This is a genomic window from Phycicoccus elongatus Lp2 (genome assembly GCF_000367525.1).
In the GTDB taxonomy this organism is placed as follows: Bacteria; Actinomycetota; Actinomycetes; order Actinomycetales; family Dermatophilaceae; genus Phycicoccus_A; species Phycicoccus_A elongatus.
The window spans coordinates 233,817-277,007 of sequence record NZ_HF570956.1; the positions used below are offsets into that span (position 1 = coordinate 233,817).

Sequence of the window (43,191 nt, forward strand, 5' to 3'; positions counted from 1 at the left end):
CACCGGCCTGCTCGCCACGATCGACTGACGCCGCACGTGGGGGTGGACCGCCAACGGCCGCAACCCGGCACGCGACCGACGACACCGGGGCAGGCCTGGGCCGTCCTGCGCGCAGGCAACGCTCGCTTCATGGCCGATGCGCGGGACCGTCCCCACCGGGACACCACGATCCGTCAGCGGCTGGCGCACAAGCAGAGCCCCTTCGCGGTGCTCTTCGGATGCGCGGACAGTCGTGTCGGCGCCGAGATCATCTTCGACCAGGGTCTGGGTGATCTCTTCGTCGCGCGGACAGCCGGGCACGTCGTCGATGTCAGCGTCCTCGGGTCGATCGAGTTCGGGATCGCCGAGCTGGGCATCCCGCTCGTCGTCGTCCTCGGTCACGACTCCTGCGGGGCGGTCGGGGCGACCATGGCAGCCGCCCGCTCGGGGGTGATGCCGCCGGGCTTCCTGCGCGACATCGTCGAACGCGTCACGCCCTCCCTCGTCGCCGCCCGGCGCCGCCACCCCGATCCCACGGTCGACGAGGTGGAACACGAGCACATCGGGCAGACCGTCGGCCTGCTCGCCGAACGCTCGGTGCTCATCAGTCGCCGTATCGCGCAGGGCCGGCTCGCGATCGTGGGCGTGCAGTATGCGCTCACCGAGGGCGAAGCCCGCCTCACCCATGTCGTCGGCGACGTGGGCCAGACACCACTCGACGACCGATGACGGGCCTGCGATGATGGGCATGCACGTCGACTCGCTGCGCATCCATCCACTCAAGAGCGGAGCCATCAGGCATCTGACCGCCTCGGGGGTCAGACGCTCCGGCCTCGTCGGCGACCGCGCCTGGATGGTCGTGGACGGTGACGGCGAGTGCGTCACGGCCAGGACCGATCGAGCCCTCTTCACGCTCACGGCAGAACCGTTGCCGGACAACGGCCTTCGGCTCACCTCGCGCGTTGGCGACGTCGTGGAGGTATGCCGTCCCGCCGCCGACGCGGCAACCGTCGCCGTGACTGTGCACCGCAGACCAGCGGCACCCGGCCTCATCGCAGCCGACGCTGCACAGGCCCTGGTCCGGTCGACCCTGGGTCGGGACGACGTCACCCTCGTGGCGTGCAGCGACCCCAACCAACGCCGTCTCCACCCGGAGTTCTCCCAGGAAGGGGACACCACGGCATACGCCGACGGCTATCCGGTGACCCTCGCGAGTCTGGCCTCGCTGCGGGAACTGCAGCGGCTGGGAGCCGGCGACCTGCCGATCGACAGGTTCCGGCCGAATGTCGTCATCGACGGCGACCTCGATCCCTTCGCGGAGGAGCAGTGGACGCGGGTGACGCTCGGGGAAACCATCTTTCGCGTCGCCACGGGCGTCGACCGGTGCTCGATGACCCTGCTCGATCCGCAGACCCTGAGGACCGGTCCCGAGCCGATTCGCACGCTGTCACGACACCGCACGTGGGAGGGGAAGACGTGGTTCTGCATCCACCTCATTCCGGAGTTGGCCGATGACCAGACCACAACGCTCGCGGTGGGTGACCTCGTCTCGATAGCGTGAGGCATGGCCTTCGACACCACCTTCCCCGACGGATTCCTCTGGGGCGCGGCGACCGCCTCCTTCCAGATCGAGGGTGCGACGACGGAGGGGGGTCGATCGGCCTCCATCTGGGACACCTTCGCCGCGATCGAGGGCAATGTCGCGAACAAGGACACCGGGGACCCGGCGTGCGAGCACTACCACCGAATGCCACAGGACGTCGTGATGATGAAGGCGCTCGGGCTCGACGCCTATCGCTTCTCGGTGGCGTGGCCACGGGTCATCCCCGACGGCGTCGGGGCCGTGAACGCGGAAGGGATCGACTTCTACGATCGCCTCGTCGATCAGTTGCTGGACAACGGGATTCGCCCCTTCGTCACGCTTTACCACTGGGACCTGCCGCAAGTGCTCGACGACCGCGGAGGCTGGTTGAGCCGTGACTCGGCACCGTGGTTCGGGGAGTATGCCGCGGCCGTGGTCGGTCGACTCGGTGACCGCGTCCGCAACTGGACCACGCTCAACGAACCCTGGTGCTCGTCCTTCCTGTCCTACTCGCTGGCGCACCACGCGCCCGGCCACGCGGACGAACTGGAGGGACTCCTCGCGGCGCACCATCTGATGCTCGCCCATGGCACGGCCGTGCCCATCATCCGCGACCTCTGCCCGGGCGCCGAGGTCTCGATCACCCTCAACCCCACACAGGTCCTCGGACCGGAGGACCCGACAGCGGCCGACCTCGATGCCGTGCGTCGCGCCGACAACAACTACAACGGCGTCTTCTATTCGCCGCTCTTCCACGGCGAATACCCGAACTCGATGCTCGAGGACGTCGCCCACCTGACCGACGGCTCGTTCATCCACGACGGTGACCTGGCCACCATCAGCGCCCCCTTGGACAACCTCGGCGTCAACAACTACTTCCCGACCCGGGTGCGGGCCGGCGACCCGGGGGCGAACCCGACGCGGCTCGCCGGCTGCGAAGGCGTCGAGGCCGTGGCTCCGCAGGGCGCGCTCACCGACATGGGCTGGGAGCAGAACCCGGACGCCCACCGCCAGATCCTGCTGCGGTCGGCACAGGAGAGCGGCCTGCCGGTCTACATCACCGAGAACGGCTCGGCCTGGGCCGACACCGTGAGCGCGGACGGCGCGGTCCACGACCCGGAGCGCACGGCATACCTCCACTCCCATCTCCAAGCGGTCCGGGAGGCGATCGACGAGGGTGCCGACATCCGGGGCTACTTCGCCTGGTCGCTGATGGACAACTTCGAGTGGGCCTTCGGCTACGACAAGCGCTTCGGGATCGTCCACGTCGACTACGACAGCCAGGTGCGGACGATCAAGGACTCAGGGCACGAGTACGCCCGGATTATCGCCGCCCACCACGGGCGGTCCTGACCGGCCCGACATCCCGGTCCTGTCACCGGTTGGTCACGATTTGGGACTTCGACGGGCTTCGTGACGCAGATGTGATTGCCTACGGCTCGGTGCGGTGCGACCGTTGCCCCACCATCACTGAAAAGGAGTTACCCGGTGTCCTTCACCTCTCGCCGGCGCGTCGCCATGACGGCTGCTGCCGCCCTTTCCGCTCTCGCGCTTGCCGCGTGCGGTTCCTCCGACAGCGGCTCGAGCTCGAGCTCGGGCTCGGGCTCCAGCGCCGCTGCTGACGGCGCCCCCACCCTGCTCAAGTCGGGCGTGCTCCAGGTCTGCACCCACCTGTCCTACAAGCCGTTCCAGTTCAAGGACGACAGCGGCAAGGTCGTCGGCTTCGACGTCGACGTGATGGACCTGGTGGCCAAGAAGCTCGGCGCGACGCAGGAGATCGTCGACATCGACTTCGCGCAGATCACCTCGGGCGCCGTCTTCGCCGCCAAGAAGTGCGACGCCGGCGCTGCGGCGACCACGATCAACGACAAGCGCAAGCAGGCCATTCTCTTCTCCGACCCGTACTTCGACGCCACGCAGGCGCTGCTGGTCAAGAAGGACTCGGGCATCACCGACCTCTCCGGCCTCAAGGGCAAGAAGATCGGCGTCCAGACCGACACCACCGGGGCCGACTACACCGAGAAGAACAAGGACGCCAACGGCTACGAGGTCGTCGTCTTCGACGACCTGCCCACGCAGCTCGCCGGCGTGCTCTCCGGCCGGGTCGACGCCGCCATCAACGACAACGGTGTCGTCTTCGACTACGCCAAGGACAACCCCACCACCGAGGTGACCAAGGAATTCAACACCGGTGAGCAGTACGGCTTCATGTTCAAGAAGGACGACGCCAATGGCACCGCCCTCGCGAAGGTGACCAACGAGGTGCTCACGGCGTCGAAGGCCGACGGCAGCTACAACGACATCTACAAGAAGTGGTTCGGCGTCGACGCTCCCAAGTGACGCGAAAGCCTTTTCACTCGCCGAGGGCGGCGGTACGGTTCAGTCCGTGCCGCCGCCCCGGCGCATTTCGCACGACCCGAATGACCCGGCGTTGACCGGCGACGAGCAGGAGTCCTCATGAGCACCGTGACGGCCGATCCGAGCAGCAAGCCCCGACTGTCACCGCGCAAACGAGCCCAGCGGATGCGATGGGCGCAGTATGCCGTGCTGGGAATCGTCACGATCCTCGCGATCTCGATGGCCAACTGGTCCCAGATCCAGTCGGTCTTCTTCCGCGGGGACATGATCCACGAGACCCTCACCCAGGGCCTGCCCAATGCCTTCAAGAACACCATCGTCTACACCCTGGGCGCCTTCGTCTTCGGCTTGGTGCTGGGCACGATGCTGGCTCTGATGCGCCTGTCGTCGGTCGGTCCCTACCGCTGGATCGCCACGACCTACATCGAGTTCTTCCGTGGCCTGCCCGCCATCGTCGTCTTCATCGCCTTCGGTCTGCTGCCACTGGCCTTCAACGGCCTGGTCATCCCGTTCGACCCGTACGGCACCGTCTGGATCGCGCTGGGACTGGTGGGTGCGGCATACATGGCCGAGACGATTCGCGCCGGCATCCAGGCCGTGCCCAAGGGCCAGGTCGAGGCGGCGCGTTCGCTCGGGATGCCGACCGGTACCGCGACGCGCAAGATCGTGCTCCCGCAGGCCTTCCGGATCATCACCCCACCGCTGACCAACGAACTGATCCTGCTCGTCAAGGACTCCTCCCTGGTCTACATCCTGGGCCTGTCCGCGCAAGGCTTCGAACTCACCAAGTACGGTCGCGCGATCGCCAACACGAATGCCAACCTGACCCCGCTGGTGATCGCCGGCTTCTGCTACCTGCTCATCACCCTGCCCCTGTCCATGGTCGTGCGGCGCATGGAAGCCCGCCAGAAGAAGGAGCGCTGACATGGCGACCCACCAGGTCTCCCGCGAGGTCGTCATCACGGTCGATGACCTGAAGAAGGCCTTCGGCCAGAACGAAGTGCTCAAGGGCATCACGACGTCGATCCACCGCGGCGAGGTCGTCTGTGTCATCGGGCCGTCCGGCTCGGGCAAGTCCACCTTCCTGCGCTGCCTCAACCTGCTCGAGCAGCCCACCTCGGGCAAGGTCGTCGTCGACGGGGTCGAGGTCACCGACCCCGACTGCGACATCGACAAGGTCCGCGCCGACATGGGCATGGTGTTCCAGCAGTTCAACCTCTTCCCGCACCTGTCGGTGCTCGACAACTGCACCATCGCGCAGGTGACGGTGCGCAAGAGCAACAAGGCCGAGGCCGAGAAGCGCGCTCGCAGCAACCTCGAGCGGGTCGGGCTCCTCGACAAGGAGGCGGCCTTCCCCGGTCAGCTCTCCGGCGGCCAGCAGCAGCGCGTGGCGATTGCGCGGGCGCTGTCGATGGAGCCCAAACTGATGCTCTTCGACGAGCCGACGTCGGCCCTGGATCCCGAGCTCGTCGGTGATGTGCTGTCGGTCATGCGCAAGCTCGCCTCGGAGGGCATGACGATGTTCGTCGTCACCCACGAGATGGCCTTCGCGCGCGATGTCGCGGACCGGGTGATCTTCATGGACGGTGGCTACATCGTCGAGGAGGGGCACCCGGACGAGGTCATCGGAAACCCGCAGCACCAGCGGACCCGCGCCTTTCTCGACCGCGTGCTCAATCCCACGAGCGTCGGCCAGATCGGTGGCGAGGACGAGGCGTATGCCGAGCGGCACCAGAGCGAGCCCGAGGCCGACGGCGACGGGGACATCTCCACGCTCTCGCCGGGTCAGCCGGGCCAGATCGGCCGCAGCACCTGAGCACCCCTGACACCCCTGACACCCCTGACACCCAGCGCTGACCCCAACCCAGCTTCTGCGTCACGCAGAAGGTGGGTTGACGACCGGTAATTACCGTGCGTGAAGACAATTTCTGCGTCACGCAGAAGCTGGGTTCTCAGAGGGTCAGGCGGTCCTTGACGACGGCCACGAGGCGCTGGGCGACATCCTGCGCCTGCTCAGCGGTGGCCGCCTCGACCATGACGCGCACGAGCGGCTCGGTGCCGGACTTGCGGAGCAGCACGCGACCGGAGCCGGCGAGCGCGGACTCCTCGGCGGCGATCGCCTCCTGAAGTACAGGGTCGGTCTCCACGCGGGCCTTGTCGACGCCCTTGACGTTGACGAGCACCTGCGGGAGGCGGGTCATGACGGTGCCGAGGTCGGCGATCGACCGGCGGGTCTGGGCCATCCGGGCGGCGAGCATGAGGCCGGTGAGGACCCCATCACCGGTCGTGCCGTGGTCGAGCATGATGACGTGTCCCGACTGCTCACCGCCGAGCGAGAACTTGCCCGCGCGCATTGCCTCGAGCACGTATCGGTCGCCGACCCCTGTCTGCCTGACCTCGATGCCCTCTCGCTGCATGGCCTGGAGGAGACCGAGATTGCTCATGACCGTCGCCACAAGGGTGTCCTGGGCAAGCGCCCCTCGCTCTTTGAGGGCCAGGGCAAGGATCCCCATGATCTGGTCGCCGTCGATCTCCTCACCGTCGGCGTCGACGGCCAGGCAGCGGTCGGCGTCCCCGTCATGGGCGATTCCCAGATCGGCACCGCGGTCGCGGACGGCGGCCTTGAGTCGGTCCAGGTGTGTCGAGCCGTAGCCGTCGTTGATGTTCAGTCCGTCCGGCGAGGCGCCGATCTCGAAGACGTCGGCCCCGGCCAGGCGGAAGACCTCGGGCGACACCTCGCTCGCTGCTCCGTGGGCGCAGTCCAGCACGACGGTGAGGTTGTCGAGCCGGTTGGGCAGGGAGGCCAGCAGGTGGGCGACGTAGCGGGCCTGACCGGCTCGGTTCTCGTGCACGCGGCCGACCTCGGCACCGATCGGCCGCTCCCAGGTGGCGTGCATCTGTGCGGCGATCTCGTCCTCGACCGCATCCGGGAGTTTGTGCCCGCCCGCCGCGAAGAACTTGATGCCGTTGTCGGGCATCGCATTGTGCGAGGCCGACAGCATGACCCCGAAGTGAGCATCCATGTCCGCGGTCAGGAAGGCCACTGCTGGGGTCGGCAGAACGCCGACGTTGTGCACGTCCACGCCAGCGGACGCCAGACCCGCCACGACCGCCGCCGACAGGAACTCTCCGGAGGCACGAGGATCGCGACCGACCACGGCCTTGGGCTTGCGCCCCGCCGCCCGCGCATCACGCCCCAGGACGTGCGCGGCCGCCGTCGCCAAGTTGAGGGCCAGCTCTGCCGTGATGTCGACATTGGCCAGGCCGCGCACACCATCGGTGCCGAAGAGTCGTGACATGAAAGGACCTTTCTGGGGGACCGCCGACGAACCTACCGTGAACGCGCGAAGGCGGCACCCACGAGGTGGGTGCCGCCTTCGGCATTCCCTTGCGTGCGCCTGATCCGTCGCCATGGGCACGAATCGCGCGGACGCACAGGGTGGGATCAGCGCTTGCTGTACTGGGGAGCCTTGCGGGCCTTCTTGAGACCGGCCTTCTTGCGCTCGGGCACGCGGGCGTCACGGGTGAGGAAGCCGGCCTTCTTCAGCGCCGGACGGTTCAGCTCCTCGTCGACCCCGTTGAGCGAGCGGGCGACGCCGAGACGGACGGCACCGGCCTGGCCGGAAGGGCCACCACCGTGGACGCGCACGAGGACGTCGTAGGCGCCGTCGAGCTCGAGCACCTTGAGCGGCTCGCCGACGATCTGCTGGTGCACCTTGTTGGGGAAGTAGTTCTCCAGGGTGCGGCCGTTGATCGTCCACTCGCCGGTGCCCGGCACGATGCGGACACGGGCCACGGCCTGCTTGCGGCGACCGGTCGCGCCACCGGGCGCGGACGCAGACGGACGGCGGGCCGGCTCAGCGGCGACGCTGGCGTCGGTCTCGGTCGAGTACGAGGAGATCTCGTTGTCGTCGGCGTCGGTGCCGACCTCGAAGTCGTTGGTCACGTCGCTCATCACTGGGCCACCTGGGTGATCTCGAAGGGCTTGGGCTGCTGGGCGGCGTGGGGGTGCTCGGCGCCGCGGTAGACCTTGAGCTTGGTCATCTGCTGGCGACCGAGGGTCGTCTTGGGGATCATCCCGCGGATGGCCTTCTCGACGGCCTTCTCCGGGAACTGGTCGAGCATCTCGACGTAGGAGCGGCTCTTGAGACCACCCGGGAAGCCGGAGTGGCGGTAGGCCTTCTTCTGCTCCGCCTTGGCGCCGGTGAGGGCGACCTTCTCGGCGTTGATGATGATGACGAAGTCGCCCATGTCGACGTGCGGGGCGAAGGTCGGCTTGTGCTTGCCGCGCAGCAGCGTGGCAGCCTGGCTGGCGAGGCGACCGAGCACGACATCGGTGGCGTCGATGACATGCCACTGACGCGTGGCGTCACTCGCCTTCGGGGTGAAGGTACGCACGAAAGTTTCCTTGCGTTGATCGGATGAGACGTATGCCGTGTGCTCCCGCGAGGGGTTCGCTCACCCTCGCCAGTGCGCACGACACAACCTCTCAAGTCTAGGGAGGCGCGGACCAGCCCCCAAATCGCCGACAGCTCCCCCCGAAACCCGTCCTGACCTGCGCAGATGCCTGACTCCACGGCATACGCACAACTATTTTGCAAACAGACTGTGCAAAGGTATTGTGCAATCCATGGCCGAACAGCCCTCCCACGTGCGCCTGGACTCGGCGTCCGTGAAGATCCTCGCCCACCCCCTGCGATCGCGTCTGGTCGGGGCCCTGCGCAATGGTGGGCCCGCCACGGCCACCGCCCTGGCGGGCGTCCTGGGGACCAACTCGGGGGCCACGAGTTACCACCTGCGCAAGCTGGAGGAGGTCGGACTGGTCGTCGACACCGGTGAGGGCGATGGCAAGCGCCGGGTCTGGGCGGCCTCAGCCGACTTCACCGTCTTCGACCCCAGCGACTTCGAGGGCGACGACGACGCAGAGGCCGCGTTCGGCTGGCTGGAGCGCGACTGGCTGCAGCACTTCACCGACAAGTTCGCGCGATGGCTCGACCTGCGCCCGGCCTGGCCGCGCGCCTGGGGAGACGCGGCCGGCATGGGCGACACCATGGTCGTCGTCACCCCCGAGCAGCTCAGCGCCATGACGGCCGAGATCGACGAGGTGATCGGTCGCTACCGCAGGGTCGGCCAGGGCAACCCCGAGGCCAAGCGCGTCGCGACCTATCTGTGCCACTACCCCGTCGACATGGAGCAGGTGCCGCGCCGGTGACCACGGCCCTCACCCGCGAGCGGGCCTACCGGGTCTTCCTGCTGCTCAACTTCACCCGCTGGTTCCCGGTCGGCTTCGTCGTCGGCATCTTCATCCTCCTGCAGACCAACCGCGGGCTCTCGATCGCGCAGGCCATGACGGCCGCTGCCGTGTCCGGATTCGTGTGTTTCGCCCTCGAGCTGCCCACCAGTGGCTTCGCCGATGCCTTCGGGCGACGAGCCGTCTATGTCGCGGCGGCAGGCATCAACGTCGTCACCGGCCTCGCCTATCTCTTCGCCCAGAGCTTCTGGCAGTTCGTCGGTGCCGCCGCCCTGATGGGGGCCTTCCGTGCCCTGGACTCCGGTCCGCTCGAGGCGTGGTTCGTCGACACCGTGCACGAGAGCGCGCCGGGCGCCGATGTCGACCAGGAACTGTCCCGGCAGGGCACCGTGCTGGGCGTCGGGATGGCCGTCGGCGCGCTGCTCAGCGGAGCCCTCATCTGGTGGCACCCGATCAAGGCCTTCCCGGCGATCGACCTCGCGGTCGCCGTCTTCGCGGCGCTCAACGTCATCCACCTGATCGCCACCCTCACCCTGCTCAAGGAGGCACCGCGCCCTGTCTCGTCCGGCGACCGGGAACGACGAGCCCTGGCCTCGGTCATGGAGGCGCCGGCGGTCATCAGGGGCGGGCTGCTGCTGCTGGCCCGCAATCGCGTGCTCCTGGGCCTGATCGGCGCCGAAATCTGCTGGTCGGTCGGGATGGTCGCCTTCGAGTCCCTGCTTCCGCTGCGTCTGGAGGAGATGCTCGGCTCGGCCCAGGCCGCCGGCGCCCTGATGGGGCCGGTCGCGGCCGTCGGCTGGGGCATCTTCGCCCTCGGGACCTGGCTGGCCGGGCGGCTGTCGAAGCGGTGGGGCGTCGCGCGCGCCGCGATGCTGGGCCGCGGACTGAACGCGCTCGGTGTCGTCGTCATGGGTCTGACCCTCACCCCGGCCCAACTCGTCGCGGCCTATCTGTTCACCTACACCATGCACGGGCTCAACGGCCCGCCGCACTCGGCGCTGCTCCATCGCGAGGCCTCGGCCCAGAACCGCTCGACGGTGTTGTCGATCAACTCGATGTTCGCCTTCCTCGCCTTCGGCATCGCCGGCCCGCTCGCCGGCCTCCTCGCCGACCACGCGTCCATCCAATCGGCGATGCTCACGGTGGGGCTGGTCTCGGCCCTGGGCATCGCGGCATACCTCCCGGCCCGTCGGGCCGAGCGCCTGCGACCGACCCCGGACGGCGCGTAGCCTCGGCCCTGTGAAGAAGCCCCCGCCCCGCTCCCCCAAGGCCGATCCACTCGACGTCATCGACCTCGATGCCATGCTCTCCGACGAGGAGAAGGACGTGCGGGCGATGGTGCGCCGCGTGGCCACCGACCTGTGTGGCGAGCACATCGCCCAGTGGTACGAAGATGGCCAGGTGCCCGCCCGCGAGCTCGCGCGGGAGTTCGGCAAGGCCGGGCTGCTCGGCATGCACCTGGACGGCTATGGGTGCGCGGGCATGTCTGCGGTGGACTACGGACTGGCCAGTGTCGAGCTCGAGGCGGTCGACTCGGGCATCCGCTCCCTCGTCTCGGTGCAGGGGTCGCTCGCGATGGGCGCGATCCACATGTTCGGCAGCGAGGAGCACAAGCAGCAGTGGCTGCCGTCGATGGCTGCGGGCGAGGCAATCGGCTGCTTCGGGCTGACCGAGCCGGACCACGGCTCCGATCCGGCCTCGATGACCACCCGCGCCCGCCGTGACGGCGACGACTGGATCCTGACCGGCCGCAAACTGTGGATCACCAACGGCTCGATCGCCGACGTCGCGGTCATCTGGGCCAACACCACCGACGAGCCGGGCGGGCGCGGCATCCGCGGCTTCGTCCTCCCCACGGACACACCGGGGTTCGCCGCACACGAGATCCACCACAAGCTCTCGCTGCGCGCCTCGGTGACCGCCGAGTTGACCCTCGACAGGGTCCGACTCCCCGGCGACGCGGTCTTCCCCGACGTGACCGGCCTCAAGGGCCCGCTCTCGTGCCTGTCCGAGGCGCGTTACGGCATCCTCTGGGGTGCGCTCGGCGCGGCCCGCACCTGCCTCGAGGCCGCCCGGCGCTACTCGATCGAGCGCACCCAGTTCGGGCGACCGCTCGCCGGCTTCCAACTCACCCAGGCCAAGCTCGCCTCGATGTCGACCGAACTGCAGCTCGGCCTGCTCCTCGCGCTCCACCTGGGCCGCCTCAAGGACTCGGTCGGGCTGCGGCCCGAGCAGGTCAGCGTCGGCAAGTTCAACAACATCACCAAGGCGATCGAGATCTGCCGGACCTCCCGCACGATCCTGGGTGCCAACGGGATCAGCGGCGAGTTCCCGATCATGCGACACGCGAACAACCTCGAATCGGTCCTGACCTACGAGGGCACCGCCGAGATGCACGCCCTCGTCCTCGGGCAGGCCCTGACAGGAGTGCCGGCCTTCCGCTGAGCCAGTGCAGGTGCGAGGGTTGCCGATGTGCGCAACTTCCTCCTCGGCGTCCTGAGTGGGGTGCTCGCGACCGCACTGGCCGCCACGGCTCTGGTGCTGTCGGTCCGTGGTGAGGCCTCCCCCACCTCGGCACCGACCCCGATGGCCTCCCCGGTGCCCAGCGGCCGCCCCACCGACTTCGCGGCGGACGACACCTGGCTCGGCGTCGTCGACCTCAACTCCAGTGAAATCGTCACGTCCGGCGGCGGCTTCATCGACGTCTCGGCCAAGGGCCGGGGAATCCGGGTGTCCGACAGGGGAATCCACGCACAGCACCTCGACCTTGAGGCCACCCTTCCGTGGGCGGTGGCGGCCACACAAGTTGGTGAGGGCGTCGAGTTGTATGCCGCGGGGTCAGGTCGGGCGGGCATCTCCCGCACGATCGAGGTCCTTGGTCAGAGGGTGCCCGTTAAGGCCACCGGGACCGTGCGCGCCGACAATGGAGAACTCGTCATCGAACCCGAAAGCGTCGACCTCGACGGGCCGGACTGGCTCGACACGGTGGCCAGCGCAGCCGCCCGGGCGCTCGTGACCATCCGGCAACCCGTCCAGGGGGTGCCCGACGGCCTGCGACTGACCGGTGTCAGCGTCATCGACACCGGCTTCCGGGCCACGTTGTCCGGCGACGGCGTGACGATCACGAACTGACCCGCGGCCGGCTGCAACGATGGAGCCATGACCAGCCCGATCGACTCGGCCCGCCGGCTCTTCGACGACCGCTTCGGCGGCGATCCGACGGGCGTGTGGGCCGCCCCGGGTCGGGTCAACCTGATCGGGGAGCACACGGACTACAACAACGGCCTCGTCCTGCCCATCGCCCTCCCCCAGGCCACCTACGCCGCCGTCCGGCTGCGCGAGGACGGACTGCTGCGCTTGGCCTCGGCCGGGATCGAGGGCACCGCCGAGATCCGCGTCGACGAGATCGCGCCCGGGACTCCGGGCACCTGGGCCCGCTATCCCGCCGGCGTGCTGTGGGCCTTCCGGCAGGCCGGGCACCAACCGCCCGGCCTCGACATCGCTTTCGCCTCGGACGTGCCGATCGGCGCAGGACTGAGCAGTTCGGCGGCCATCGAAGCGTCGGTCGCGGCCGCCCTCAGTGACCTGCTCGGCCTGGATCTCCTCGGTGACGACGCCGGCCGTTCCACGCTCGCCGCATGGTGCCAGCGCGCCGAGAACGACATCGCCCTGGCGCCGACCGGTGGCATGGACCAGGCGGCGAGCCTGCGCAGCCGGGCCGGCCATGCTCTCGCCTTGGACTGCTCAGACGGATCGGTCGAGCACGTCCCCTTCGACCTGAAGTCATCGGGTCAGGTCCTGCTCGTCATCGACACCAGGGCCGAGCACGCCCTCTCTGATGGGCAGTACGCCGCTCGGCGGGCCGACTGCGAGCAGGCCTGTCGGGAGTTGTCACTCCCGTCCCTGCGCGCACTTCCCATCAGTGGTCTGGGGATCGCTGAAGCCACCCTCTCCACACCGGTTCTCGCCAAACGGGCGCGTCACGTCGTGACCGAGATCGATCGGGTCCGCCGCGCCAAGCGCGCCTTGGCCACCGGGGACCTGGCCACTCTCGGGTCGTTGTTCAATGCCTCGCACGACTCCCTGCGCGACGACTTCGAGGTCTCGTGCGCTGAGCTCGACCTCGCTCAGGAGACGGCGTTGCGACACGGCGCCCTCGGGGCTCGGATGACCGGCGGCGGCTTCGGTGGCTCGGCCATCGCCATCGTGGCCGAGTCCGCGCTTCCCGCGACGCGAGCGGCCATCGGTGACGCCTTTGCCGCGGCTGGCTTCCTCGCCCCCGCCTTCCTCGAAGCCATGCCGGCGGCGCCGGCCCGATCCGTCTCCATCGAAAGCTGACCTCGATGCCTGCCACGCCTGAGGAGGCGCTCGCCGCCGCACTGGCCAAGATGTCCGACGCCGGTGTGGGGCCCTCCGCGCGCGCCATCTTCGCGGCGAATTTCGAGGCCCTGGCTGCCGGGTCCACGGGGATGATTCGCGAGGCCGACGTCGAGCCGGTCGGAGCAGCCGCAGAGACCATGGGGACCTCGACGCCAGGGCCCGCGGACCCGGCCGATCTCGAGGCGCTGTCGCGCACCGTGTTGATCCGCCTCAACGGTGGGCTCGGCACCTCGATGGGCATGGACCGGGCCAAGTCCCTGCTCCCGGTGCGGGACGGCCTGAGCTTCCTGGACATCATCGTGCGCCAGGTGCTGGCCGCCCGGAGCGCCTACGACGTGCCCTTGCCGCTGCTCTTCATGCACTCCTTCGCCACCCGCGCGGACTGCTTGGAGGCCTTGACCCGCTACCCGGAGTTGCCGGTCGGCGACCTCCCCGTCGACATGGTGCAGAGTCAGGAGCCTCGGCTGCTCCAGTCGGACCTCTCGCCGGTTGAGTGGCCGGACAACCCGGCGCTCGAATGGTGCCCCCCGGGCCACGGTGACCTCTACCCCACGCTGTTGGACAGCGGCATACTCGACCAACTCATCGAGGCCGGCTTCCGCTACGCGTCGGTGTCGAACTCGGACAATCTTGGGTGTGGGCCCTCGCCGGCCCTCGCGGGTTGGTTTGCCCGCAGTGGCGCGCCGTATGCCGCAGAGGTCACCGCCCGCACGCCGATGGACCTCAAGGGTGGCCACATCGTGCGCCGCCGGGCCGACGGCCGACTGATCCTGCGCGAGACCGCTCAGACCGCACCGGAGGAAATGCAGTTCTTCACCGACGCCGCGAGGCACCCGCACGCGCACACCAACAACCTCTGGTTCGACCTGGTCGCGCTCAAGGACAAGCTGACCGAGACCGGCGGCGTGTTTGGCCTTCCCCTCATCCGCAATGCGAAGGTCGTCGATCCGGCAGATCCGACCTCACCGGCGGTCTACCAGCTCGAGTCCGCCATGGGGGCCGCCATCGAGGTCTTCGACGGGGCCCGGGTGATCGTCGTGCCTCGCGATCGCTTCATCCCGGTCAAGACGACGAACGAACTGGCCCTCCTGCGATCGGACGTCGTCACCTGGGACCAGGCCCTCACCCCCTCCGTCCGCCAGCCCGCCCCGGTCGTGACCCTGGGCCCGGCATACGAGCGGGTCGGCGAGTTCGAGGCACGGATGCCCCACGGCCTGGGCCTGCGGTCGGCAGACTCGCTCACCGTCCTGGGCGACTGGCACTTCGGCCGTGACGTCGTCGTTGTCGGGGACGTCGAACTCGATGCCGACGGAGGCACCATCTCCGACGGGACGACGCTTTCGTGACCGAAACCGCACCATTGGCGAGTTTCGGTGGGCCGGCGCGATCGACCGCAACTGCACTATTGGCGAGTTTCGGTGGGCCGGCTGGTGACGTTACTGGCTGGTGACGCTCGTGAGGTGAGTGGCGGAGTCGTAACGGAAGGTCGTGGTCGAACCGGCTGACGGCACGGTCACCGTCATCTCGCCCCCGTCGCGCACCCCGCCGTCGCCGTAGTTCTCGGTCCAGGACAGCCCGTGCGCGATCTTGAAGTTCCACGAGCCGGCCGGGATGAGCTTCGTCGACCAGCTGTAGACACCGTCACCGTCCTTGTCCTGCAACCACGGTCGCATGCACGCCGGGGCCCAGTCGGCCGAGCAACCGAGTTCTGACTGGAAGGTTCCCGCTGCGGTGATGATCGGGCCCTCCTCGTCGGAGGTCACCCAGTGGGTCGCATGGTCGTAGTAGAAGCTCACGGTCCCGTCGGTTGTCTCGAAGTCGATGTTGCCGCCATCCTTCTCACCCTTGGCGCCGTAGTTATCGGTCCACGAGCGGTTGAGGGCCGCCTTGTACCCATACGGTCCGGCCGGGAGGGTCCAGGTCCCCTTCCAGATCTGGTCGTTCCCGTCGAGGTGCAGCTGCGCCTGATCGCAGTCCGGCTCCCAGTCGTTGTCCCCATTGCCCAAAGGCGTGTGCGGGCAACCCATTTCGCCATTGAGAGTGCCTGCGATGGCCACCGACGACGGTTGGGTCACCGGGTCACCGTTCTCGACCTCGCCGCCGCCGACCTGGGCCTTGCCGACGACCGCCCAGGATCCACTGGCGGCAACCCGACCGGCCGCGTCGCGCGTGACGGCGCGGTACTCGAGAACCGAGCCCACCGGCATGCCCGAGACGTCGTGGAAGACCCGGAAGGGTGCGTTGTCATCGGTCCCGACGACGCTCCAGTCCGTCGCGCCCAGGGCGCGGACGAGGAAGGTCGTCTGGGCGAAGGTGCCAGCCGTGACATCAGCGCCGACCTCGGCCCGGCCCGCCACGCTGGACCCGGCGGCCAGCTTGATCGCCACGGTCGGCGCGGCCGAGCCGGTCGTGATCGCCTTGTTGGCCTTCCAGACGCTGACCGAGAGCGGCGGCACGGTCACCGTGACGGTGCCGTCGGCGGCCGGCTTGGCCGCCTTGTCCGTGCCGAAGACGGGCGTGAAGACCCGGCCGTTGCCGGAGGTCCACGTCGCGAAACTCGCCGTCTGGGCCGTCATCGCGTTGTTGGCGGCGACGATGTACTCGACCTTGGCGTCACGGTCATAGCGGGAGACCGCGAAGACGCCGGCGCCGTCCGCGGCATACCGGTTGATCTGGGCGCCGTCGGCGAGCGCAGGGTGCTTGGCCCTGATCTGTGACAGGTCGCGGATCCAGGTGTAGAGCGGCGCGTCGGTCGAGAAGCGGTCCATCGACCCCGAGGGTCCGCCCAGGACCTTCTCACCGTTGTAGATGTCGACCTTGCTCGCGAACATGTCCTCGCGGGCCAGTTGATCTCCACCGGTGCCGATGAAGCCTTGCTCGTCGCCGTGGTAGGTCACCGGGTTGCCGCGCATCGTGAACATCAGGGCATCGGCGAATTTCACCCGCTGCATGAGTTCGGCATCGGTGCTCGAGGCCCCTTGGAGGAACATCGCAACCCGGCCCATGTCGTGGTTCCCGAGGAAGGTCGGGAGTTGGTAGGCGTTGGAGTCGGCGTCGGTGTACCAGTCGTCCTTGCTGAAGAAGTCCGCGAGCACAGTGGCCGGCTTGCCCTTGGCGAAGTCGACGCCCTGCTGCTGGAAGCCGAAGTCGAGGGTGGCCTGGAGCTTGCCTGCGGTCGTGAACTGCGACATCGCCTCCGGGTTGCCGTCGTAGACCTCGCCGAACGCGAAGAAGTCGTCGTTCTTGATCCGCTTGGCCTCGCCGAGGATGTCGGGGATGAACTTCTGCCAGAACTCGAGGTTGACGTGCTTGACGGTGTCGATCCGGAAGCCGTCGATGCCGAAGTCCACCCACTGCTTGTAGATGTCGCCCATGCCCGAGACGACCTCGGGGCGCTCGGTGAAGAGGTCGTCGAGCCCGATGAAGTCGCCATAGGTCGAGGACTCGCCGGCGAAGGTCGAGTCGCCGCGGTTGTGGTAGAGGTTGACGTCGTTGAGCCACGCCGGGGTCTTGGCGTTCTCGTCGCCGGCGTGCAGGAACGGCGTGTAGGGGAAGGACGTCGCCGGGTCCATCGCCGGGAAGGTCTTGTTGACGTAATCGCGGTCATCGAAGGCCGTGCCGCTGCTGTCCTTGTAGGGGTAGTTCTCTTCGACCGGTAGCTGTAGGCGCCCTCGCGGTAGTCGATGACGTCTGCCGTGTGGTTGGTGATGATGTCGAAGAAGACCTTCATGCCCTTCTTGTGGGCGGCGTCGATGAGGGTCTTCATTTCGGCGTTGGTGCCCAGGTGCGGGTCGATCTGGGTGAAGTCGGTGATCCAGTAGCCGTGGTAACCCGCCGATTCCTCGCCGGGCTTGCCCTGGACCGGCTTGTTCTTGAAGCTCGGCGTCAGCCAGATGGCCGTCGTGCCCATGCCCTTGATGTAGTCGAGTTTCTGCGTGATGCCGGCAAGGTCACCACCGTGGTAGAACGCCTTGTCGCTGGGGTCGAAGCCGGTCGTGAGTTTGCCGCCGGTCAGGCCGCCGTTGTCGTTGGTGGTGTTGCCGTTGGCGAAGCGGTCGGCCATGACGAAGTAGAAGCGCTCCTTGGTCAGTGAGCTGCGCAGGCTGTCTTTCGCGTATGCCGCGTCGCCGGGTTGCGTCGTCGTCACCAGCCCCAGCGGGGTGTAGGTCGTGACGTGACTGACCTCGTCGTAGCTGAACGCCAATTTGGCCGGGCCGCCGACCGTGATCGGGATGTTCGCGCCGTCGGGTGCTCCGCCGGCGCCGTAGTTCTCGGTCCAAGCGTCGTTGATCGCGACCTTGAACTCGTAACTGCCGGCCGGGAGGGTCCAGGTGCCCGTCCACGTCGTGCCCGACCGCGTCAGGTGTGTGGCGGAGCAGGCCGGGTCCCAGTCACCCGCGCAGCCGAACTCACTCTGCAGGGACCCCACGAGAGTGACCGATCCGGGTGTCGCGGCGGCGGCCGGGGTGGCGGCGACCACGAGCGGGCTGACGGCGAGCGCGAGCGCCGCGAGCACGGCATACGGACGGGTGCGGACGCGACGGGACATCGGTGTCTCCTCAGTGGCGAGCTGGTTGCTCGGGACGCTAGGCGTGTAACGCCGTTTCAGGAAGATTGCGCCAAGAAGTTTGGGGAACCTTTACCTTGGCGCCTCCTGGTGGGCGGAATCACGAGATCCCTGCCGGATCAGCGCTGGCGGGTGACGCGTGCCTCGTCCCAGACCGGCTGGTCACTGGCGACGACGCGACCGTCGGAACCGAACACCAGGAAGCGGTCGCAGGAGCGGGCGAACCACCGGTCGTGAGTCACCGCGAGCACCGTCCCCTCGAAGGCCGCCAGGGCATCCTCCAAAGCCTCGGCCGAATGTAGGTCGAGGTTGTCGGTCGGCTCGTCGAGGAGCAGCAAGGTCGCACCGGAGAGTTCGAGCAGCAGGATCTGCAGGCGCGCTTGCTGACCGCCGGAGAGGGACTCGAAGACCTGTTCACTCGCCTTCGCCAGGCCGTATCGGTCGAGGGCGCGGGCGGCGAGGTCACGCGGCATACCTGCCCGGTGCTCGTCCCCACGGTGGAGGATCTCGAGCAGGGACCGCCCGTGGAGGGTCGGCACGTCATGGGTCTGCGCGAACCACCCGGGCCGCACTCGCGACCCCAACCGCACCCGCCCCTGGTGCTCGACCGGCGCCGGACGAACATCACCCACAGGCTGGTGCTCGACATCCGGATCGGAACCACCCGAGGCCAGCAGGCGCAGGAAGTGCGATTTGCCCGACCCGTTGGACCCCAGGATGCCGACGCGCTCGCCGAACCAGATCTCGGCATCGAAGGGCTTCATCAGAGCGGTCGCGTCCTCCCCGGACCCGGCCGCCAGAGCCAGACCCTCGACCATGACGGCTCGCTTGGCCGTGCGCCCACCAGTCAGACGCATCCGCACGTTCTGCCGCAACGGAACGGCCTCCGGCGGGCCGGCCTCCTCGAACTTGCGCAGGCGGGTCTCCGCGGCCTGCAGTCGGGAGGCCATGCCGTCGTTGAACTTGGCCTTGACACGCATGGTGACCACGAGTTCCTTGAGCTTGACCAGCTCCTCGTCCCACCGTCGGCGCTGCTCGTCGAGCCGGTCGTTGCGGTCGATCCTGGCCTGCTCATAGGTCGCGAAGCGCCCCGGGTGCACCCAGATCGCGTTGCCGCCACCGGTCGGCTCCAAGGTGGCGATCCGGGTCGCGACCCGGTCCAGGAGTTCGCGGTCGTGACTGATGAACAGGACGGTCTTCGGGCTGGCGACCAGTTGTTCCTCCAGCCAGCGTTTGGCCGGGACGTCCAGGTAGTTGTCGGGCTCGTCCAGGAGGAGCACTTCCTCGGGTCCGCGCAGCAGCGATTCGAGCACGACACGCTTCTGCTCACCGCCGGACAAGGTGGCGACCTTGCGCCATTGCGCCTTCTCGAACGGCATTCCCAGCGCGGCGACCGTGCACACGTCGGCGTGTGTCTCCCAGTCGTAGCCACCGACGTCGGCCCAGTCCGACAGGGCCTGCGCATAGGCCATCTGGTCGGCCTCACTGTCGCGCTCCATCATGCGGAGTTCGGCGGCGTCGATCGCACTGGCGGCCAGGCGCACCGGGTCCGGGGCCACGGAGAGCAAGAGGTCGCGCACAGTCGAGTCGTCGCGAACGTGGCCGATGAACTGACGCATGACGGCCAGACCACCACTGCGCGTCACCGCTCCCTCGTCGGGCGTCAGATCACCGGCGACGATCCGAGTCAAGGTCGTCTTGCCCGTGCCGTTCGGCCCGATGAGGGCGACCTTGGCGCCCTCGCCGACCCGCAGATGGACATCACGCAGCAGCGGCCGCCCATCGGGCAGGCCGAAACTCACGCCGTTGACGTCGATGTGTCCCACGAGAAGCGATTGTCCGGCGTATGCCGCGGGCTCAGCAAACGGTTTCCCCTCCCTTGCGTCCGGCACTGTGGTTGGTATGCCGTCCACTCGCCGGACGCAAGGGAGGTCACGTCGGGGCGGGCAGCGAACGCTTGGCGCGCGCCTCGTCTGCGCGGTCGGCGAGCTGCCCGTCCGGCGGGTAGCCGACCTCCTCCAGCGACAGTCCGTGGGCGGGCATCACCTTCACCCGCCCATCTCGTATGCCGCCCGCCATCACCTCCGCGGGAAATCCCACCTTGCGTCGTCCCTCACCGACGGGCACCACCGCCCCGACGAGGGCGCGAACCATGCTGTGGCAGAAGGCATCCGCGACGACCCTGCCCTCCACGACACCGTCCTCGCCCCGCACCCACGAGTAGTCGATCAGGGTCCGGATCGTGGTGGCACCCTCGCGCTTCTTGCAGAAGGGCGCGAAATCGCCCAGTCCCAGCAGCGTTGAGGCAGCCGCTGTCATGGCGTCGGCGTCGAGCCGGTCACGCACGACGACGGTGTCCCGGCGGCGCACCGGATCCAACGCGGCCGGGTCATCGCACAGGCGATAGGAGTAGCGGCGCCAGATCGCCGAGAAGCGCGCGTCGAACCCGGCCGGCGCCTCGCGCACTGACCGGACGACGACGTCGGCCGGAAGGAGCCCACGTAGCCGGGTGGCGAGCGCAGCGGCCGGTGAGCGGTCCGACCGACCGGGCACCGCGGCATACGCCTCGGGGTCGAGATCGGCGTGCACCACCTGCCCTCGTGCGTGCACACCCGCGTCCGTTCGCCCCGCCACGACGAGACGCACCGGCTCCGGCGCGCGCACCACGGTCGTCAGTGCCGCCGACACCTCGCCCTCGACGGTCCGCAGACCCGGTTGGGCAGCCCAGCCCGAGAAGTCGGTGCCGTCGTAGGCGAGGTCGAGTCGGATCCGCACGGGTCAGCCGCGCAGCGCCTTGGCCAACTCGCGGACGTCTCCCACGAGTTGGTCCATGTCGGTGGTGGTGTGGGCGAGCGAGACCAGCCACTGCTCGTCGAGCCCGGGCGGCGTGAGGATGCCCCGGTTGACGCCCCAGAGCCACGACAGTTCGGCCACACCGAAGTCGGTGGCCTTGTAGTCGCGATAGTTGCGCACTGGGCTGGTCGACCAGGTGACGCAGCCCTTGAGCCCCACCCCGACGGTGTGGGCCGGCAGCTCGTACTCGTCGATGACCGTGTCAATCGCCTCCAGCGCACCGAGATTCACCTGCTCCGCGGCCGCCAGGGCCTCATGCGTGCAGAGCTCGTCCACGGCCTCGGCCGCCGCCATGCAGAGGGCGTTGCCGTTATAGGTGCCGAAGTGCGCCATCCGACCGTCGACGACGACCTCCATGACGTCGCGCTTCCCGCCGAAGGCTGCCAGCGGCAGTCCGCCACCGATCGACTTCGCCAGGGTCACCAGGTCGGGCTTGACCCCCAGCCGCCGCGACGCACCTCCGTGGCCGGCCGTCAGCCCGGTCTTGACCTCGTCGAAGATCAACACGACACCGTGGTCGTCACAGAGCCGGCGGACACCGGCCAGGTAGCCCTCGTCGGGCAGCACGATCGCAAGGTTCTCGATGACCGGCTCGACGACGAGGCAGGCGATCTGCGTGCCGTGCGCCGAGAGCACCCTCTCCAACTGGCCGAGATCGTTGTAGGCCACGACGTGCACCGTGCCGGCCTCGACATCGAATGGCGTTGCGGGAGTGGGATTGTCAGCCGGGCCGATCTCGTCGAGCCCGGGTTTCACCGAGACCTGCAGGGGGTCGTAGCCGCCGTGATAGCCGCCTTCGATCTTGATGATCGCCTTGCGCCCGGTGAAGGCGCGGGCCGAACGGATCGCATACATGAGCGACTCGGTGCCGCTGTTCGTGAAGCGCAACATGTCGAGACCGAAGCGGGTCTTGAAGCGCTCGGCCATGTCGGTCGCCTGCGACGACGGCGTGACGAAGAGGGTCCCGATCTCGTCCAAGGCGTGCTTGACCGCGTCGACGACGACAGGATTGAGATGCCCCACGAGCATCGCGCCGAAGCCCATCGAGAGGTCGAGCAGCCGGTTGCCGTCGACATCGGTCAGGTGAGCACCCCGCGCCGACGTGATCGTGATCGGCCACGGGTCCCAGTGCTGGAAGGAACTCGTCACCCCGAGCGGCAGCGCTTCGCCGGCACGCACGTTGTGTCGACCGGACCCGGCGCTCCAGTCCCGGAAGCGCTCCCACTCGGCGGCGAGCAAGCGCTCGACGACGGAGCGGTCCAGCGGCCTCGAGGTCTCAGGGATGCGACGGCGGGTGTGGGGGTCCGGAGCGGGCCAAGAGGTGGCGTTGCTCATTCCCTATCGAGCCTTCCTGCGGTCGAGACCGCACCTGGGTGTGCCGCTCGCGCGGCTGGCCGGGGCAGCCACCCCGGTTGGCGTCAGGGTAGCGCCGCCACTCGGCGCGCCGGGACGAACCTCGCACGTCACCCCGAGGGGCATGATGAGCCCGTGCCGTCGACGCCCCCCTCCGGTATGCCGGTCGCAACCGGATCGCTGGGCACGCCCCGACTGGCCATTGCCGCGGCCTTCGGCGTCCAGGGCCTGCTCTTCATCTCGCTGACGACCCGATTGCCGGTCCTCGCGGACCTCTTCGACTTCGACGAACTCGCCCTCTCCGGGCTGATGCTCATGATGGTCCTGCTGGCCGGCGTGGGCAGCGTCGGCGCCGAGGCCATCGCCAAGCGAGCCAGCTCGCGCCACGGGCTCCGCAGCGCCCTGTGCGGGTTGGCCCTCGGCTTCGCCCTGATGGGATGGTCGGCGCGAGGCTCGGGGTCGGCGGCACAGTTCGTCATCGGTCTGGCGGTCTACGGCCTTGCCGTCGGCGCCGTCGACGCGAGCACGAACATGCAGGCCGTCGCTCTCGAGCACCGGATCGGGCGACCGGTCCTGCCCTCCTTCCACGGCAGTTGGACCCTCGGGGGCATCGTCGCAACGCTCGTCGCGTTGGCCAGTGGGGACGCGATCGGTCGACCATCTCGCCCAGGAGTTCGAGATCGGCCAGCTCCACACCGAAGCCGAGGTCAAGGAGACCCTGACCCGATTCCACCCCGACCACGCAGCGCTGCGGCGTTACCTCGTCGAGGAGCCCCGGGTATGCCGCGAGGCCCCCTCCCGATCGGGAGAGGGCCTCGTGGAGGGTCAGGGCGTGGCGATCAGGCCTCGTCCTCGACCTGCTGCTTGGCGGCGCCACCGGCGGGCTCGAAGCCGGCGGCCTCGGCGTCCTCGGCGGTCTTGAACCAGAACTCGGCAACGGTCGCGTCGTACCACTGCGAACCCTCGACGTGGTACTTGCCCGAGTCGCCATTGCCCTTGACCGTGTAGTCGGCGTCAGGGCTGGAACCGTCCTCGTTCGCGGCGAGCGCGCCGGCCGGGAGCTCCTTGGTGGGAGCCTCGGCAGCGTCGTCGGCCGGGATCTCGGCGACCTTCGCCGGAGCCTGCGCCTTCTCGGCGTCCTTGGCAGCGCGCTTGGTGGCCGCAGCGGCCTCCTTGACGACGGCCTTCTTGGCGACCGGCTCGCGGACGAGCTCGATGACCGCCATCGGGGCGTTGTCACCCTTGCGGGCGGCGATCTTCGTGATCCGGGTGTAGCCACCAGGGCGGTCGGCCATGTCCGGCGCGATCTCGACGAAGAGGCGGTGGACGACACCCTTGTCACGGATGACCGTCATGACCCGGCGACGGGCGTGCAGGTCACCGCGCTTGGCGAAGGTGACGAGGCGCTCGGCGAGCGGGCGCAGGCGCTTGGCCTTGGCCTCGGTCGTCGTGATCGAGTCGTGCTCGAAGAGCGACTGGGCGAGGTTGGCGAGGATCAGGCGCTCGTGCGCCGGACCGCCTCCGAGGCGGGGACCCTTGGTGGGGGTGGGCATTGCTTACTCCTTGGGATTACGGGCCCGGAGGCGGGGTCAGAGCTGCTCGTCCTCGGCGTACGACAGGTCATCGTCGTCACCGCCGAAGTGGAAGTCGTCGTAGGCGCCGATCGCGCTGGGGTCGAACCCGGGCGGGCTGTCCTTGAGCTGCAGGCCCATGCCGACGAGCTTGGCCTTGACCTCGTCGATCGACTTCGCGCCGAAGTTGCGGATGTCGAGCAGGTCGGCCTCGCTGCGGGAGACGAGCTCGCCGACGGTGTGGATGCCTTCGCGCTTGAGGCAGTTGTAGGACCGGACGGTGAGGTCGAGGTCCTCGATCGGCAGGGCCAGGTCCTGGGCGAGCGCGGCGTCGGTCGGGCTCGGGCCCATGTCGATGCCCTCGGCCTCGACATTGAGCTCACGGGCCAGGCCGAAGAGCTCGACGAGGGTCTTGCCGGCGGAGGCGAGCGCGTCGCGCGGAGCCATCGACTTCTTGGTCTCGACGTCGACGATGAGGCGGTCGAAGTCGGTGCGCTGCTCGACACGGGTGGCCTCGACCTTGTAGGTCACGGCCAGCACCGGGCTGTAGATCGAGTCGACCGGGATGCGGCCGATCTCCTCGTTGCCGGTCTTGTTCTGCTGGGCCGACACGTAGCCACGGCCACGCTCGACGGTCAGCTCCATCTCGACGCTGCCCTTGTCATTGAGGGTGGCGATGTGGAGGTCCGGGTTGTGGATCTCCACGCCGGCCGGCGGCGCGATGTCCGCGGCGGTGATGGCGCCGGCACCGGTCTTGCGCAGGTACATCACGACGGGCTCGTCGTGCTCGGAGGAGACGACGAGGTCCTTGATGTTGAGGATGATCTCGGTGACATCCTCCTTGACCCCGGGGATCGTGGAGAACTCGTGGAGCACGCCGTCGACGCGGATGCTGGTCACGGCCGCACCGGGAATGCTCGAGAGCAGGGTGCGACGCAGGGAGTTGCCGAGGGTGTAGCCGAAGCCCGGCTCCAGCGGCTCGATGACGAACCGGCTGCGGTACTCGTTGACGCTCTCCTCGGAGAGCAACGGGCGCTGTGCGATGAGCACTGTGTTCTTCCTTCCCGTGACCGACCGCTATATGACGGCCACGTATGCCGGGTGCGAACCCGGCCGTGCGGCATACCTCTGTCCGTAGACCGCACCACACGATTCGGTATGCCGCCCGCTCACCGGAGCGGGCGGCATACGAACCGGTTGATCAGTTCTTGCTGTAGAACTCGACGATCAGCTGCTCGGTGAGCTGGCTGTCGATCTGCGCACGCACCGGGAGCTGGTGGATGAGGATCTGCAGCGTGCCCGGGACGACCTGCATCCAGGCCGGCGGGGTGCGGTCACCGAAGGTCTGGCGGGCCAGCTCGAACGGGAACGTCTCGACCGACTGCTTGCGCACGGTGATGATGTCGTACGCCTCCACCCGGTAGGACGGGACGTCGACGCGCTTGCCGTTGACCTCGAAGTGGCCGTGCGTGACGAGCTGGCGGGCAGCGCGACGGGTGCGGGCCAGGCCGGCACGGTAGACGACGTTGTCGAGACGGGACTCGAGGATCGTCAGGATGTTCTCACCGGTCCGACCGGGGCGGTTGGCGGCTTCCTTGAAGTAGCGGCGGAACTGCTTCTCCATGACGCCATAGGTGAAGCGGGCCTTCTGCTTCTCCTGCAGCTGGGTGAGGTACTCCTTCTCCTGCATCCGGCGACGGCCGTGCTGGCCGGGCGGGAAGGGGCGAAGGTCGAAGTTCTTGTCGCCGCCGACGAGGTCGACCTTGAGGCGACGCGACTTCTTCGTGATGGGTCCGGTGTAACGGGCCATTGGTCTCTATCTCTCTTTCGCGAAGTCTGGTCGGTCGCTCAGACGCGGCGGCGCTTGGGCGGGCGGACACCGTTGTGCGGCGACGGGCTGACGTCCTGGATCGTGCCGACCTCGAGGCCGGCAGCGGTCAGGGAACGGATGGCGGTCTCACGACCGGAACCCGGGCCCTTGACGAAGACGTCGACCTTCTTCATGCCGTGCTCCATCGCGCGGCGCGCGGCGGCCTCGGCAGCGGTCTGCGCTGCGAACGGGGTGGACTTGCGCGAACCCTTGAAGCCGACCTGGCCGGCGGAGGCCCAGGAAATGACGGCACCGGTGGGGTCGGTGATCGAGATGATCGTGTTGTTGAACGTGCTCTTGATGTGGGCTTGGCCCACAGCGACGTTCTTCTTCTCCTTGCGGCGCACCTTGGTCTTGGCGGCAGCCTGACGGCCCTTGGGAGGCATGTGTGTTCTCTCCTACTTCAGTCTTCGGGAGGCGGCGAGCGAGTGACCCGTGAGGGTCAACGTCACTTACCGGCCTTCTTCTTGCCGGCGACGGTGCGCTTCGGGCCCTTGCGGGTGCGAGCGTTCGTCTTGGTGCGCTGGCCGCGGACCGGGAGGCCGCGACGGTGACGAAGACCCTCGTAGCTGCCGATCTCGACCTTGCGGCGGATGTCGGCGGCCACCTCACGGCGGAGGTCACCCTCGACCTTGAGGTTCTCGTCGATCCAGTCACGCAGCTTGACCAGGTCGTCGTCGACGAGGTCCTTGACGCGCGTGTCCGGGTTGACACCGGTGGCAGCGAGGGCCTTCTGGGCGCTCGTGCGACCGACACCGAAGATGTAGGTCAGTGCGACCTCGACGCGCTTCTCGCGCGGGAGGTCCACTCCAACTAGACGTGCCATCTGGTGATGGTTCCTTTGCATTCTTCCGGAGGTCTGGTGCAACACCGACTCGGATCTGGCTCCGATCCGAGGCCTCCGGGCCTCGGGTGACGTCCCGCTCGATCTACTGCTGTTCGCGGGGGACGGGTGCTGCGTGCTTCATGGAGTTGTGCGTGTGCTCGAAGCCCTGTGGCTCGTGCGCGGTGGTGCTCTGGTCAGCCCTGGCGCTGCTTGTGGCGCAGGTTCTCGCAGATCACCATGACCCGACCGTTGCGGCGGATCACCTTGCACTTGTCACAGATCTTCTTGACGCTCGGCTGAACCTTCATTGCCTCTGCTGTCTTTTCTCGATCGTCCCGATGCGGGTTGGCGCACCGGGTCCTGCTCAGCGGTAACGGAAGACGATGCGGCCGCGGGTGAGGTCGTACGGGCTGAGCTCCACCACCACGCGGTCCTCGGGGAGGATCCGGATGTAGTGCTGACGCATCTTCCCCGAGATGTGGGCGAGCACCTTGTGCCCGTTGGTGAGCTCCACGCGGAACATCGCGTTGGGGAGCGCCTCAACGATGGTGCCCTCGATCTCGATGACGCCGTCCTTCTTGGCCATACCCTCTCAATCCGTTGGTGGGCACACCCTTCGTGGTGTCGGGTCCGCCCATGAGTGATCGGCCAAGCGTTCCTCGCGTATGCAAGGCACACGTGACCGACGTTCAATGCTACCCGCGGGGGCACCTGAGCACGAAATCGGCGGTATGCCGAAGAGCCTCACCCGGCCTGCGGCGAGGGCGTGGTCAGGAGCTGCGTAGCCGATCGGCTGTCGAACTGCTCCTCAGTCCTCGACGTAGATCGAGGACGAGAAGGACCTCCGTGAAGACCGCCGCCATCAGCGCCACTGCCCAGAGGGTGCCAGAGGTTTTCGCGAGCACCGCAGAGGCGGCCCCGCCGAATCCGATCTGGAGAAAGGCGAAGCGCAGCAACGCGACGGTCCGAGGGGTCATATCCGCTTGCAGTTGATCCACAGGCCCAGGACGCTCCAGCCACTGGCGCCGCCGACGACGGCCGTGCCCAGTTTGCCCAATCCTGCGGCACCACCGGTGAGCAGACCCAGAGCGGTCCAGCCCAGGTCGATGTAGGAGTCCCGGCACGCCGCCGTCACCCCGCTGCCTGACGGGAACACATCCGGGTAGTACTTGTGGGCATATGCCCCGCTGATGTATCCGCGCAGGGTTCCGTGACACGCCCGGAAAACGTTGTTGTTCCATCCGATCGTGACGCCGTTGTATCCAGTGCAGTAGTAGTCGTAGACGCCTGTGGCTTCCAGCCGCTCGAGGGAGTTGTCACCCAGGTCAACGCGTGAGCTCTCCGGGTCCGCCGTCGGGTGTGAGGCGATCCAAGCTGCGATTGTGCGGCGCATCTCCTCCGCCTGAGTGCCGGCCAAGAACTGCTCGAGCGGGGCCACATGGCCGCGAACCGCTTCCTCCATTGCATGCACTGTTTGGGGCTCGAGTGGCCTTTCGGCCAGGCGTGACCACGAGCGATCTTCTCCCTGTGATGCCGAACTTGGGCCGGCCACCCCGAGGACGCCAGCCATCACCATCAGAACGACGACAATCGTTTTGCGCATCAGTCCCCCGCTCGCCTGATGGCGCCTAATGGCGCCTAATGGCGCCTAATGGCGAACCTAGCGGCGCCTACGCCTTGTTGACACCTGGTTGCGGTATGGATTTGTTCAAGACTTGCCCAACTGACGGCCATCGCGAATGCGCCGACTGCCCATTTGACTTGTGGGCATGGCGCTGGCGAGCATGGACGACGACGTGTGTCGGGCAGCCCGCCGGATCCTCATTATCGGCGTGACCGGGAGCGGGAAATCCACCCACGCCCGGGCGATCGAGGACCGCAGCGGCATACCGGCGATCGACGTGGACGCGATGGCCGGGCCACCGCGGTGGGTCAAGACGCCCCAGGCCTACCTGGGAGCGGAGACGGCCGTCGCCGCAACCAACGAGTGGTGCATGGACTCGGCGTGGTCCGCGGTCCGGCCCGTCGCCCTCCCCCGCACCGAGCTCGTCGTCGCCCCGACCTGCCGCGCGAGTGAGCCTGGGGCGGCGGCTCCGCCGCACCGGCGACGCGATTGCTCACCCGTGAGCCCGTCTGCGGCGAGAACGTCGAGTCCCTGCGGAGCGTCTTCTCCAGGAAGTCGATTATCGCCTGGCACTTCCAGTCCTTTACGGCATAGAAGCGCGCGACCGCGGCGTGGGAGGCCGACCCGGCCCCTGCCGCCAGTCCTGCGGCTGCGGTCATCGCGTGACGTCGAACTTTGCCTGGCGTCGCTCTGACCTTGCACATGCGCTTGCGCAAGTGCACCTCTTGGTCATGGGCACCTTGAAGAAGCGCCTGCACCTGATGATCGACCGCGAGCTATGACCGCCTGGCGAGGAAGCCGCCCGCACCGGGCGCTCGGTTGTCGATGTCGTCCGGCGCTCCATCGACGAGCACTTCGACGAGGAGCGGGACCAAGCGAAACGGGCAGCCACCGGGCGGCGATTCTTGGCCTCGGCAGCTCAACCGGGAACCGAGCCTGCCCAAAACGTGGAACGACATGCTCGAGGCCAAGGCCCGCGACATCGGGGCGATGGTTGGTGACTGAGCGGCACAGCCTGTTCGTCGACTCCGGTGTCTTCCTGACGGCTCTGGGCGAGCTGGACGCAAACACGACCAGTTGCAGGCGTCTCATCGAACAAGCCGTCGACGGTGACTCACTCCTTTATGTCGGCGCGGAAACCATCCGAGAGGTGGCTTCTTCCACCGACTCGGTGTGGGTGAGAGGTTGCCCGCCATCCGGCAGGTCCAAGACCTTCGTGACGGTGTGTCGTCCACTCGTTCGACGACCCCGTCCTCGAGCAGGGGCTCGAGCTGATGATGATCACGAACATCAGGGGACGCCATGCCTTCCTGCAGCCACGGCAATTCTGGCCAGCTTCGACCGGATCGTGACCACCGATCAACGTTTCGTCGAGGCCCCGGACTTCGACCGGTCCACCCGACTGACCTCCAGCCGTGACCCTTGGCAGGATGGCTCCATGACCATCCGGATCGCGATTGTCGGCGACCTCAATCCCAGCTACCCGAGCCACCGTGAGCTCGAGGCCGCGCGTGGCCTGCTCGGCCCCGATGTCGAGACGACGTGGGTGCCCACCGACTCCCCCGCCATGGCCGACCTGGCGGCATACGACGGTCTGTGGATCGCCCCGGGGAGCCCGTATGCCGACGACGACGCGGTGCTGCGCGCCATCCGGTATGCCCGCGAGAGCGGCATGCCGCTGCTCGGCACCTGCGGTGGGCTGCAGTATGCCGTGGTCGAGTTCGTGCGCGATGTGCTCGGCTCGGCGGGAACGCATGCCGAGGTCGATGGCGTGCAGGAGTCGAATGCCGTTGCGCCCCTTGCCTGTTCGCTCGTCGGGCAGCAGCGCACGGTCACCCCGGTGCCGGGGACGCGGTTCGCCGCGCTCCTGGGTGGGGCACCCTTCGAGGGGATGCACTACAGCTCCTACGGCCCCACCGCCGCGACGGTGGCGGACCTCCAGGCGCACGGGTGGGTGGTCGAGGCGACCGCGCCGGACGCGCCAGCGGAGGTGCTCAGCTACGAGCCCCATCCGTTCTTCGTCCTGACCCTCTTCCAGCCCCAGATCGGCGCGATCGAGTGGGGTCGGGTGCACCCGATCCTGCATGCCTTCGTCGACCTGGCGCGCCGGGTGGCGCCGGCTCGGGCAGCCGCCCTGGCGCGCCAGCACCTCGCCGCCGAGGAGGCCCGGCCCCGCCCCTACGTCCACCAGATGCGTGGACCCCGACATCGGGGGTGGCGACCGCTCGTCGCGCTCGTCCTCCTCCTCGTCCTCACCATGGTCTTCATGGGCGTCGTGACCGTGCCCTTCGGCCTGGCCGGTGTGCTGCCCGACGACTTCGAGACGCTCGACCTGTCGGTGCCGACCCAGCTCTGGATGAACCTCACCCTCGCCGCACTCATCCCGGCAGCCATGCTCGCCACACGGGTCGCCTACGGCCGGCCGTGGGGCCGGCTCTTCTCGGTGACCGGACGGCTGCGCTGGGGCTGGCTGCTGCAGTGCATGTCGCTCGTGGCTCCGCTGTGGGTGGTCTACCTCGCGGCGAGCTGGGTCGTCTTCGGCCAAGAGGTGCTGCCGCGCCCCGAGGCCTGGATCGGCCTGCTCGTCGTCACCCTCCTCACCACCCCTCTGCAAGCCGCTGGTGAGGAGGTCGCTTTCCGTGGGCTCGTCGTGCAGGCCGTCGGTGCCTGGATCCGCAGCCCCGTCGTCGCGCTCGCCGTGTCGACGGCGGTGTCGGCGGCGACCTTCGTGGCCGCCCACGGCTCGATGGACGTGTGGATCTGGATCGACATCGGCTCCTTGGCGGTCGCGGCGTGCTGGCTGGCCTGGCGGACCGGCGGCATCGAGGCCGGCATCGCGCTGCACGTGGTCAACAACCTGGCCGTCACCTTCGCGGGCATACTCCTCGGTGGCCTCGAGGAGTCCTATGTGGACACCGAGACCACCGGCTCACCGGTGTCGGCCGCCATGAGCGTGGTCGTCATGACCATCGCAACTGCCCTCATCCTGTGGCTCGCCAGGCGCCGGGGCATCGCGCCTGCCGGACGCACCACCCCGTCCGTCGGCTGAGCCGCCGCTCTCAAGCCCGGCGGCTCAGCGCAGCGGGTCGAAGGGGGCGAGCTCGGCCGGGGTCGTCCCGGTCATGATCTGCTCGGCGAGCAGCTTGCCCGTGACCGGGCCGAGAGTGATGCCCCACATGCTGTGGCCGCCGGCGACGTGGACGCGCGGTGAGCGGGTGGCGCCGATGAGCGGCAGCCCGTCGACCGTGCAGGGGCGTGAGCCCACCCACTCGTCGGTGCGGTCGTCGAGGTCGACGCCACGCAGCAGGGGTCGTGCGGCCTCGACGATGGCCTGGATGCGGCGCTGGTCGAGGGCTTCCTCGGGCCGCCGGAACTCCATCATCCCCGCGACCCGCAGCCGGTCGCCGATGGGCGTGCAGGCGACCCGGGCGGCGGGCAGGTAGACCGGCCCGGCCGGCAGGTCGTCGACCTTGACGCTGAAGGAGTAGCCGCGGCCGGCCTGGACGACCTGGCGCACGCCGAACTGGCGGGCGTGCTCCCCGAGCCAGGCCCCGGTGGCGAGGACGACGGAGTCGAAGGACTGCGCCCAGCCCCGGGTGCCGCGCAGGATGACGCTCTCGCCGCGGTCGTCGACGGCCATGACCTCGAGCCCGGTGAGGATCTGCCCCCCGCGCGCCTCCACGGCCGCGGCGAGGGCGGCGACATACGCGCCGGGGTCGATGAAGCGCTGGTCCTTGAGGAGGATGGCGGCCCGGATCTCGTCGCTGAGGACCGGCTCGATCGCGCGGGCCTCGTCACCGGTGAGTGCCTCGAAGCTCATCTCCTGGCCGGCGTGGCCGATGTGCTCGATCTCCTCCAGCAGCGTGCGACGCTGCTCCACCCGCTGGTATGCCGCGATGAAGGAGCTCGCCTGGCGCGTCGGCTCCTGCACGCCACCGGCTGACAGCTCGTCGAAGGCGTCCAGCGCCATCCGGTTGACCGGCACCAGGGCGGCCATGTTGCGCCGCCACCGGGCGGCGGTGGAGTTGCGGGTGAACCCGGCGACGAAGCGGGCCAGGTTGGCGTCGACCTTCGGCGGGACGTAGACGGGCGAGCTCGGCGAGAGGACGGCGCGGATGCCGGTGCGCAGCACGGCGGGCTCGGGCAGGGGGGTGGTGATGCCCGGGGTGAGCCAGCCGGCGTTGCCCCAGGAGGACCCGGCGGCCACGCTCGTGGACTCGATGACCGAGACCTCGGCCCCCTGCTCCTGGAGGTACCAGGCGGTGGACAGTCCGACCATGCCGGCGCCGATGACGGCGATGCGTTGCGGCGGGGTGGTGGTGTGCGACATCGGGCGCCTCTCCTGGTCCGAACTCGGGGTTGCTTCCATGGTGGGGGCTGCGGACGCGCCCGCTCGTGTGCGTGGAGCACACTCATGTGGCCAGGAGTTGTGGTCACCGCACTACGCTGAGGCGCGTGATCGTCCTCGCCGACCTTGTCCGCTCCCTCGCGGGGCTGCTCGAGCTCGTCGTGCCGGCCAAGGACGCGGCCATCGACGACCTGACCCTCGCCGAGCCGGGGCGCGACGTGCTCGGCATACCCGGCGACCTCACGGTCGGGGTGGGGGTCGACTCGGCGGTCGACGGCGCCCGGCTGGTGACGGCAGCCGGGCGGCGCGGCGTCCCCGCCGTCCTGCTCCGGGCGGGGGTGGCCCACCTGCCCGAGGTCCGCGCCGCCGCCACGGACCACGGCGTGGCCCTCGTCGCGCTGGCCGAGAACGCCTCGTGGGCGCACGTGATCTGGCTCCTGCGCGGCCTGGTCGACCGCACCCTGGGCCAGCAGGGCCCACGGGCGAGCGCCTCGGAGGAGCTCTATGCCATCGCCGATGCCGCCGCCCAGCTCGTCGGCGGGCCGATCACCATCGAGGACGCACACTCCCGGGTCCTGGCGTACTCCTCCCGCCAGGACTCCACCGACCCGGCCCGGGTCTCGACGATCGTGGGGCGCCGGGTCCCGGACTCGGTCCGCCGCCACCTGCGCGCCCGGGGGGTCTTCCGCCGGATGGTCGCCTCCCCCGCGTCCTTCTTCGTCGACGGCGGGCCGGACTCGCCCGTCGGGCCACGCCACGTGGTGCCCGTGCACGCCGGCGGTGAATGGCTGGGCTCCATCTGGGCCCTCGTGCCGCACGAGCCCGATCCGGCCACCGTGGCCGAGCTCGAACGGACCGCGGCCGTGGTCGCCCTGCACCTGTTGCAGCTCCGGTCCCAGGCCGATCTCTCACGCCGGGTCGCCCAGGACCGGCTGCGTGCCGTCCTCACCGGCGACGGCGCGGATGTCGAGGCGTGGCTCCCGCAGGGGCCGTGGCGTGTCGTCGCCCTGACGAGCACCGATGCCCGGGAGGAGGCCCAGGAGGTCGGCCGCCGCCTCGACCAGTGGGAGGCGGTCCTGCGCCGTCAGTCCTGGCCCGAGCCACGACTGACCTCGGTGGCCGACCGGGCGTTCGCCCTGGTGCGCGACGACGGGGCCGGGCGCCCCACCCAGAAGTCCCCCGCCGGGACCTGGCCCTGGCTGCTCCGAGTCGTCGACGCGCTGGCCCAGCAGGGCAGCAACCTGGTCGCGGGTGCCGGTGCCCCGGCCCTCACCCCGTCGGACCTGCCTCGGTCGCTGGCCCAGGCCCAGGCCGTGGGCCGGGTCCTGCGCGCCGGCACGGCCCCGGGCCCGGCCTGCATCGTCGAGCAGGCGTGGGCGCCGATCACCCTGGACCGGATCGGCCGCACGATCGGCGAGGGCATCCTCCCCACGCCGGTCGACACCCTCGTCGCCCTCGACCAGCAGGAGGGGACCTCGCACGCAGCGACCCTGGCCGCGTGGCTGGACCACCGCGGGTCGACGAGCGATGCCGCCGACGCCCTCGGCATCCACCCCAACACCCTGCGCCACCGCATGGGACGCATCGTGGAGGTCCTCGACGCCAACCTCGACGACGCGGACGAACGCCTGGCGCTGCGCGTGCAGCTGCTCGCGCTCAGCGCTGCGGATCGGCGCTGAAGGCCTCGAGGATCCGCGCGGTGCCCTCCACCGCGGACACCTGGCCGGCACGCACCTGCGCCGCGAGCTGGTCACGGATGGCAAGCACCGAGGCGTGCTCACGGACGGCGTCGTGCAGGTGGGCGTCGACCATGGCCCACATCCAGTCCTCCTGCTGCTGGGCACGGCGCGCCTCCAGCGAGCCCTGCTCCTCGAGCCAGGAGCGGTGTGCGAGAACGGCATCCCAGACCTCGTCAAGGCCGTCGCCGGTCTGCGCCGAGCAGGTGAGGACCGGCGGGCGACGGACGTCGCCGGGCATCATGAGCCGCATCGCGCCGGCGAGCTCGCGCGCCGCGACCCGCGCCGGGCCGGCCCCGTCTCCGTCGGCCTTGTTGACGGCGATGACGTCGGCGAGCTCGAGGATGCCGCGCTTGATGCCCTGGAGCTGGTCCCCGGAGCGCGCCAGGGTGAGCAGCAGGAAGGTGTCGACCATCTCGGAGACGGCGATCTCGTTCTGTCCCACCCCGACCGTCTCCACGATGACCACGCCGTAGCCGGCCGCCTCGAGGACGAGCATCGACTCGCGGGTCGCCCGCGCCACACCGCCGAGGTGCCGGCCGCTCGGGCTGGGCCGGACGAAGGCGGCGTCGCTCGCGGTGAGGTCGGCCATCCGGGTGCGGTCACCGAGGATCGAGCCACCGGTGCGGCGCGACGACGGGTCGACGGCGACGACCGCGACCTTCTCGCCCCGCGCGACCAGCCGGCTGCCCATCGCGTTGATGAAGGTCGACTTCCCAGCCCCGGGCACGCCGGTGATCCCGACCCGCACCGCCTTTCCCGTATCTGGCGTGAGCAGGGCGAGCAGCTCCCCCGCGGCCTCGCGGTGGTCACCGCGGTGGGACTCCACCAGCGTGATGGCCCGCGCGATCGCCCCCCGCTCGCCCGCGCGCACGGCGGAGGCGAGCGCGGGGACGTCGAGGGGGGCGCGCGGCATACGGAGAAGCTGTCGCTCAGGCGTCGAGCCGCGAACGCAGGTCCTTGACCAGCTCGATCGCCGCCTTGGAGATGACGGTGCCGGGCGGGTAGATCGCGTCGGCGCCGTGCTCACGCAGCTCGGCGAAGTCCTGGCTGGGGATGACGCCGCCGACGACGATCATGAGGTCCTGACGGCCCAGCTCGTCGAGCGCGGCCCGCAGCGCCGGCACGAGGGTGAGGTGACCCGCGGCCAGCGAGGACACCCCGACGACGTGCACGTCGGCCTCGACGGCCTGACGCGCGACCTCCTCGGGGGTCTGGAAGAGCGGGCCCACGTCGACGTCGAAGCCGAGGTCGGCGAAGGCGGTCGCGATGACCTTCTGGCCGCGGTCGTGGCCGTCCTGGCCCATCTTGGCGACGAGGATGCGCGGGCGCCGACCCTCGGCCTCCTCGAACTCCTCGACGAGCCGCTGCGCCTCCTGGACGGTGGCGTCGGCCCCGGCCTCAGCGCTGTACACGCCCCCGATCGTACGGATCTGGGCTGTGTAGCGGCCGAAGGCCTGCTCCATCGCCGCCGAGATCTCACCGACCGTCGCCTTGGCGCGGGCGGCGTCGATGGCCAGCGCGAGGAGGTTGGTGCTCAGGTCGGTGCCACCACCGACCGCGCACGCCCGGGTGATCGCGACGAGGGCCGCGTCGACCTCCGCCTGGTCGCGCTCCGCGCGCAGCCTCTCGAGCTTGGCGATCTGGCTCGCACGGACGGCGGCGTTGTCGACCTTGAGGACGTCGATCTCCTCGTCCCCGTCGACCGGGTAGAGGTTGACGCCGATGACCGGCTGCTGCCCCGAGTCGATCCGCGCCTGGGTGCGGGCGGCCGCCTCCTCGATGCGCATCTTCGGTATGCCGGCCTCGATCGCCTTGGCCATGCCGCCGGCGGCCTCGACCTCCTCGATGTGCGACCAGGCCCGCCGGGCGATGTCATGGGTGAGGCGCTCGACGTACGCCGAGCCGGCCCACGGGTCGATGGTGCGCGTCGTGCCGGACTCCTGCTGGATGAGGAGCTGGGTGTTGCGGGCGATCCGGGCCGAGAAGTCGGTCGGGAGCGCGATCGCCTCGTCGAGGGCGTTGGTGTGCAGCGACTGCGTGTGGCCCTGCGTCGAGGCCATCGCCTCGATGCCCGTGCGCACGACGTTGTTGAAGACGTCCTGCGCGGTCAGGGACCAGCCGCTCGTCTGCGAATGCGTCCGCAGCGAGAGGGTCTTGTCTGATCGGGCGCCCTGCTCCTTGACCAGCCGCGCCCAGAGCAGGCGGGCCGCGCGCATCTTGGCGACCTCCATGAAGAAGTTCATCCCGATGGCCCAGAAGAACGACAGGCGGGGCGCGAAGACGTCGACGTCGAGGCCGACGGCCTTGCCCGCGCGGATGTACTCGACACCGTCGGCGAGGGTGTAGGCGAGCTCGAGGTCCTGGGTCGCCCCGGCCTCCTGCATGTGGTAGCCGGAGATGGAGATCGAGTTGAACCTCGGCATCTTCGCGCTCGTGAACGCGAAGATGTCGGAGATGATCCGCATGCTCGGCTCGGGCGGGTAGATGTAGGTGTTGCGGACCATGAACTCCTTGAGGATGTCATTCTGGATGGTCCCGGTCAGCTGCTCGGGCGCGACGCCCTGCTCCTCGGCCGCGACGACATAGAGCGCGAGGATCGGGATGACCGCGCCGTTCATGGTCATCGACACGGACATCTGGTCGAGCGGAATGCCCTCGAAGAGCGTGCGCATGTCGTAGATCGAGTCGATCGCGACACCGGCCATGCCGACGTCGCCGGTCACGCGCGGGTGGTCGCTGTCGTAGCCGCGGTGCGTCGCCAGGTCGAAGGCGATCGACAGACCCTTCTGTCCCGCAGCGAGATTGCGCCGGTAGAACGCGTTCGACTCCTCGGCCGTCGAGAAGCCGGCGTACTGCCGGATCGTCCACGGCTGGTTGACGTACATCGTCGCGTAGGGGCCGCGCAGAAACGGCGGCGCGCCCGGGATCGTGTCGAGGAAGTCCAGGCCCTCGAGGTCGGCCTCGGTGTAGAGCGGCTTGACCTCGATCTGCTCAGGGGTGAGCCACGTCTCGCCGCCGGGAACGGTTGTCTCCGTCGCCTTCCCGTCACCGAGGTCGACGGTGCTGAAGTCGGGGATCTGCATGGTCATGAGTGCGCTCCTTCCGCCGGGGCGCCGAGTCTGGTCAGCAGGTCGTCGAGGAAGGCGACGACGTCCATGCCGTCCCGCACCTCGCCGTCGACGGCGGTCTCGCCGAGCTCTTTGGCGCGCCCGGCGACGAGGATCACCTCGATTCCGTTGTCGCGCAAGCCCTTCACGGCGTCCGCAGCGTGTGCGGAATACCCCTTGGGCGAGGAGGCGAGGACGACGACGTCGGTATGCCGCGAGCGGGCCTCGGCGGCCACGTCGGCAGGCGTGCCCTCCACCGTCACGGAGGCGATGCCGCCCGCCGCGAGGAGGTTGGCCATGAAGGTCTCGCGAGCCCCGAAGTCACGACGCTCGCCGAGCGCGGCGACGACGACGGTGGGAGCGGGACCGGTGCCGGCGAGCGCCGTGGCGCGGTCGCGCAGGCCCTCCCACACCTCGGAGTCCCGATGCGGCGCAAGGCCACCCGTGGGCAGGGCCGCACGCGGCTCGCGAGCCAGGGGGGTCTCGCCGACGAGGGGGAACATGCTGACGCCCGTGAGCGGCGTGCGGCGGTTGGCCAGACCCTGTTCCGCCTCGCCACGTGCCGCCTCGAGCCGGCCTGCGACGAGCCCGTCGGCGAGGGCGGCAGCGATGCCCCCGGCCGCCTCCACCTCCTGGAGGACCGCCCAGGCGGCGGTCGCGACCTCATCGGTGAGCACCTCGACGGCCCACGCACCACCGGCCGGGTCGGTCACCCGAGCGATGTTCGACTCGTCCGCGAGGACGATCTGGGTGTTGCGGGCCAGCCGCCGGGAGAACTTCTCGGGCAGTCCGGCGACGGTGTCGTAGGGAAGGACTGAAATCGCCTCCGCGCCACCGACACTGGCGGCGAAGGTCGCCAACGTCGAGCGCAGGACGTTGACCCATGGGTCGTCGCGGGTGAACATCCGCAAACTGGTGACCGCGTGGATGCGCGCGCCGCGGTCGGCCTCCGGAACCTCGAGCACCTCGCCGACGCGGGCCCACAGGCGGCGCAGCGCCCGCAGCGCAGCGATCGTGAGGAACTGGTCCTGGCTCGCGGAGACGCGGAACTCGATGTGCGGGAACGAGTCCGAGGGGACGACACCGGAGTCGGCGAGCGCGCGGACGTACGCGAGGCCCGTGGCCACGGCATACCCGACCTCCTCGACGGCAGTCGCCCCCGCGTCGCGATACGTGCGGGCGTCGACGGTGATCGCACGGACGCGACGCGCATCGAGCCCGTCGAGCGCGCCCTCGAGCACGGTGAGGTCGGGCGAGCCACCGAGGCGGGCGGCGGCCCCGATCGGGTCGAGTCCCAGGTTGCCGGTGGACTCCGGGTTCTGGTCGAGCACCTCCCGCAGCGCGCGAGCCGCGGCATCCTGCGCGTCATACGAGGAGACGACGACCGGAGCCATCTCGAGGTTGACGTCGGCGAGGACTTCGGAGAGGGCGGCGGCCGGGATGCCGTCCGTCCCGACGTGCACCCACACGCTCGTGACCCCGTGCTCGAGATCGTCGAGCACGGCGGCCCGGCTGGTGGCGGCGTCGGGGTGGTCGTGGAGCTGGCGGACGTCCCACGGCTGGCCGGCCTGCCGCATCGCGCGACCGCGGGTGAAGGGCATGGCGCCGGGGACACCCAGCGGTGCGCCGTCGCTGGGACGCAGGTAGAGCGGGTCGACCTCGAGGCCGCCGGGGAGGGTGGTGCGCATCGACGCCTCGGCCTCGGCGCCGGTCACCTTGGCGTCCTCCGCCTTGGCCTTGTTGACGACGGCGGCCGCGAGCTCGCGCCACTCGTCGTGCGTGTGTGTCGGGAAGTCGCCCGCGAGCGGCATTGCTGCGTCCGTGCTCATCCGTGCTCCTGCATCAGCGAAGGGTCCCCCCGACCCTACCGACGTTCACGCACCCGACTGGCGGGTATGGCAGGCGAGCGGCCGCGACCTTCGCCACACGCGGCGTCCGCTGCGCCGAACGGTGGGACACCCGTGACTGGGGCGCGATCCGCTGCTAGGCATGAGGGCATGTCGACCAGTCTTGACTCCCTGCCGATCATCGACCTCTCCCTCCTTGCTGGCGATGGGGCGGACGTGGCGGCCTTTGACCAGGCGCTGCTCAGGGCCACCCATGAGGTCGGGTTCTTCTACCTCGTCGGTCACGGCATCCCCGAGGACGTCGTGGAGCACCTCTTCGCCGAGGCCGAGCGCTTCTTCGCCCTGCCCGAGGCCGACAAGCTCGACGTCGAGATGACGCGCAGCCCGCACTTCCGCGGCTACACGCGCACCGGTGGTGAGCTCACCGAGGGCCGCGTCGACTGGCGCGAGCAGATCGACGTCGGCGCCGAGCGCGACCTCGTGACCGGCGGCGCGGCATACAACCGGCTGGAGGGCCCCAACCTCTGGCCGGACGCGCTGCCGTCCCTGCGCCCCACCCTGACCGACTGGTCGCAGCGATGCTCGATCATCGGTATGACGCTGCTGCGCGCCTGGGCGCGTGCCCTTGGCGCGGCGGAGGACCGGTTCGACGACGCCTTCGACCGGCCGTCGACACTCATCAAGCTCGTGCGCTACCCGGGCCGCGACGGTGACAAGCGGCAGGGCGTGGGCGCCCACAAGGACCCCGGCGTCCTCACGCTGCTCATGATCGAGCCGGAGAAAGCGGGTCTCCAGGTCGAGCACGGCACCGACTGGATCGACGCGCCGCCCGTGCCGGGAGCGTTCGTCGTCAACATCGGCGAGCTCATGGAGTTCGTCACCGACGGTTATCTCAGGGCGACGCGGCACCGGGTCCTCTCACCGCCGGCCGGCGCATCGCGGCTGTCGATTCCGTTCTTCTTCAACCCCTCGGTCGACCGGGCCATGCCGCACATCGACCTGCCGGCCGAGCTCGCGGCGCAGGCGCCAGGTGTCTCCCAGGACCCGGACAACGTCATCTCCGGCACCTTCGGCGACAACCTGCTCAAGGCGCGGCTGCGCGCCCATCCCGATGTGGCGGCGATCCACCACCCAGATCTGGTGGGCTGACGCTGCGGACCGACCGCGCCACCCCGGACGCCGTCAGAGCGCGGCGAAGGGGGCGCAGAGGGCGCGTAGTCGGGCTTCGCCGCCGTCCAGCGCAGTGAGAACGGTGATGCCCGCCGATGTCACGGCCACGGAGTGCTCCCAGTGCGCGGCCCGCGAGCCGTCATCGGTCGACACGGTCCACTCGTCGGCAAGCACGTGGTTGTCCTGGGCACCGAGGGTGACCATCGGCTCGATGGCGATCGTCAGCCCCTCGGGCACCGTCGGGCCCTTGCCGGAGACGCGGTAGTTCGGCACCTGCGGGTCCATGTGCATCGAGGTCCCGATGCCGTGGCCGACATAGTCCTCGACGATGCCGTACTCCCGCCCGGCCCGCTCCCCCGCTTCGGCGAGGCTGTCCTCGACGGCAGCCCCCACGGCATACAGGGGGGAGCCGACGCGCAGCGCCGCGATGCCCGCCCACAGTGAGGCCTCGGTGTCGTCGATGAGGGCGAGGTCCTCGGGGCGGCCGGCCTCGCGGCCGCCGACGATGCAGGAGAAGGCGGCATCGCCGTTCCACTGCCCGACCTGGGCGCCGCAGTCGATGGAGAGCAGGTCACCCTCCTGCAGGACGCGATCGCCGGGTATGCCGTGCACGATCTCGTCGTTGACGCTCGTGCAGAGGGTGTGCCGGTAGCCGGGCACGAGCTGGAAGTTCGGGACCCCGCCGTGGTCGCGGATGTGTGTCTCGGCGAGGGTGTCGAGCTCGAGAGTGGTCATGCCCGGCCGCACGGTGTCGGCGAGCAGCGCGAGGGTCTGCCCGACGAGGAGTCCGGCGACGCGCATGCCCGCCAGCTGCTCGAGGGTCTTGCCGGCGATGCGCTCACGGTTGAACAGGCCCATGAGGGGCAAGCCTACGGGCCGACGCACGTGGCGATGACCACCTCGGCCCTCAGGACGCGGCCCGCCGGCACCGGTGGGCGAAGGTACGGGCGACCGCGTCCTCGAGCAGCCGGCCGCAGTTGGTCGGCACGGTGCTGCGCGTCCTGCTCGGCCTGCTCATGGCGGGTGCAGCCCTGTTCCTGCCCCGCCTCAGTGGCGCCGGCAGCTGGACGGTCGCGTGGCGCTGGGCACCCGACATCACTGTGGGCGCTGCCCTCCTCGGGTTGCTGGGAGTGGCCCTGGTCATCCGCGCGGCCCTCGCCCGAGGTCGGCTCGGCGGCCGTGCTTGACCGCGCTCACCGAGGTCGGCAAGGGTGCGGCCATGGTGACGATCGACCTCAACGCTGACGTCGGCGAGTCCTTCGGTCGCTGGCGGCTGGGCGACGACGAGGGGACGCTCGGGGTCGTCACCTCCGCGAACGTGGCGTGCGGCTTCCACGCCGGCGACCCCGCCACCCTGGTCCGGACCTGCCGGTATGCCGTGGATCGGGGCGTCGCGATCGGGGCCCAGGTCGGGTATCGCGACCTCGCGGGATTTGGGCGACGGTTCATCGATGTCAGCCCCGAGGACCTGGCAGCCGATGTGCTCTACCAGCTCGGCGCGCTCGACGGCATCGCTCGCTCGGTGGGTGGCCGGGTGGCCTATGTCAAGCCGCACGGGGCGCTCTACAACGCGGTCGTGCACCACGAGGAACAGGCTGCAGCTGTCGTTGGGGCTGTGCGCGCGTATGCCGCGACACCGCTCCCAGTCGTCGGCCTGCCAGGGTCGGTGGTGCTGTCCCGCGCCTCCTCAGCCGGGTTACCGGTCGTCCGTGAGGGCTTCGCCGACCGAGCGTATGCCGCGGACGGGACGCTGGTGCCGAGGTCGGTGCCGGGGGCCGTCCTGGCCGACCCGACCGTCGTCGCCGACCGCGCCGTGCGCATGGTCACGGCGGGAACCGTGACGGCGATCAGCGGCGAATCCGTTGCGGTGGAGGCTGACTCGTTGTGCGTCCACGGCGACTCGCCGGGCGCGGTCGGGCTGGCGGCAGCGGTGCGTGCGGCCTTGGAGTCCGCTGGCGTGACCGTGGCGGCGTTCGCCCCGTGAGGCTCCTGCCCTGCGGCGACCGGGCGATCCTCGTCGAGCTGCCCGATGCGTCGGCGCGCAGAAGGCTGGACGAGATCCTCTCTCGCACAGCCATTCCCGGCATCGTCGAACACGTGCCTGCAGCTCGCACCGTGCTCGTCACCGTCACCGGTCCGGCTGCCCTGGTCGCGGTGTCGCGAGCGCTGCGCTGCCTCGACCTGTCGGCCGAGGTCGTGGCCGCGGCGTCGGATGACCAGGTTGTCGAGATCCCGGTCCGTTACGACGGGCCGGACCTCGGCTCCGTCGCCACCCACCTCGGTGTCTCGACCGACGAGGTCGTCGCGCGGCATACGGAGCAGGTGTGGCGGGTGGAGTTCGCCGGCTTCACACCCGGATTCGGTTACCTGCTCGGCGACCGTGGCGGCCTCACGGTACCCCGCCTGACGGTGCCCCGGACCCGGGTGCCGGCCGGCGCCGTTGCACTGGCCGACGAGTGGAGCGGCGTCTACCCGCGCGCGTCCTCCGGTGGGTGGCAGCTCATCGGAACCACCGACCTGGCCATGTGGGACGCCCACCGTCAGTCTCCCGCCCTGCTCACGCCGGGCCGGCTCGTACGCTTCACCTCCCTTGCCTCTGGGTCTTCTGTCGCTGCAGCGTCCGAAGGCGCGAACGCAACTGAGTCCCGGGGCAGGTCATGACCCTCCGCGTGGTCGCCGTCGGCCCGCTGGCCACGATCCAGGACCCCGGCCGGCCCGGTCACGGCGCCATCGGCGTCCCCCGGGGCGGCGCCGTGGACCGCGGCG

The 43,191-nt window shown here is 69.4% G+C and carries 42 protein-coding genes and 1 pseudogene (1 of these 43 cut by a window edge); 21 read left to right on the top strand and 22 right to left on the bottom strand.

From position 1 onward, the window contains the following. The 7 genes from BN10_RS01160 to BN10_RS01190 all read left to right on the top strand — a co-directional run. On the top strand, nt 1–28 hold the 3' end of the coding sequence (locus BN10_RS01160) for a beta-class carbonic anhydrase (protein ID WP_010849306.1). Its footprint begins 476 nt before the window's first position; 28 of the gene's 504 nt are visible here — the last part of the coding sequence; its start codon lies off the left edge, out of view; the stop codon is at nt 26–28. A gap of 101 nt (nt 29–129) precedes the next feature. After that, nucleotides 130–708, top strand: coding sequence for a carbonic anhydrase (locus BN10_RS01165; RefSeq protein ID WP_051369766.1), 579 nt, complete (start codon nt 130–132; stop codon nt 706–708). Nucleotides 709–727: 19 nt separating this feature from the next. Beyond that, nucleotides 728–1,540 carry an MOSC domain-containing protein gene (locus BN10_RS01170; protein WP_040752181.1) on the top strand — a complete coding sequence of 271 codons (813 nt, stop codon included), beginning with the start codon at nt 728–730 and terminating at the stop codon, nt 1,538–1,540. A gap of 3 nt (nt 1,541–1,543) precedes the next feature. Then, nucleotides 1,544–2,914 (top strand): GH1 family beta-glucosidase, encoded by a 1,371-nt coding sequence (locus BN10_RS01175; protein WP_010849309.1) that lies wholly within the window; start codon nt 1,544–1,546, stop codon nt 2,912–2,914. 135 nt (nt 2,915–3,049) lie between these two features. Next, nucleotides 3,050–3,901, top strand: a complete 852-nt coding sequence (locus BN10_RS01180) for a transporter substrate-binding domain-containing protein (protein WP_010849311.1) — start codon at nt 3,050–3,052, stop codon at nt 3,899–3,901. Nucleotides 3,902–4,018: 117 nt separating this feature from the next. Continuing rightward, entirely contained in the window at nt 4,019–4,843 is an 825-nt protein-coding gene (locus BN10_RS01185; RefSeq protein WP_010849312.1) for an amino acid ABC transporter permease, read from the top strand. Nucleotide 4,844: 1 nt separating this feature from the next. Next, the gene (locus BN10_RS01190) at nt 4,845–5,735 is read left to right on the top strand and encodes an amino acid ABC transporter ATP-binding protein (RefSeq protein WP_010849313.1); all 891 of its coding nucleotides are present in this window, start codon (nt 4,845–4,847) and stop codon (nt 5,733–5,735) included. A 136-nt stretch (nt 5,736–5,871) separates the two neighbouring features. Here the strand turns inward: BN10_RS01190 and glmM are convergent, their stop codons facing one another. From glmM to rplM, 3 genes are all read right to left on the bottom strand, one after another. Further along, nucleotides 5,872–7,218: a phosphoglucosamine mutase gene (gene glmM / locus BN10_RS01195; protein ID WP_010849314.1), complete on the bottom strand. Its 1,347-nt coding sequence runs from the start codon at nt 7,216–7,218 to the stop codon at nt 5,872–5,874. Nucleotides 7,219–7,364: 146 nt separating this feature from the next. Continuing rightward, nucleotides 7,365–7,874 (bottom strand): 30S ribosomal protein S9, encoded by a 510-nt coding sequence (gene rpsI, locus BN10_RS01200; protein ID WP_010849315.1) that lies wholly within the window; start codon nt 7,872–7,874, stop codon nt 7,365–7,367. Further along, the gene (rplM, locus tag BN10_RS01205) at nt 7,874–8,317 is read right to left on the bottom strand and encodes a 50S ribosomal protein L13 (protein WP_010849316.1); all 444 of its coding nucleotides are present in this window, start codon (nt 8,315–8,317) and stop codon (nt 7,874–7,876) included. The genes rpsI and rplM overlap by 1 nt, the downstream gene beginning before the upstream one ends. Before the next feature lie 232 nt (nt 8,318–8,549). Here rplM and BN10_RS01210 point away from each other — a divergent pair, with 232 nt between their 5' ends. Genes BN10_RS01210 through BN10_RS01235 form a run of 6 tightly spaced genes read left to right on the top strand, consistent with a single transcriptional unit; the run spans nt 8,550 to nt 14,896 of the window. After that, nucleotides 8,550–9,131 (top strand): winged helix-turn-helix domain-containing protein, encoded by a 582-nt coding sequence (locus BN10_RS01210; RefSeq protein WP_010849317.1) that lies wholly within the window; start codon nt 8,550–8,552, stop codon nt 9,129–9,131. Next, nucleotides 9,128–10,399, top strand: coding sequence for an MFS transporter (locus tag BN10_RS01215; protein ID WP_010849318.1), 1,272 nt, complete (start codon nt 9,128–9,130; stop codon nt 10,397–10,399). The genes BN10_RS01210 and BN10_RS01215 overlap by 4 nt, the downstream gene beginning before the upstream one ends. Nucleotides 10,400–10,409: 10 nt before the next feature. After that, a complete protein-coding gene (locus BN10_RS01220; RefSeq protein WP_010849319.1) occupies nt 10,410–11,615 on the top strand; it encodes an acyl-CoA dehydrogenase family protein in 1,206 nt (401 codons plus the stop codon). Nucleotides 11,616–11,642: 27 nt separating this feature from the next. After that, nucleotides 11,643–12,302, top strand: coding sequence for an LmeA family phospholipid-binding protein (locus BN10_RS01225; protein ID WP_010849320.1), 660 nt, complete (start codon nt 11,643–11,645; stop codon nt 12,300–12,302). A 27-nt stretch (nt 12,303–12,329) separates the two neighbouring features. Continuing rightward, a complete protein-coding gene (gene galK / locus BN10_RS01230; protein WP_010849321.1) occupies nt 12,330–13,508 on the top strand; it encodes a galactokinase in 1,179 nt (392 codons plus the stop codon). Between the two features lie 5 nt (nt 13,509–13,513). Then, complete coding sequence (locus BN10_RS01235; protein WP_010849322.1) at nt 13,514–14,896, top strand: UTP--glucose-1-phosphate uridylyltransferase; 1,383 nt, start codon at nt 13,514–13,516, stop codon at nt 14,894–14,896. A gap of 90 nt (nt 14,897–14,986) precedes the next feature. Here BN10_RS01235 and BN10_RS01240 read toward each other — a convergent pair whose 3' ends face one another. Further along, nucleotides 14,987–17,122 (bottom strand): pullulanase X25 domain-containing protein, encoded by a 2,136-nt coding sequence (locus BN10_RS01240; protein WP_010849323.1) that lies wholly within the window; start codon nt 17,120–17,122, stop codon nt 14,987–14,989. A 140-nt stretch (nt 17,123–17,262) separates the two neighbouring features. Further along, nucleotides 17,263–18,030 (bottom strand): annotated as a pseudogene (locus tag BN10_RS18170) (alpha-amylase family glycosyl hydrolase); the annotation flags it as partial. Between BN10_RS18170 and BN10_RS17630 the strand changes: the two are divergent. Beyond that, nucleotides 17,984–18,148 (top strand): hypothetical protein, encoded by a 165-nt coding sequence (locus BN10_RS17630; protein WP_233354230.1) that lies wholly within the window; start codon nt 17,984–17,986, stop codon nt 18,146–18,148. The pseudogene BN10_RS18170 and the gene BN10_RS17630 overlap by 47 nt on opposite strands. A gap of 88 nt (nt 18,149–18,236) precedes the next feature. Here the strand turns inward: BN10_RS17630 and BN10_RS01245 are convergent, their stop codons facing one another. From BN10_RS01245 to BN10_RS01255, 3 genes are all read right to left on the bottom strand, one after another. Then, nucleotides 18,237–19,943, bottom strand: a complete 1,707-nt coding sequence (locus tag BN10_RS01245; RefSeq protein ID WP_010849325.1) for an ABC-F family ATP-binding cassette domain-containing protein — start codon at nt 19,941–19,943, stop codon at nt 18,237–18,239. 106 nt (nt 19,944–20,049) lie between these two features. Next, complete coding sequence (gene truA, locus BN10_RS01250; RefSeq protein ID WP_010849326.1) at nt 20,050–20,892, bottom strand: tRNA pseudouridine(38-40) synthase TruA; 843 nt, start codon at nt 20,890–20,892, stop codon at nt 20,050–20,052. A 3-nt stretch (nt 20,893–20,895) separates the two neighbouring features. Then, nucleotides 20,896–22,305, bottom strand: a complete 1,410-nt coding sequence (locus BN10_RS01255) for an aspartate aminotransferase family protein (protein WP_010849327.1) — start codon at nt 22,303–22,305, stop codon at nt 20,896–20,898. Between the two features lie 655 nt (nt 22,306–22,960). Between BN10_RS01255 and BN10_RS16055 the strand changes: the two genes are divergently transcribed. Next, complete coding sequence (locus BN10_RS16055) at nt 22,961–23,245, top strand: DUF2087 domain-containing protein (protein WP_084310860.1); 285 nt, start codon at nt 22,961–22,963, stop codon at nt 23,243–23,245. Here the strand turns inward: BN10_RS16055 and rplQ are convergent. The 9 genes from rplQ to BN10_RS01305 all read right to left on the bottom strand — a co-directional run bounded on the left by rplQ (nt 23,163) and on the right by BN10_RS01305 (nt 28,052). Further along, nucleotides 23,163–23,876 carry a 50S ribosomal protein L17, sunset domain variant gene (gene rplQ, locus BN10_RS01265; protein WP_010849328.1) on the bottom strand — a complete coding sequence of 238 codons (714 nt, stop codon included), beginning with the start codon at nt 23,874–23,876 and terminating at the stop codon, nt 23,163–23,165. The genes BN10_RS16055 and rplQ overlap by 83 nt on opposite strands. Nucleotides 23,877–23,912: 36 nt before the next feature. Further along, nucleotides 23,913–24,944: a DNA-directed RNA polymerase subunit alpha gene (locus tag BN10_RS01270; protein WP_010849329.1), complete on the bottom strand. Its 1,032-nt coding sequence runs from the start codon at nt 24,942–24,944 to the stop codon at nt 23,913–23,915. Between the two features lie 151 nt (nt 24,945–25,095). Further along, nucleotides 25,096–25,704, bottom strand: a complete 609-nt coding sequence (rpsD, locus tag BN10_RS01275; protein WP_010849330.1) for a 30S ribosomal protein S4 — start codon at nt 25,702–25,704, stop codon at nt 25,096–25,098. 38 nt (nt 25,705–25,742) lie between these two features. Then, nucleotides 25,743–26,150, bottom strand: coding sequence for a 30S ribosomal protein S11 (gene rpsK, locus BN10_RS01280; protein WP_010849331.1), 408 nt, complete (start codon nt 26,148–26,150; stop codon nt 25,743–25,745). A gap of 62 nt (nt 26,151–26,212) precedes the next feature. Beyond that, nucleotides 26,213–26,590 carry a 30S ribosomal protein S13 gene (gene rpsM / locus BN10_RS01285; RefSeq protein WP_010849332.1) on the bottom strand — a complete coding sequence of 126 codons (378 nt, stop codon included), beginning with the start codon at nt 26,588–26,590 and terminating at the stop codon, nt 26,213–26,215. Between the two features lie 194 nt (nt 26,591–26,784). After that, entirely contained in the window at nt 26,785–26,898 is a 114-nt protein-coding gene (rpmJ, locus tag BN10_RS01290) for a 50S ribosomal protein L36 (RefSeq protein ID WP_006592630.1), read from the bottom strand. A 56-nt stretch (nt 26,899–26,954) separates the two neighbouring features. After that, the gene (infA, locus tag BN10_RS01295; protein ID WP_006946284.1) at nt 26,955–27,176 is read right to left on the bottom strand and encodes a translation initiation factor IF-1; all 222 of its coding nucleotides are present in this window, start codon (nt 27,174–27,176) and stop codon (nt 26,955–26,957) included. 184 nt (nt 27,177–27,360) lie between these two features. Next, complete coding sequence (locus BN10_RS01300; RefSeq protein WP_010849333.1) at nt 27,361–27,567, bottom strand: hypothetical protein; 207 nt, start codon at nt 27,565–27,567, stop codon at nt 27,361–27,363. Further along, nucleotides 27,564–28,052 carry a hypothetical protein gene (locus BN10_RS01305; protein WP_040750574.1) on the bottom strand — a complete coding sequence of 163 codons (489 nt, stop codon included), beginning with the start codon at nt 28,050–28,052 and terminating at the stop codon, nt 27,564–27,566. Before BN10_RS01305 ends, BN10_RS01300 begins: the two co-directional genes overlap by 4 nt. Before the next feature lie 1,600 nt (nt 28,053–29,652). On the opposite strand from BN10_RS01305, the gene BN10_RS16060 reads away from it, so the two are divergent. Next, entirely contained in the window at nt 29,653–31,263 is a 1,611-nt protein-coding gene (locus BN10_RS16060) for a CPBP family glutamic-type intramembrane protease (RefSeq protein WP_010849336.1), read from the top strand. A 24-nt stretch (nt 31,264–31,287) separates the two neighbouring features. On the opposite strand, the gene BN10_RS01320 is transcribed toward BN10_RS16060, so the two are convergent. Then, on the bottom strand, nt 31,288–32,544 hold the full coding sequence (locus BN10_RS01320; RefSeq protein ID WP_010849337.1) for an NAD(P)/FAD-dependent oxidoreductase: 1,257 nt from the start codon (nt 32,542–32,544) through the stop codon (nt 31,288–31,290). A 125-nt stretch (nt 32,545–32,669) separates the two neighbouring features. Here BN10_RS01320 and BN10_RS01325 point away from each other — a divergent pair, with 125 nt between their 5' ends. Next, nucleotides 32,670–34,241: a PucR family transcriptional regulator gene (locus BN10_RS01325; RefSeq protein ID WP_010849338.1), complete on the top strand. Its 1,572-nt coding sequence runs from the start codon at nt 32,670–32,672 to the stop codon at nt 34,239–34,241. Here BN10_RS01325 and meaB read toward each other — a convergent pair. Genes meaB through BN10_RS01340 form a run of 3 tightly spaced genes read right to left on the bottom strand, consistent with a single transcriptional unit; the run spans nt 34,219 to nt 39,237 of the window. Continuing rightward, complete coding sequence (meaB, locus tag BN10_RS01330) at nt 34,219–35,214, bottom strand: methylmalonyl Co-A mutase-associated GTPase MeaB (RefSeq protein ID WP_010849339.1); 996 nt, start codon at nt 35,212–35,214, stop codon at nt 34,219–34,221. The genes BN10_RS01325 and meaB overlap by 23 nt on opposite strands. 16 nt (nt 35,215–35,230) lie before the next feature. Then, nucleotides 35,231–37,390 carry a methylmalonyl-CoA mutase gene (gene scpA, locus BN10_RS01335; RefSeq protein ID WP_010849340.1) on the bottom strand — a complete coding sequence of 720 codons (2,160 nt, stop codon included), beginning with the start codon at nt 37,388–37,390 and terminating at the stop codon, nt 35,231–35,233. Further along, complete coding sequence (locus BN10_RS01340; protein WP_010849341.1) at nt 37,387–39,237, bottom strand: methylmalonyl-CoA mutase family protein; 1,851 nt, start codon at nt 39,235–39,237, stop codon at nt 37,387–37,389. Before BN10_RS01340 ends, scpA begins: the two co-directional genes overlap by 4 nt. A 168-nt stretch (nt 39,238–39,405) precedes the next feature. On the opposite strand from BN10_RS01340, the gene BN10_RS01345 reads away from it, so the two are divergent. Continuing rightward, a complete protein-coding gene (locus BN10_RS01345; RefSeq protein ID WP_010849342.1) occupies nt 39,406–40,404 on the top strand; it encodes an isopenicillin N synthase family dioxygenase in 999 nt (332 codons plus the stop codon). Between the two features lie 33 nt (nt 40,405–40,437). Here BN10_RS01345 and map read toward each other — a convergent pair whose 3' ends face one another. Further along, on the bottom strand, nt 40,438–41,283 hold the full coding sequence (map, locus tag BN10_RS01350; RefSeq protein ID WP_010849343.1) for a type I methionyl aminopeptidase: 846 nt from the start codon (nt 41,281–41,283) through the stop codon (nt 40,438–40,440). A 131-nt stretch (nt 41,284–41,414) separates the two neighbouring features. On the opposite strand from map, the gene BN10_RS01355 reads away from it, so the two are divergent. Genes BN10_RS01355 through BN10_RS01365 form a run of 3 tightly spaced genes read left to right on the top strand, consistent with a single transcriptional unit; the run spans nt 41,415 to nt 43,086 of the window. Continuing rightward, nucleotides 41,415–41,612, top strand: coding sequence for a hypothetical protein (locus BN10_RS01355; protein ID WP_198013979.1), 198 nt, complete (start codon nt 41,415–41,417; stop codon nt 41,610–41,612). A 32-nt stretch (nt 41,613–41,644) separates the two neighbouring features. Beyond that, entirely contained in the window at nt 41,645–42,409 is a 765-nt protein-coding gene (locus BN10_RS01360; protein ID WP_040752202.1) for a LamB/YcsF family protein, read from the top strand. Next, nucleotides 42,406–43,086, top strand: coding sequence for a 5-oxoprolinase subunit B family protein (locus BN10_RS01365; protein ID WP_010849346.1), 681 nt, complete (start codon nt 42,406–42,408; stop codon nt 43,084–43,086). Before BN10_RS01360 ends, BN10_RS01365 begins: the two co-directional genes overlap by 4 nt. Nucleotides 43,087–43,191: the final 105 nt, after the last annotated feature.

What these genes read in the sequence shown, in the direction of transcription:
- BN10_RS01165 (WP_051369766.1), top strand. Translation starts at nt 130, where the DNA reads ATGGCCGATGCGCGGGACCGTCCCCACCGGGACACCACGATCCGTCAG.
- BN10_RS01170 (WP_040752181.1), top strand. Translation starts at nt 728, where the DNA reads ATGCACGTCGACTCGCTGCGCATCCATCCACTCAAGAGCGGAGCCATC.
- BN10_RS01175 (WP_010849309.1), top strand. Translation starts at nt 1,544, where the DNA reads ATGGCCTTCGACACCACCTTCCCCGACGGATTCCTCTGGGGCGCGGCG.
- BN10_RS01185 (WP_010849312.1), top strand. Translation starts at nt 4,019, where the DNA reads ATGAGCACCGTGACGGCCGATCCGAGCAGCAAGCCCCGACTGTCACCG.
- BN10_RS01190 (WP_010849313.1), top strand. Translation starts at nt 4,845, where the DNA reads ATGGCGACCCACCAGGTCTCCCGCGAGGTCGTCATCACGGTCGATGAC.
- glmM (WP_010849314.1), bottom strand. Translation starts at nt 7,218, where the DNA reads ATGTCACGACTCTTCGGCACCGATGGTGTGCGCGGCCTGGCCAATGTC.
- rpsI (WP_010849315.1), bottom strand. Translation starts at nt 7,874, where the DNA reads ATGAGCGACGTGACCAACGACTTCGAGGTCGGCACCGACGCCGACGAC.
- BN10_RS01210 (WP_010849317.1), top strand. Translation starts at nt 8,550, where the DNA reads ATGGCCGAACAGCCCTCCCACGTGCGCCTGGACTCGGCGTCCGTGAAG.
- galK (WP_010849321.1), top strand. Translation starts at nt 12,330, where the DNA reads ATGACCAGCCCGATCGACTCGGCCCGCCGGCTCTTCGACGACCGCTTC.
- BN10_RS01235 (WP_010849322.1), top strand. Translation starts at nt 13,514, where the DNA reads ATGCCTGCCACGCCTGAGGAGGCGCTCGCCGCCGCACTGGCCAAGATG.
- BN10_RS01240 (WP_010849323.1), bottom strand. Translation starts at nt 17,122, where the DNA reads ATGGACCCGGCGACGTCCTTCCCCTACACGCCGTTCCTGCACGCCGGC.
- BN10_RS01255 (WP_010849327.1), bottom strand. Translation starts at nt 22,305, where the DNA reads ATGAGCAACGCCACCTCTTGGCCCGCTCCGGACCCCCACACCCGCCGT.
- rplQ (WP_010849328.1), bottom strand. Translation starts at nt 23,876, where the DNA reads ATGCCCACCCCCACCAAGGGTCCCCGCCTCGGAGGCGGTCCGGCGCAC.
- rpsD (WP_010849330.1), bottom strand. Translation starts at nt 25,704, where the DNA reads ATGGCCCGTTACACCGGACCCATCACGAAGAAGTCGCGTCGCCTCAAG.
- rpsK (WP_010849331.1), bottom strand. Translation starts at nt 26,150, where the DNA reads ATGCCTCCCAAGGGCCGTCAGGCTGCCGCCAAGACCAAGGTGCGCCGC.
- rpsM (WP_010849332.1), bottom strand. Translation starts at nt 26,590, where the DNA reads ATGGCACGTCTAGTTGGAGTGGACCTCCCGCGCGAGAAGCGCGTCGAG.
- rpmJ (WP_006592630.1), bottom strand. Translation starts at nt 26,898, where the DNA reads ATGAAGGTTCAGCCGAGCGTCAAGAAGATCTGTGACAAGTGCAAGGTG.
- infA (WP_006946284.1), bottom strand. Translation starts at nt 27,176, where the DNA reads ATGGCCAAGAAGGACGGCGTCATCGAGATCGAGGGCACCATCGTTGAG.
- BN10_RS01300 (WP_010849333.1), bottom strand. Translation starts at nt 27,567, where the DNA reads ATGACCCCTCGGACCGTCGCGTTGCTGCGCTTCGCCTTTCTCCAGATC.
- BN10_RS01305 (WP_040750574.1), bottom strand. Translation starts at nt 28,052, where the DNA reads ATGGAGGAAGCGGTTCGCGGCCATGTGGCCCCGCTCGAGCAGTTCTTG.
- BN10_RS16060 (WP_010849336.1), top strand. Translation starts at nt 29,653, where the DNA reads ATGACCATCCGGATCGCGATTGTCGGCGACCTCAATCCCAGCTACCCG.
- BN10_RS01320 (WP_010849337.1), bottom strand. Translation starts at nt 32,544, where the DNA reads ATGTCGCACACCACCACCCCGCCGCAACGCATCGCCGTCATCGGCGCC.
- meaB (WP_010849339.1), bottom strand. Translation starts at nt 35,214, where the DNA reads ATGCCGCGCGCCCCCCTCGACGTCCCCGCGCTCGCCTCCGCCGTGCGC.
- scpA (WP_010849340.1), bottom strand. Translation starts at nt 37,390, where the DNA reads ATGACCATGCAGATCCCCGACTTCAGCACCGTCGACCTCGGTGACGGG.
- BN10_RS01340 (WP_010849341.1), bottom strand. Translation starts at nt 39,237, where the DNA reads ATGAGCACGGACGCAGCAATGCCGCTCGCGGGCGACTTCCCGACACAC.
- BN10_RS01345 (WP_010849342.1), top strand. Translation starts at nt 39,406, where the DNA reads ATGTCGACCAGTCTTGACTCCCTGCCGATCATCGACCTCTCCCTCCTT.
- map (WP_010849343.1), bottom strand. Translation starts at nt 41,283, where the DNA reads ATGGGCCTGTTCAACCGTGAGCGCATCGCCGGCAAGACCCTCGAGCAG.
- BN10_RS01360 (WP_040752202.1), top strand. Translation starts at nt 41,645, where the DNA reads ATGGTGACGATCGACCTCAACGCTGACGTCGGCGAGTCCTTCGGTCGC.